This window comes from Vreelandella rituensis (assembly GCF_003336665.1).
GTDB classification, from domain to species: Bacteria; Pseudomonadota; Gammaproteobacteria; order Pseudomonadales; family Halomonadaceae; genus Vreelandella; species Vreelandella rituensis.
The window spans coordinates 1-56,329 of sequence record NZ_QPIJ01000009.1; the positions used below are offsets into that span (position 1 = coordinate 1).

Consider the following 56,329-nt stretch of genomic DNA (forward strand, 5'->3'; position numbering starts at 1 on the left):
AAACCGTTCCGCGCCGATGGTAGTGTGGGGTCTCCCCATGCGAGAGTAGGTCATCGTCAGGCACCTATCCCAAAAAAATCCCCCGAGGCTAATCGCCCCGGGGGATTTTTTTTGCCCGGAAGACAGGCCCAACCTCTCGGCCCGCACGCAGGCAGGCCGAGAGGCGTTTGTCGTGCGGGCGGTAAACAATAACGCTGTATTACCAAAGTAGAGGCGGGCGATTAAAAAACCGCCCTCTGGCTTTGGATTAGTCAAAAGTCTCCAGAACCTTCATGCACGAAGTACCTCGAGTGCCTCCACCAGGCTCTCCATTTCATCCTCTGTTCCAATAGTTATACGCAAGAAATCGCTAAGTTCAGGTGTATTAAAATGGCGTACCAGAATGCCTCGTTCACGAAGTCCAGCAAATAATTGAGCACCTTCCATCTCTGGATGTCGGGTGAGAACGAAGTTCGCTTTTGAAGGCAATACCTCAAACCCCAATGCTTCCAGACGTTGGCGTGTACGTTCCCTGGTCGTCATGACGCGTTCACGGCAAGCGGCAAAGTGCACGTCATCTTCAAGGGCTGCAATGCCTACAGCACTTGCCAGGCTATCTACTGGATAGGAATTGAATGAATCCTTTACGCGCTGCAAGCCTTCGATCAATTCAGGTGAACCGATGGCGTAGCCTAGGCGCAACCCTGCCAGACTGCGTGACTTGGAGAAGGTGCCTGTAACCAATAAATTTGGATAGCGTGAAACCAGCGCTACAGCACTTTCTGCACCAAAATCCACGTAGGCTTCATCGACAAGTACCACATTGTCAGTGACTTGCTCGAGTAAGGCGGAGATGGCTTCAAGGGAATGAGCATGGCCTGTCGGTGCATTGGGGTTGGCAAAAATAATACCACTGCGCTTGCTGTCGGCCGCAAGAGCGGAAAGATCCACTTCCCAGGAAGCGGTGAGTGGGTGTGTTCTCAGTTCGATTGCGTAAAGCCTGGCATAAACCGGATAGAAGCTGTAAGTAATTGACGGTACATCGACTGGCTTCCCATGGCGAAAAAAAGCCTGGAATGCAAAAGCCAGCACTTCATCCGAACCATTACCAACAAACACTTGGGCTGGCTCCACTTCATGCACACGAGCCAGGGATTGACGCAAGGCTAACGATGTTGGATCAGGATATAGGCGAAGATGATCGGCAGGGTAGTTGCGCAGCGCCGCTTCCACTCCGGGAGCCGGAGGGTATGGGTTCTCGTTAGTGTTCAATTTGACCACATGATCGCGCGGCTGCTCGCCGGGAACATAAGGAGTAAGCGCCCAGAGTTCCGGGCTCCAAAGTTTGCTCATGAATTGTCCCGAGTTAAAAAGCTGATTAGTGAATATGGTCGCCTGAAGCTTCTCCAAGCGCAAGCCGGCTCATATTGATAGTAGCGAATGAAGTATGAAGGGTGTGCGTTGCACCTTGTAGCAGTTATGCTGTCTTAAATGTGAGTGACTTATCGCGTAACGAATAATATTTAACACCATAAAAGGAGACACCCCTATGCAACTTCGGAGTTTGCTGGTCGGTTCGGCGATGTTGGCCCTGCTAGCTGGTTGTGCCGCCAGCCCTACTGATCAGCCTGACACAGCGGCTGCCGAGTCGGCGCAAGTCAACTACCAAGGCACCTTGCCGTGTCGTAACTGCGATGGCATTGAGCTTGATGTTACCATGATGGGTGAGGAATACGGGGCTCTGGAAGAGCGCGCCTTTGAATTGCAGGCGGATTATCGCAACCACCCCGAATCGCCTCCCGCTGAAAATTATGAAGGTAATTGGGAAGTGTTGACAGGGACTCCTTCCGATCCCGATGCCACTGTTTATGAATTGACACCGGACGGGGATGGTCAGACCTATTACTTTCTGCGCATTGATGAGCAGACACTTGAGTTGATCGACCCCGAACGTCGACGTTTTCAGAACGGTGAAATGTTGCGATTGCAACGCCAGTAATTCACTCGTAATGCATGAATGAGGCGGCCTGAGTGCCGCCTTTTTTGTAGGTAATCTATTACCTGGGGCTGATGAGGAGGCGAGAATTCTGTGGTTAAAGCCAAAAGCGCCTTTGTCTGTACCGAGTGCGGCGCGGAATATCGAAAATGGCAAGGTCAATGCAATAGTTGCCGGGAGTGGAATACTTTAAGTGAGGTCCGCCTGGCCAGTGCGCGTCCAGGAGGCGCCGCGAGCGCCTCAGGCCGAAATGGTTATGCGGGTGATCTCTCCCGGGAAGTGGTGGACCTGGGAAGTGTCGACCTCAGCGAAGTGCCGAGGCTTTCATCCACCTTCGAAGAGTTTGACCGCGTCTTGGGTGGTGGACTGGTACCCGGTTCAGCAGTACTGCTAGGGGGTAACCCCGGGGCAGGCAAGTCAACGCTGTTGCTGCAAACGGCCTGTAAACTGGCGCAGCAACGACGTGTTTTATATGTCACTGGGGAAGAATCTTTATCTCAAGTCGCGATGCGTGCGCAGCGTCTGCAATTGCCCACCCAAGGGCTGAAGATGCTGGCGGAAACCAGCGTGGAAACCATTCTGGCAGTGGCCGAGCGCGAACACCCCGAGATTCTGGTGATCGACTCTATCCAGACGATGCACCTGGAAGATATCAGTTCCGCTCCGGGTGGTGTGGCTCAGGTGCGTGAGTCCGCCGCAGCCTTGACCCGCTTCGCCAAGCAGAGCAATACCGTGCTGTTACTGGTCGGGCATGTGACCAAGGATGGCACTCTGGCCGGCCCCAAGGTGCTTGAGCACATGATCGATGCGTCCTTGTTGCTGGAAGGAGGTGCGGATTCACGCTTTCGCACCCTGCGTGGCCAGAAGAATCGTTTTGGCGCGGTCAATGAACTGGGCGTCTTTGCTATGCTTGAACAAGGGTTAAAAGAGGTCAAGAATCCCAGTGCCATCTTCCTGTCACGCAGCGAAGAGTTGGCTTCCGGCAGCTTGGTAATGGTGGTCTGGGAGGGTACGCGCCCGCTTCTGGTGGAGGTTCAGGCATTGTTGGACGACTCGGCACTGGGTAATCCGCGCCGCGTTGCCGTTGGGCTGGACCATAATCGACTGGCCATGCTGTTGGCGGTGCTTCATCGCCATGGCGGCTTATTTACCGGTGACCAGGACGTCTTTCTCAATGTTGTGGGCGGCGTAAAGGTCCTGGAAACCAGCGCCGACCTGGCGGTGTTGCTGGCAGTGGTTTCCAGCCTGCAGAACCGGCCGCTTCCTCGTGAGCTGGTGGTGTTTGGCGAGGTCGGTCTATCGGGAGAGATTCGCCCGGTTCCCAGCGGCCAGGAGCGCATCACTGAGGCGGCCAAGCATGGTTTTCAACGTGCCATCGTACCGCGGGGTAACGCACCCAAACGACCGCCAGCGGGCATGGAAGTCATTGCCGTGGATAAATTAAGCGATGCCCTTGAAGCGCTTTGACCGCTTTGGGAGAGTTGCAGCCTCGCAGATATTTCATTAGTAAGCCAAGGAGAGACACCATGAGCACTATCCGCTTGACTCAGTATAGCCACGGCGCCGGTTGCGGCTGCAAGATAGCGCCTGACGTGCTCGATGGTATTCTGGCCAAAGCTGGTCCTGGCGCTTCGCATAAGCGCCTGATAGTGGGTAATCAAGGCCGTGAAGATGCTGCAGTCTATGACCTGGGTGATGGTCGTGGAATGATTGCCACCACTGATTTCTTTATGCCGATTGTCGATGATCCCTTTGATTTCGGGCGTATTGCTGCGACCAATGCCATTAGCGATGTCTACGCCATGGGCGGAACGCCGATCATGGCTCTGGGAATTCTGGGTTGGCCGATCGATAAGCTCGGGGCTGATATCGCCGGAGATGTCGTGGCGGGCGCGCAGTCCGTATGCAGTGAGTTGGGCGTGGCACTGGCCGGCGGCCATTCGATCGATGCCCCCGAGCCGATGTTCGGGCTCGCGGTCAATGGCCTGGTGGATCTTGAACACCTCAAGCTAAATAGCGGCGCCAAGGCGGGAGATCTTTTGTTTCTGACCAAACCGCTGGGTGTCGGCATGCTCACCACCGCTGAAAAAAAGGGCCTGCTTGAGCCTGGGCATCATGGCTTGGCGCGTGAAACCATGCTGGCACCCAACACCATCGGTGTCGAGCTGGCCAAGGTCAAGGGTGTCAATGCCATGACCGATGTAACGGGATTCGGCTTGGCGGGGCATTTGGCGGAAGTGTGCAAGGCCAGTCATGTCGCGGCGCAAATTGACTTTCGTCGACTTCCCCGGCTAGCCGAAGCGGAAGCCTATCGCCGGCAAGGCGCAGTGCCCGGGGGTAGTTTGCGCAATCGCGATGCCTTGGGCAAAGCGTTACCCGCCATGGATGACGCCCATTGGCAATGGCTGTGTGACCCCCAGACTTCCGGTGGTTTACTGGTCAGTGTCGATCCCGCCTGGGAAGACGATGTAGAACGCATCGGCCGAAAATTCGGTCTTGAGCTTCAGCCGTTCGGCAAGATGGTCGCCCAGGAAGGTGAGGCACTTATAAAGGTGCGCGGGTGAGTTTGCCATTGATCGAACCGACGCTTGAATTGTTGCGGGAAGCACGTCCCTTGATTGACGTGCGGGCACCGGTGGAGTTTTCCCAAGGAACGCTGCCGGGTGCCGTTAATTTACCCCTGATGGACGACGAGGAACGCCAACGCGTCGGCATCGAGTATAAGCAGCGAGGCCAGCAGGCGGCGATTGTTCTAGGCGAGCGGCTGGTCAGCGGGCAGCTCAAGGAAGCCCGTGTTGAAGCATGGAAAGCTTATGTAAAAGTGCATCCGGATGCGGTCATCTATTGCTTTCGCGGTGGGCTACGCTCACAGGTGGCTCAGCAATGGTTACAGGATGCCGGAGTGACGCGTCCGCGCATTCGGGGTGGTTGGAAAGCGATGCGTCACGCATTGTGCGCCCGCATTGATGCCGCGGCAGAACAGCCGATGTTAATAGTAGGAGGGCTTACCGGCTGCGCCAAGACCGTCTTGATTGAGCGTCTCGCCAATAGCCTGGACCTGGAGGCCTTCGCACGTCACAAAGGTTCGGCGTTTGGTCGTCACCCCTTTTCTCCCCCCTCCCAGATCGATTTCGAACATGCCATGGCCCGGCGATTGCTGTCGCTAACCGGCCCCCTCGTGCTTGAAGACGAATCTCGTCAGATTGGCACAGCCAATGTACCCCTGACGTTCTGGCGGGCCATGCAGCAAGCGCCGCGTGTACGCGTGGAAATGCCGCTGGATTGGCGGTTGGCGCAGATTCATCGGGATTATATCGATGAGCTTTGGGATATCTATGCCGGCCAATACGGGCCTTGGCTGGGTTGGACATTGATGCGCAAGCATCTGGTGACTGCATTGGGACGCTTGAAAAAGCGTCTGGGCAGCGCACGCCTGGCACGCTTGCAGCGCCTTCAACAACTGGCCTTCCGTGAGCATGAACGAGGTAACCGTCAAGCGCATGAAGCCTGGCTTGCACCACTCCTCACGGAATATTATGACCCCATGTATCGCTATCAGCTGAATAAACACGAGGATGCGCCCCCCGTGGTGCATGTTGGCGATTGGGACAGCTGTCTGGCGGTGGCGCGCGAGTGGAGTGCTGCCAGACAGTAGGTTGCGTTTACTCAGCTCGCGCGTAGCCATTGGCTTAGTAAACGATCCAGCAAGGGTGCGAGCTGGTCGAAGCGCCGAGGCTCGGCGAGAATCTCTTGAGGCGTTTGCACAAAAGCACTCGTATCACTGCCTTCAGGAAAAGGAAGGTGCTCAATACGTTCGCCAATGCTGAGGTGGGTGATTTCCAGATGACATAACAAGCCGACCACGCGCCCTGCATCCCAGCTAAACCCCTGCACGGGGGCTGCTTCGCTACCCCCTAGGGGAAGTGCATCGTCAGGTAGACTGAAGACATAACGATGCCACATGAAGGCTTGAAAACGCTCAGGTAGATCGAAAGGGCTTTCATCAGCCAGCTCGACTGTATGCCAGCCCGTTTCTGCATAAGTGCCGGGAGCCACCACCGCGCCCAACGCGCGGGCAATCCAATGGGCACCCAAGCCGATACCCAACAAGGGTTTTTGCCCATCCAAGTAACGATTGATAAGTTTATCTTCCGCCTTGAACCATGTGGGTGGATGGCTGAGGAACTCCTCCGGCCCATCGAGAACGATCAGCGCGTCGCACTCGCCTGGGCGGGGTGTCAATTCTCCCGCATAGAGATGAAATACGGTGTAACTATGCCCCATACTGGTTAGCCAGTCGGTTAAACGGGCGGGGCCATGGTCAGGGCCGTGCTGTAGTAGATGAATATGCATGGTAATCTCCTCGCCGGCCGTATACTCATTTAAGCATTGGGGATCACCCAACCGCCTGTATTGACGATAACGTACCGACTACTTTTCACCTAAATTTCGTATAAGAAGCTTCAGGAATTCAGCATGGTGTCCAAACCTCAAGGATTTTATCAGCGGCTGCAAGAGCTCCCATTGCCAGCCCAGCAAGCCTTTATGGCGGCGCTATGCGAGCGTTTGCTGCCCAATTACGCCCTGTATGAACAAACCACGGGACAGGGTGATGGTCATACCCTGCAAACCGTGCTGAGTTTGGTTTGGGAGCGGCTGAATGTCCCTAATGCCAGCATCGACTTTGCCCGCCAGGCGGAAAAGCTAGCCGAATGCGAACCGCCCGAAGGGGATGATAGCTTTGGCGCTCGGCGGGCTCTGGATGCTGTGGTATCTGTTTCAGCACTGCTGGACACGCTACAAGGCGAGTCTCCAGAGGCCGTGCTGGATGTTAGCCGTACATCACGTGCGGGCGTGCGCGCGTTTATAGAACTCACCGAAGGCGAGGTCGATGCTCAGGCGTTGGCGCTGATTATTCGGGATCATCCGTTGATGGCCGACGAGAACGACTTCCAGGACGCCGTATTGGAAGTCGTAAGCGAACCGTTGGATAAAGCGGTATTAAAAGAAGCACGCGAGCTAGGACGCAATGGCGGAATTAGTAATCTGGGACTTTCACTGGATTAACTGTTGAGTCTCAGAGCCGCATCTCGATGCCGCGTTCGGCCATGTAGCGCTTGGCTTCGGGAATGGTGTACTCACCAAAGTGGAAGATACTCGCGGCGAGTACCGCATCCGCGCCGCCTTTGGTAACGCCTTCGACCAGGTGATCCAGGTTGCCCACCCCGCCGGAAGCGATCACCGGTACCGTCACCGCTTCACTGATGGCATGGGTGACTCCAAGATCAAAACCTATCTTGGTGCCATCACGATCCATGCTGGTCAGCAATAGCTCGCCGGCACCGTATTCGACCATCTTCTTGGCCCATTCCACGGCATCCAGCCCCGTCGGGCGACGGCCGCCATGGGTGAAGATTTCCCAGCGCGGGGTTTCCCCTTCAAGGGAAACTCGCTTGGCATCGATAGCCACGACAATGCATTGGCTACCGAAACGATCGGCGGCTTCGCGCACGAACTCGGGATTATTCACTGCTGCGGTATTGATCGAGACCTTGTCGGCACCGGCATTGAGCATGGTACGAATATCGTCGCAGCTGCGAATGCCACCGCCTACCGTCAGGGGAATGAACACTTCTCCGGCAATGCGTTCGACCATTTCCACCGTAGTGTCGCGGTCTTCATGGCTGGCGGTAATATCAAGGAAGGTAATCTCATCGGCACCTTGCTGATTGTAGCGTTGAGCGATTTCCACCGGGTCACCGGCATCACGGATACCGATGAAATTGACGCCCTTGACCACACGGCCGGCATCGACGTCCAGGCAGGGAATGATACGTTTGGCCAGGCTCATGAAGTGCCTCCCGATTGGGTAAGTTGGTCGCTTAGGCGCTGGGCTTCGGCCACATCCAGCGTACCTTCGTAGATCGCTCGCCCGGTAATGGCACCGAGAATTCCGTCCTTGGCCACGGCGCTTAGCGCGCGGATGTCATCAAGATTGGTCACTCCGCCGGAGGCGATCACCGGCAATCCTCCCACTCGAGCAAGTTCGGCGGTCGCTTCGACATTGACACCGCCCATCATGCCGTCGCGAGCGATATCGGTGTAGACGATGCTGGAGACACCGTCATCGGCGAAACGCTTGGCAAGCTCCGTGGCCTTGACCGTGGAGACCTCAGCCCAGCCATCGGTGGCCACAAAACCATCCTTGGCATCCAGGCCTACGATGACATGGCCGGGGAAGGCGCGGCACATCTCGCCGACGAAAGCCGGTTCCTTGACAGCCTTGGTGCCGATAATGACGTAGGAAACGCCGGCATTAAGGTAATGCTCGATAGTGGCGGCGGTGCGGATGCCGCCACCGATCTGGATGGGCAAGTCCGGGTAGGCACGGGCAATGGCGGTCACCGCCTCGCCGTTGACCGGCTTGCCTTCAAAGGCGCCGTTGAGATCGACCAGGTGTAGGCGTCGGGCGCCGGCTTTTACCCAGCGAGCCGCCATCGCGACCGGATCATCGCCGTAGGCGGTAGCGTCTTCCATACGGCCTTGCTTGAGCCGGACGCACTGGCCGTCCTTGAGATCAATCGCGGGAATAACCAACATGAATAAATCCTCTCGGGTACCCAATGGGTCTAGCGCCGTTCAGGGCGCCCAGTTGACAAAGTTTTCCAGCAATTTCAGGCCGGCGCGGGAGCTTTTTTCGGGGTGGAATTGCACGGCGAAGGTCGCTTCTTGGCCAATCGCCACATGGGCGTTTACCTTGCCGTAACCCGTCGTTCCGAAAATCTTGGTTTCGTCGGTCAAGTCGGCATAGTAACTGTGCACGAAATAAAAATGCTCTTGGGAATCGATCCCCTCCCATAGCGGGTGGGGCTGGTTCTGGTACACCAGGTTCCACCCCATGTGCGGCACCTTCAGGCGTTGCCCGAGGTCATCGCGCATATCAGTGGGAAAACGCCTGACCTCACCCGCGAAAAAGCCCAGGCAGGGAATGCCGCCATTCTCTTCGCTATGCTCCAGCAACATTTGCTGGCCGACGCAAATGCCCAGCAACGGCTTGGCTTGACGCTTTAGAATATCTTCCACCAATCCGCGTAGTTCCGTGCGCTCCAATTCGCCGATGCAGTCACGCATGGCGCCCTGGCCGGGAAGCACCAGGCGTGTGGCACCTAGAATACAGCGCGGGTCGCGGGTAATAATGACATTTTCGTGAGTAACGTGCTCAAGCGCCTTGGCGACGGAATGCAGGTTGCCCATTCCATAATCGATCACGGCAATGGTCATACGGCGCTCCTGGTTGATAGTGTGGCGGATGACATTACAGGCTTCCTTTGGTGGAAGGCATTTGCCCCGCCATGCGCGCATCCGGGGCAACCGCCATGCGTAGCGCGCGCCCGAATGCCTTGAAGATGGTTTCGGCCTGATGATGGGCATTGAAGCCTTTCAGGTTGTCGATATGTAACGTGACGCGGGCATGATTGACGAAGCCTTGAAAGAACTCCCAGAACAGTTGAGTGTCCAGACGTCCGATGGTGGCACGCGTGAAATCGACGTTCATATACAGGCCGGGGCGGCCGGAAAAGTCGATCACCACTCGGGAAAGCGCTTCGTCGAGCGGCACGTAGGCATGGCCATAGCGATAAATGCCGCGTTTGTCGCCGATGGCTTCGGCAAAGGCCTGCCCCAAGGTGATGCCCAGGTCTTCCACGGTATGGTGATCATCGATATGCAGATCCCCGATGGCGTTGATGTCCAGGTCGATCAGACCGTGGCGTGCCACCTGGTCGAGCATGTGATCCAGGAAGGGAACGCCGGTTTCACAATTCAAGCGGCCTTCTCCGTCAAGGTTGACGGTGACGGTGATCCGGGTTTCCTGGGTATCACGGCTTACCGTGGCGATACGCTCTGACATGTTACATCTCCTGCGCCGAAGCGCCTTCAAGGGGTCGGCCAGCGTAGTGTCGCGTGGGTACCGACCGGGCGAGCAAGCAAGGTGAAGTCTACCGGCAAAGAGGACATTATAGTGAATCGGCCTGCCCATCCGCTACAATGCAGCGAGTGAGTCCGCCCCGCCAGCGACAAAAATGGCAGCCAAGCTGCTTTTGGCCAAGAGGAATTGCACCATGCCGGTGACGCTTCAGTATGTCGACCAGATGAGCTGGGAGGCTGATGCCCAGATTCAACTGGATATCGTCCGAATCTATCGTGATGCACCGCCGGACCGGATGGCGTGTCATGTTGAATCCTTCATTGAACGCCATTTGAGAGACGGTCATCGCTTCGCCTGCGCACGTTTCAATGACCGGCTTCTAGGTGCGGTGGCTATCGTCACTGAAGCCGATGCTTTATGGCTAACGGACCTCTGTGTCCGCAAGATTACGCGTCGAAGAGGCGTGGGGTCGCGTCTGATGGCCCTGTTGGCTGAGCAGGCGGCGAGTGAAGGCAAGGTGTTGCGTATTGCCACCCACTCGCTGCCCTTGGCGGACCGGGTGCTGGTTTCCCGGTTGGGCTATCGACCTGTTCCTCGTGCTTCAGACCCCAATGCGGCCGAGCAAGAGCCGAACCAACAGATTGCCAGTGATTATGTCGAGCTGGATCCACAAGGAAAAGGGTAAAAGGTTAATGAAGCGATTATTGAGAATCTTGCTGGCGGCAGTAGGAATGCTAGCCATTGTAGCCGTTGGTGCAGTGGTTTACGTTACGACATTTTTAGATCCTGAAGATTTCAAACCACGACTCACCGCAGTGGTGCAAGAACATACCGGGTTGGAGCTAGCGTTGGAAGGGCCGCTTTCCTGGTCGTTTTATCCGCGCATCGGGGTCAGTGTAGAAAATGCCCAGGCATGGTTGCCCGAGCAGCAAAATGACGAAGAGGCTTTTGCCGCGATTGACCGTGCCGAAGTGAGCCTGGCTTTTGCCCCCTTGTTGCGCGGAGAAATCGCCGTGGATGGCCTGACCCTTGAAGGGCTGCGCCTGAACCTGGAACGTGACGCCGCAGGAGAGGGCAACTGGGAACCCTTGATCGAACGGCTTGCTGAGAGTGAAGAAGACGCCGAAACCGTACTCGCTCCAGCGAGTGCCGGCCCCAATACAGATGCCGGTAACCTGACGGTAGTACTCAATATTGCCAGCGTCGAAGTCAGAAAGGCGGATATTCGCTTTCGCGATGAGATGACGAATAGGCTCCTGCATTTTCAACAAATGAATATTTCCGGAAGTAACGTCAATCCAGTGTGGGCGTTTCCACTGAAAGCCATGTTCACCTTGACATCGCATAACCGGCTGGATGGTGAAAAGCTTGAGCGTAGCCCCGACCTTACGACTGAAGTAAACCTGGAAACGCGTCTCAAGCTGGCGCTTGCCGAACGGCGCTACGTGTTGGAGAACACTACCCTGACCACACGCTCTCGACGCCAAGAAGAAGGCGAAGCCCAACAGGTGGACTTTCGGGCCGCCGAGATTGTAGCCGACTTGTCCTCACAGCAGCTCAGTGTTCGAGAGGGCAGCATCGAAGCGAGCTTGCGTCATCCCGAAAATTGGCAGGGAGCGCTGACACTTTCCCTGGCTTATGGCCTGGAAGGGGATTGGCAGGCAGAGACTGCACGGCTCAAGAACCTCCAGTTGACTGGCCCCGACGGTTTGCGTCTGAGTGGTCATCTCAACCTGGAAGAATTTCGCCAAGCGCCGCGTTATCACGGCCAGCTCAACGTGGCACCCTTTAATCTTCGTCCATGGTTAAAGCGTGCGGGTATCGAGCTGAAGACCGCCAACGAAGCAGCGCTGTCTGATGTGGCATTGACGAGCCTCATCGAAGGTAACCTGCAGCAACTAGCCTTTAGCGGACTTTCCCTGGCGGTGGATAACGGGACGTATACTGGCCGTTTGGAGGTAGGTCTGGAGGGTGAGCGTCTGGCCTTCAATTTGGAAGGCGATGAGCTGAACATGGACAGTTACCTGCCGCCTACCAATGCTATGCCCCAAGCCAATCGTGTGGTGGGTATGTCGACAGCCCACGCCAATACGCCTTCCAGTCCCTCCAACCCCTCTGAGTTATTGCCACAGCGTTGGCTGTCCGGGTTGACCCTGGAAGGTGCACTTTCCATCGACCAGTTGATATTGGGTGGGCTGGACTTTACCCAGACCGAACTGGCCATGGACGGTGAACCCGGGCTACATCGACTGAGTGCATTCAACGCTGATTTTTACGGCGGTCAGTTGAGCGCTACCGGGCGCCTGGATAGCCGAGACACTATTTTGCAGTGGGCATTGCAACCCCAAGTTTCAAGAGTGCAGGTGGACGCCTTGCTTGAAGCCCTCAGTGAAGAGGCTTCTCCTATACGGGGTCGTGTAGAGCTGGAAGGGGACCTGACCTCAAGGGGTAATACCCGCGATTCACTGGTGCGCCATTTAAACGGCAAGATCGATGCCCGGCTTAGCGACGGTGCGATACTCAATATCAACGTCTCGCGGGAAGTATGCGAGCTCGTGGCTCAGCTTGAAGGCGAAGGCACCGCCCGTGAATGGCATAGCGATACGCGTTTTGAACGTTTTGACGCCACTTTCGATGTGAGCAATGGGTTGATACAAAGTAAAGACCTACTGATTGCTTTGCCGGGCATTCAAGTGCAGGGAGAAGGTGAGTTCGATCTTAATAGCCTGCGTTTCGATGCCCGTGCCAATACCCGTATAGTGGATACCGCTGATGCTGCTTGCCGTGTCAGCCCTCAGCTTGAACGTCTCACGCTACCGGTACGCTGTGAAGGGCATGTCAATGACGCGCGCGATCAATGGTGCCGGTTTGATCGAAATGCCTTTCAGGACTCGCTGACGGAGCTTCTACGTACTGAAGCCGGTGAACGGATCAATAAAGAGGTGGAAGGTCGTATGGACGATGCGCTTGAGCGCCTGGACGAGAAATTAGGCGAAGGAGCTGCTGAAGAAATTCGTGACGGTTTACGGCGCTTGTTTAACTGAATAACTGAAACAAAGTGAGCCTCTGAAAAAGTGAGTGTCTGAAAATAGGTTTCGTGCCGGCTTGAAGGCCAGCGCTGTTTTATGGCCGTGGGTTTTCGAGAGCGGTGCCATAACGCGAGGGGACAGCATGGCTCAGGAACCGGCGCCGATCATGGCGCCTGCTACATTTCAGCAGCGGTTGCTGCACTGGTTCGATCAATACGGCAGACATGACTTACCCTGGCAACAGCCACGGACAGCCTACCGGGTCTGGGTGTCGGAAATCATGTTGCAGCAAACCCAGGTCGCCACCGTGATTGGCTATTTCGACCATTTCATGGCGCGCTTTCCCAGCTTGGAGGTGTTAGCGAAGGCCGATCAGGACGAAGTGCTGCACTTATGGACGGGCCTGGGTTATTACGCACGTGCGCGCAATCTGCACCGGGCTGCGCGCATTGTTGTTGCGCAACATGACGGCGAGATGCCCCTGGAAAGCGTCGAAGCATTGACAGCTCTCCCGGGCATCGGTCGTTCCACCGCAGGTGCGATTATTGCTCAGAGTACCGGGCGGCGTGCAGTGATTCTGGATGGCAATGTTAAACGTTCGCTAAGCCGGCTACATGCGGTGGAGGGCTGGCCGGGCAAGCCTGCGGTGGAGCGCCGGTTATGGGCGTTGGCGGACCACTATACCCCCCAACGCCGAGTTGCCGATTACACCCAGGCGATGATGGATTTCGGGGCCACCCTGTGCCGGCGTAGCCAGCCTGAGTGCGGGCGCTGCCCTTTTCAGCAAGAGTGCCTCGCCTATGCTCGCCATGAAACACATCGTTTTCCGGTTTCCAAACCCAAAAAGGCATTGCCGGTACGCCAGACTCTGATGCTGGTGTTACAAGATGCCAGGGGCCGCATATGGCTGGAGCAGAGGCCGCCTGCGGGATTATGGGGAGGACTCTGGAGCCTGCCTCAGTTCGAGGAGGAATCCCAACTGTGGGAGTGGCTTGCTCAGCACACGACCAATCCGTCGCTCGGCTCCGCGGAGCCAATGTTTACCCATACCTTCAGTCATTTCCGTCTGGAAATTACCCCGCGACCGGCGGAGTGCGATACGCTGAATGAAGTAAGAGAAGGCGGTGTCTGGTACGACCTGGAACGACCGCCGGAACTAGGGTTGGCGGCCCCGGTGAAAGCGCTGCTTGAGCGCCAGCTACCGTTTTCCCTTAACCCACTGCCGGGCCATGCCTGAGACGCCGCACCGCATAAACAGCAAGGAGAGATTCATGAGCCAAACGGTATTTTGCCGTAAGTATCAGCAAGACTTGGAAGCATTGCCGTTTCCGCCATTGCCGGGCAAGAAGGGACAGGAGATCCAAACCACTGTCTCTAGGAAAGCCTGGGAAGAATGGCAGGCCTTGCAGACACGCCTGATCAATGAAAAGCATCTCAACATGCTCGAACCCGAAGCGCGGGCCTACTTGATGGAGCAGATGGAGCGCTTTCTTGATAATCAAGAAACCGACCAAGCGGAGGGTTACGTCCCACGCGAGAAATGAGCGGGATGTAGGACAGGAGTAAAGTTGCACAAAAGTGTTGACGAAGAACCGGATTTTTAGTTTAATACGCACCGTTGGCAGCGGCCAGATAGCTCAGTCGGTAGAGCAGGGGATTGAAAATCCCCGTGTCGGCGGTTCGATTCCGTCTCTGGCCACCACACTGCTGGGGTATAGCCAAGTGGTAAGGCACCGGTTTTTGGTATCGGCATTCCCAGGTTCGAGTCCTGGTACCCCAGCCATCGTCAACACAGAATTTAGAGTTGGAACTGTGTGACGTTCTGGCTTTGTAAAGCGCAAAAGCCGACATAGCTCAGTTGGTAGAGCAACTGACTTGTAATCAGTAGGTCCCGGGTTCGACTCCTGGTGTCGGCACCAAGAAGAAACTTGGTAACTCAATGAGTTACAGAAGAAAAAAACCGCCTTGATGGCGGTTTTTTTGTGTCTGTCCATAAAGTGTCCACACATTGATTGAAGGCAGCCCTCCAAGCATGGCCGGATGAAATGGATATTACTTTATCCGCTCGTTCGGTTAGAGCCTTTTATGCTGGAATTCCTCTTTCCGGTTATATCTCATAATGTGAGTTAATGTTTTTCAGGCGAAAGCTCCCTAGCGTAGTAACTGAGTCACAGAAGACTCTATGCATCTCTATTAGCTGTTGCTGATTTCATGCAGTTACATTGCCTGTCAAGGGAATTCGTCGAGTCCAGCCTCTCAGGATTCCTGAGGAAAATACAGGACAGCGTAAGGTAAAGCGTCAAAGAGAAAGTGGCGTAGGCCTTGCGTGGCATTGTTTTTAGAAACAACTAATTGGCGGATGTATGACAAACCGACAAGGAGTTGAGCAAGATGCCATTGCCACAGACATCACTCAGATTTTCTACCCAGAAACAGTACACGGAAACGTCCGATTTGCTGGCTTGGCAGAATACTCATGCATGTCTGCCGGGCCCTTATCCCACGCGGCTTTCTCGCCCGCCTGAATCGCTCTGGTTAAAGCGCCGCGAAGAGGTGGTCAAGGGGCGAGCACGTCCCGGTCCCTTCACCCAAGCGCAGCTGGATGAGTTTGAAGAGAAAGGCTTTCTATTTTTACCCAATTTCGTCAGCGGGGAAGAGCTTGAAGTCCTGCGAGAAGAACTGCGCTACTTAATGCGCCATGAGAATTACCTGGGGCGAGATTTCAGTGTTACCGAACCGCAAGGTAAGGAAATTCGTTCTCTGTTTGCGGTACATTTTCTCTCGGAGCGGTTGAGCCAGTTGGCGCATGACAAGCGTTTGACTGACAGAGTGGAGCAAATACTCGGTGGCGAGGCGTATTTGCATCAGTCCCGGATCAACTACAAGCCGGGGTTTGCGGGGAAAGGATTTAGCTGGCACTCGGACTTTGAAACCTGGCACGCCGAAGATGGCATGCCGGCCATGCATGCGGTAAGCGCCTCCTTGATTCTCACCGATAACCATCACTTCAACGGCCCTTTGATGCTGGTTCCAGGTTCGCACAAGGTATTCGTGCCATGCCTGGGAGAAACGCCGCAAGACAACTATCGTAATTCCCTCAAAAATCAGCAAGCCGGAGTGCCGAGTAATGAAGCACTTACCCGGCTGATTGAGGCAGGGGGTGGCATCAAAGCGGTGACGGGTGAAGCGGGAGGGCTGTTATTGTTTGATTGCAACGCCTTGCATGCTTCCAATGCCAATATGTCGCCGGACCCGCGTAGCAATGTGTTCTTTGTTTACAATCGGATGGATAACCGCTGCCAAAAACCCTTTGCGGCCAATCAGTCACGGCCACGCTTTCTGGCACATGAACCGGGCGAGAGCTGGTATCCCTGATAAATCATTGGTGGCGAATTATACGCCGGGCTGTGGAACGTTGCCGCAGGTGGGGTAGACTGTTGCGTCCGTCGCCATGAGCGCGGCCGTATAATGCTAAGGAGGCTACCCACCGTGCACTTTGTTCCACAGTTTACCGATGGCCAGGCGTTTTCCCACGCCTTGGGAAAAATCGTCTGCGTGGGTCGCAATTACTCCGACCACGCCAAGGAGTTGAACAACCCGATACCCACCGAGCCGCTTTTGTTCATCAAGCCGGCAACCAGTGCGGTGAATCTAACGGAAACGCTGGCGCCGCCGTTCTCGCGTGGGAGCGTGCATTACGAAGTTGAATTGGCACTGTTGATAGGCGAGACATTGACCCAGGCCAGCAGTGACCAAGCCGAGCGAGCGATTGTCGGGATTGGCTTGGCCCTCGACCTTACCTTGCGGGACAAGCAGAGCCAGTTGAAGGAGAAGGGGCATCCCTGGGAAGTCGCCAAGGCATTTGACGGTGCCTGCCCGCTGTCTGCTTTCTTGCCGCTGTCGCGGGTACCCAACTGGAATGCCTTGGCCTTCAGCTTGGAAATCAATGGGGAGGAACGTCAGCACGGGGAAGGCTCGGACATGCTGTTTCCAGTGCCGATACTGGTGGCCGAAATGAGCCACCACTTCACCTTGCAGCCCGGCGACGTCATCCTCACCGGCACCCCGGCGGGTGTCGGTGAGTTACCGCGTGGTGCCGAGTTGCGTCTATCCTTGACCGGAGGCCTCGAAGTGACCACAAGAGTGATCGAATAAGACGTTTCATTCCAGGTAGGTGTAACCCTCGAGGCTCTCACCCAGGTCCGCCAGCAAGCGGGCCTGCTCGGTGTCAGGTAACCGGCTTGCCGCGAGTTGTTGGGCAAGCTTGGCCTTGAGTGCTTCGGCATCGAAATTCACGTAGGCCAGGACATCGGTCACGGTATCGCCAGCCAAGGGGTTGGAGAGTACCCAGTCGCCATTATCATCAAGGGCGGCATCGACGGAGTCGGTATCGCCGAAGAGATTATGCAGGTCGCCGAGAATCTCCTGGTAAGCCCCGACCAGAAAAAATCCGAGCAAGCGCTCCTCACCATTTTTCCATTCAGGGAGCGGAAGGGTGCTTTCCACCCCTTGGCCATCGACGTAGCTATCGATTCTCCCGTCGGAATCACAGGTGATGTCCTGAATCACCGCGCGCCGGGTGGGCTCTTTATCCAGCCCGGTCAACGGCAGCACCGGAAAAATCTGTTCGATCCCCCAGACATCGGGTACCGACTGAAACAGTGAGAAATTGACGAACAACTTGTCGGCGAGTTTTTCAGCGAGCTCGTCGGCAATTTCACGATGGGCACGGTTACGAGTATCGAGTTTGGCGCGCAGTCGCACACAGGCGGCGAGGTAGACGCCTTCGCCTTCGGCACGGGCGGAAATATCGCTCAGGCCCATCACGAAGCGCTCCTGTAACTCACCGACGGTTTGCAGCAGGTCGTGCCAGGCTTCTGCCAGAACGCGGGGCTCCTGATCATCGGCCAGACGATCGTAGACTTGCCAGAGTTCGGCGACGTGAATATCGTCCGCCATACGCTTTTCAGGCGGGGATTCGGCGATGCGCTCTTCACCGATAACATTGGTGATCAGCGCCGCATGATGGGCGGTCAAGGCCCGGCCGGACTCGCTGATCAAATGGGGATGCGGCAGACTTTCTTCGCGGCACAGCTGGGCAAAAGCGGTCACCACATTTCGCGCATATTCCCGCATCGAATAGTTGGCTGAGCAGAAGCTGCGCGAACGCGTGCCTTCGTAGTCGATACCCAAACCACCCCCTACGTCGACGCTGTCGATGGGTGCGCCCAAGGCGAGCAGGTTCTGATAGAAGCGCGCGCATTCGCGCAGGCCGCGCTGGATATCGCGGATATTGGCAATTTGCGACCCCAGATGAAAATGCACCAACTGCAGGCTACCCAAGGCATCCTGTTCGCGCAGGGTTTCCACCACCTTGAGAATCTGGGCAGCGGTAAGGCCGAACTTGGATTTCTCGCCGCCGGTATTCTGCCATTTACCCTTGCCCACCGAGGCCAGGCGCGCTCGTAGTCCGATGCGCGGCGTGACGCCCAGACGTTGCCCTTCTTCCAGGATCATCTCCAGTTCGGAGAGCTTTTCCACGACCAGATATACCCGGTGGCCGAGCTTTTCCCCCAGCAAGGCCAGGCGGATATACTCGCGATCCTTGTAACCGTTGCACACGATCAAGGAGGAACCTTCGCTGGAAAGCGCCAATACCGCCAGCAACTCTGGCTTGCTACCCGCCTCCAGGCCGACCCGGCCCTTACCGCGCTCGGTAGTGGCCAGAATTTCTTCCACCACCCGGCGTTGCTGGTTGACCTTGATCGGATAGACGGCGGTATAACCACCCCGATAGTCGGTATCCTCCATGGCGCTATCGAAGGCCGCACAGAGTTGCTCGACACGGTCGTGCAGGATATCGCTGAAGCGCACCAGAACCGGCAAGCGCAAGCCGGCGGCCTTGAGCTGCTTCACCAAGGCGGCCAATGGCAATGCCGGGCCTTGGACGTCGCTACCCAGGGGCCGCACCAGGGCATCGCCCTGGTCGTTGACATCGAAATAGCCGCTGCCCCATTGGTCGATATTCCAGGTGCGGCGGGCGCGTTGTGCGGGACCGGAAGCGGATGCCATGAAACTCATGAAGGTGCCTCGGGAAGGGGAAGGGCGCCATGGGCCAGGCGCGACTTCAGGATGGTGCGAAAGCGCTCGGGGTCGTGGGGAGTCAGGTCGTGGGCCGGTGGGTCGACGTAGACCACCAGCAGCCGCGAAAGCCAGTAACGCAGTGCCGTCATGCGCAGCATCACCGGCCACACTGCTCGCTCATCCGCGTTCAGCGGCCGACGTGCCTGGTAAGCCTGCAAGATGGCATCGTGGCGTTCCCTATTTAGGTGCCCATCGTCCTGGGTTGCCCAGTCATTGATCACGATGGCCAAATCGAACAGCAGGTCGCCGGTACAGCCATTGTAAAAATCGATGATGCCGCCGAGTTTATCGCCTTCGAACAGGGTGTTATCCCGGAACAGGTCACCGTGTAGCGCCCCCTGGGGTAGCACCGGATGCTCGACGAAAGCGCTCTCGAAGGCATCGACCTCATCTTTCATCAGGTTCTGGTCGTCCGGGCTCAAGTAGGTCAGCACCTTATGGTGCATGGCCCGAATCCAGTGCAAGTCGCGAGGATTCGGACGTTGGCCGGGAAAGTGCTGAGAGATGACATGCATGCGTCCTAGCGTATCGCCCAGCGCCTGACATTGGTTCAGGTTGGGTGCATCGGGATGACGCCCCGGAAGCCTCGGAAACAGTAGCGCGGGTTTTTCGGCCAGGCTATGCAAGGCGATACCTTCACGGTCATGGATAGTGCCGGGAACCGGCAGGCGGTGCTCGTCGAGGTAGTCGAGCAAGTCCACGAAAAATGGCAGCTCCTCGTGTTCACCCTGTTCGAACAGGGTGAGCACCAGTTCACGACGGTCGGTAGTGACAAAAAACGTGGAATTTTCCGTGCCGCCGGTCACGCCTTGAAGCGTTGTCAGGGTGCCGACGTTGAAGCTTTCCAGAAACGCTGCGACCTGTGCGTCGCTAAGCGGAGTGAATACAGCCATGAGAATCTCGCCCAGGTTGCTAAGCCGGCTATTGTAGCGGCTAGCTCCTTGAGTTGGCAGCATTGTGTTTCATCTGGATGCAGGGATTCGGATGACGGTTGGCGCTGCAGGACGTGGCATCAGCGCGTATCATGACCCCATTATTCTCCCTGTATTGACGGATATCGTTTATGGCCAGCGTCCCTATCGTTCTTGTTGACGGCTCATCCTACCTGTACCGCGCCTTTCATGCCTTGCCACCGCTGATGACTTCCAACGGCCAGCCGACCGGCGCCGTCAAAGGCGTGCTCAATATGCTCAAGCGCTTGATCAAGGACTACCCGAACAGCCCCATGGCGGTGGTGTTCGATGCGCCCGGCAAGACCTTTCGCGATGATCTCTATGCTGACTACAAGGCGCACCGTCCGCCGATGCCGGATGATCTTCGCAGCCAGATCGAGCCACTGCATGCCTGTGTCAAGGCACTTGGCTTGCCGCTTTTATGCATCGAAGGCGTCGAGGCCGACGACGTTATCGGAACGCTCGCCCATCAGGCCACCCAGGCCGGGCGCGAGGCGGTGATCTCCACCGGCGACAAGGACATGGCTCAATTGGTCAACGAGCACATTACCCTGGTCAACACCATGAAAAACGAGACATTGGACGTGGCCGGGGTGAAGGAAAAATTCGGCCTGCCGCCGGAATTGATCATCGATTACCTGGCCTTGATGGGGGATAAGGTCGACAACATTCCCGGGGTGCCCGGTGTGGGGGGGAAAACGGCGCTGGGCCTGTTGCAAGGTATCGGCGGTGGTCTGGAGGCTATCTACGCCGATCTGGAAAAGGTTAAGACGCTGGATTTTCGTGGCGCCAAGACCCTCCCCAAGAAGCTCGAGGCCCATCGCGATCAGGCGTTCCTGTCCTATCAGCTCGCTACTATCAAGACCGATTGCGACTTGCCGGTGGGGCTGGACGACCTGGACATCGCGCATCCCGATCGAGAAGCGCTGATGAAGCGTTACCGCGAGCTGGAATTCAAGGCCTGGCTTGGCGAATTGCTGGAAGGCAAGGACGAAGGCGTGGATGACGTGGCGGGCGGCAAGCCGGCACCGGTGGCAGCCCATGATGGGGTTAGCGCAACGCTGGATGCCGGTTCCACTTCTACTTCTACTTCTACTTCTACTTCCTCTTCCTCTTCCAGCAGTCAGCGCCTCGATCGAGTGATCCTGAGTCAGGGCGAACTGGATGTCTGGCTTGCGCGGCTGGAGGCCGCAGATAGTTTCTGCTTCGACTTGGAAACCACCAGCCTCAATTATATGGAAGCGGAAATCGTCGGGGTGGGGCTGGCGCTCGAAGCCGGCGAAGCGGCTTACATTCCGCTGGCGCATGATTACCTGGACGTACCCGCCCAGCTTGACCGCCAGGCGGTGCTCGCCGCGCTCAAACCTCTATGGGAAAGCGCCGCCAGAACCAAGATCGGTCAAAACCTCAAGTACGACATTTCAGTGTTGGCGAATTATGCCATCGACGTGGCTGGGCCGTTCGCCGATACCATGCTGGCCTCTTACGTGCTCAATTCCACCGCCACGCGACATGACATGGATTCTCTCGCCCTGCAGTACCTGGGCGAAAAGACCATCACATTCGAAGAGGTGGCCGGCAAGGGTGCCAAGCAGCTCACCTTTAATCAGGTCGCGCTGGAACAGGCGGTGCCTTATGCCTGTGAGGATGTGGATATCACCTTGCGGCTTCAGCACGAACTGCGCCCACGCCTGGAAGCGCAAGGGCGCCTTGCCCAGGTGCTCGATGATCTGGAGTTGCCGTTGATCAAGGTACTCTCGCGTATCGAGCGCAACGGCGTGGCCCTGGATACCGAGCGCTTGCATGAACAGAGCCTGCAATTGACCGAACGTATCCGTGAGCTGGAACTCAAGGCCCATGAGTTGGCGGGGCGTGAATTTAACTTGGGCTCGCCCAAGCAGTTGGCCCAGATCCTGTTCGAAGAACTGAAAATTCCCGCCAACAAGAAAACCCCCAAGGGAGCGCCTTCCACGGCCGAAGCGGTGCTCGAAGAGTTGGCGTTGGATTACCCCCTGCCCAAGGTGATCATGGAACATCGCGGCCTGGCCAAACTGAAATCGACCTACACCGATAAACTGCCGCGTTTGATCAACAAGGCCACCGGCCGGGTGCATACCAGCTATCATCAGGCGATCACCGCCACAGGCCGGTTATCGTCATCGGACCCTAATCTGCAGAACATCCCCATTCGTAGCGAAGAGGGACGCAAGATTCGTCAGGCCTTCGTGGCACGCCCCGGCTACCAGATCGTGGCCGCGGATTATTCTCAGATAGAGCTGCGCATCATGGCGCATCTTTCCGAAGACAAGGGGCTGCTCGATGCCTTTGCCGAGGGGCGCGATATTCACAGCGCAACCGCCGCCGAAGTATTCGGTGTGGCGTTGGACAAGGTCAGCGGCGACCAACGCCGCAGTGCCAAGGCGATCAATTTCGGGCTGATCTATGGCATGAGCGCTTGGGGGTTGTCGCGCCAGTTGCACATCGAGCGTAATCAGGCCCAGACCTACATCGATCGCTATTTCGATCGTTATCCTGGCGTGGCGCGCTATATGGACCAGATTCGCGCCCAGGCGGCGGCGGATGGCTTCGTGGAAACCGTGTCCGGCCGCCGTTTGCATCTGCCGGAAATTCACGCCCAGAACCGTAATCGCCGCCTAGGTGCCGAACGCATGGCGATTAACGCTCCCATGCAAGGCACCGCTGCGGATATCATCAAGCGTGCCATGATCGACATTCATGACTGGCTCGCAAAAGAAAATATCCAAGCCCTGATGGTCATGCAGGTTCACGATGAACTGGTGTTTGAAGTGGCGGATGCTCAGGTCGCGGGCTTTATCGAGGAGGTTAAAACCCGTATGCAGCACGCCGCTCAGCTAAGCGTTCCGCTGTTGGTGGAAGCACAAAGTGGCGCCAACTGGGATGAGGCGCACTAGGGCTGTCTCGAAAGGGCGTGTTTCTCAGACGCGCTTGCTCCAAACAAAAAGCCCGCAGAGCAATCCGCGGGCTTTTTGACGAACCGGTGGGGTCTAGCGCTTAGCGCCAGCCGACACGGTCGAAGATACGTACCGCTTCAGGGTTGTTTTCACCCAGAATGCTGATATTCAGCTCATCGCGCTTGAAGTCGCCCCAGGATTCCAGTACCTCGGATTTTTCCACGCCTTCCACGACCGGGAATTCATTGTTGCCGGCTGCGAAGATTTCTTGAGCGTCGTCGGATGCCAGGAACTCCAGGAAGCGAACGGCGTTGTCATGATGCGGTGCGTCTTTCACCACCCCGGCACCGCCAACGTTGATGTGAGTGCCACGGCCATCCTGATTGGGGAAGATGATGCCGACTTTCTCGGCAGCTTCACGGTCCGACTCGTTGTCGGATTCCAGCAGGCGTACGTAATAGTAGTGGTTGGCAACCGCCAGGTCGCACTCTCCGCTGGCCGCGCCTAGGATCTGGTCCGTGTCCCCACCTTGCGGCTGGCGTGCCATGTTGTCGACCACGCCTTGCGCCCACTCTTGGGCACCTTCTTCACCGTGATGCGCGATCATGGAGGCGAGCAGCGACTGGTTGTAGATATTGTTCGAAGAACGAATGCAGACCTGGCCTTCGAATTTGGGGTCGGCAAGATCTTCATAGCTGGTGATTTCGCTGGGATCGATGGCGTCGCGGTTATAGAAAATAGCGCGGGCACGCTGGCTGAAACCGAACCATTTGCCTTCCGGGTGACGCATGGCGTCAGGCAGACGCTCGTTGAGAACCTCGGATTTGACCCCTTCGAAGATGCCTTCCTGTTCAGCGCGCCACAAGCGGCCGGCATCCACGGTCATCATTACATCAGCGGGGCTGGCCGAGCCTTCACGCAGAATACGCTCGATAAGCTGGTCGGAATCGCCTTCGAGAACATTGACCTTGATGCCGGTCTGTTCGGTGAACACATCATACAATCCCTGATCAGAGTCGTAGTGGCGTGCTGAGTAGAGGTTCACTTCCTCGGCGGAGACGTTGGTGGCAAAAGCAGCGCCGGTGAGCAGGGCAGCGAACGGCAGGACGAGACGTGAGTGGGTAAGCATTGAAAGCCTCTTGGTGATGGGTGCCTGATATTGAATGATAATACGTTGCATTCGGTTTTGCTATTGAAGCGCTTGTCTCCTATGTTGTCAACTATTGAAAGCGCTCCGTGTTTTGTAAATGCGAGTACAATTGCAACGTATTTACGAACGTTTCGCGTTACCATGGAAAACAACTTTTTCTCGTACAGTCGAGCCGATTTCACTATGAATAGCCAACTGAATCTATCCACTGTCGAGCATCCTGCGTCAGGACAGGCGCCGGTACTCGCCATGCACAACATTCGTCATGCTTATGGCCAGCACGTTGCCCTGGAAGATATCAGTCTGGAAATGCAGCCGGGGGAGGTGGTTTGCCTACTCGGCCCTTCGGGGTGTGGCAAGACCACTTTGTTACGTATCGTTGCTGGTCTCGAAGTGCTGCAACAGGGCAGCATGGCCTTCAATGGCACCACCATCAGCGCTCCCGGTATGGCGCATGTGCCGCCGGAAAAGCGCAACGTGGGCTTGGCGTTCCAGGATTCAGCGTTATTTCCGCACCTTACCGTGCTCGAGAACATTACCTTCGGCCTCAAGTCCCTGCCCGGCCGTGAGCGTCGTCGGCGTGGTATGGAGCTACTTGAGCAGCTGGGCATGAAGCAGTTTGCCTCCACTTATCCGCACACCCTTTCAGGCGGGCAGCAGCAGCGTATCGCGTTGGCCCGGGCATTGGCGCCGGAGCCGCAGTTGATGCTGCTGGATGAGCCGTTTTCAAGTCTGGATGCGCGGCTGCGCGATCGTATCCGCGACGATACGTTGCACTTGCTGAAGAAGGTGGGGGCGGGTGCGCTGTTGGTGACTCACGACCCGGAAGAAGCCATGTTCATGGCCGACCGCATCGCCCTGATGCACGAAGGGCATATCTTGCAGATGGGAACGCCACGCGAGCTTTACTGCGCCCCCCGGCATCCTTTCGTGGTGTCCTTCTTCGGCGACGTCAATGACCTGGAAGGCGAAGTGAAGAATGGGGCGGTGGAAACGCCGGTCGGGTCGGTGACGGCCCCGGGGCTGGCGGAAGGCTGTCGCGTGCAAGTGATGATCCGCCCCGAGGCGTTGAATGTAACCGAACTTGACGAGCCGGCGCTGCATCGGCGTAGCCACATCATCATGGCTAAATTACTGGGTCGCACCAGCCTGTTGCATATCTGTGCCCACGATACCCAAGGCCATGAGTCGCACCTGCATGCGCGGATGCCCGGGGTTTTTCTTCCCGCGGAAGGGCAGCCGGTTTCGATTCAACTGGACCCTTCACAGGTGTTTGTCTTTCCTCTCAACCTGGTCGCTGCCGGGGCGTGAGCGACGCATGGCCACACTGAGCAGAATCACCGGAATGATACCCACCGCCACAATGGTCAATGAGGCGGTGGAGGCTTCGGCAAGCCGTTCATCCGCCGCCAGGCTGTGAGCCCGAACCGCCAACGTATCGAAATTGAAAGGCCGCAGAATGATCGTGGCCGGCAACTCCTTCATCACATCGACGAAAACCAGGATTCCGGCGGCCAATAGGCTGCCGCGCATGATGGGGGTATGCACTCGGCGCAGGGTGCCACCCGGCGTTTGTCCCAGGGTCCGTGAAGCTGCATCCATGCTGGGAGTTACCTTGCCCAGGCTGGCTTCCAGGGTATTGAACGAGACGGCCAGAAAGCGTACCACGTAGGCGTACACCAGAATGAAGGCGGAGCCACTGAAGATCAGCCCTGCAATGATGCCGTAATGTTCGCGCAAGAAACTGTTGAGCTGATCATCCAGCCAGGCGAAAGGGATCAGGATGCCCACCGCGACCACCGACCCGGGCACGGCATAGCCCATGGCTGCAATGCGAGTAGCGCCACGTGTGACCGGGCCGGGGTGAAGGCGTACTCCGTAGCTCAGGATAAGCGCCAGCCCGACTGCCATGGCGGCGGCCAGCGTCGCCAGTACCAGGCTGTTAGCCGCAAAATCAATAAACTGGGTGCCGAACAGACTGTCACCCTGGCGCACGGCAAGATGGCCCAAAAGAGCGCTGGGAAGCAGAAAGCCGATCAATATCGGCAAACCGCAGGCACTAAAAGCGACCAGGCTGCGCCAGCCGCTGAGCTGGTATTCGGGTAGCTGCTGATAGCGGCTCGACGTATGAAAGTAACGCCGTTTGCCTCGCGACCAGCGCTCCAGCAGCACAAATACAATGATGAATGCCAGCAGGCAGGCCGCCAGTTGGGCGGCAGCCACTTGCTCGCCCATCCCGAACCAGGTGCGATAGATACCGGTGGTAAAGGTATCCACACCGAAATATTGCACCGCACCGAATTCATTGAGCGTTTCCATCAATACCAGCGAAACCCCACCGACAATCGCCGGGCGTGCCAGCGGCAATGCGACGCTGCTGAATAGCCGCCAAGGGCCGCGACCCAAGGTTCGTCCCACATCCAAAACGCACACCGATTGCTCGAGAAAGGCGACCCGCGCCAGCATGTAGACATACGGATAAAGCACGAGCGTGATCAGGGTGGCCGCGCCCCCCAGCGACCGGATATTGGGAAAGTAATAATCGTCTCGACCCCATTCGAAGATCGCCCGCAACCAGCTTTGCAACGGCCCGGCATACTGCAGGAAATCAGTGTAGGCATAAGCAATGACGTAGGTCGGTACCGCTAACGGCAGCAGTAAGGCCCATTCAAAAAGCCGACGTCCCGGAAAACGGCACATCACCACCAGCCAGGCTGTGCCGGTACCGATCACGAAAGTGCCCATGCCCACCGTTACCACCAGAAACAGGGTATTACTCAGGTAGCGACCCAAGACGGTGCTGGCAAGGTGCTGCCAGATCCCGTCGGTGGGCATGAAAATATGCGCAAGCACCGTTATCACCGGCAGGGCTACGATCATGGCAATGACAATGGTCAAAGCGCTCCAGGCATTGAAGCGCAGTGACAACCGCCGAGTAAGTGAGGGATGTCGTAGAGTGTCTGAACGGGACAAGCGGTAACTCCTTCCGATAGGTAGGGCGAAAACCAGCTGAATGTAATTGGATAGCGGATGAGAATAGTATCACTTGGTGCCTATATCTGCAGCCTGTGTCAGACCTTTGAGCGCGTGCCAACCCAGAAACCACCATCTAATAACCACAACGCCCGCCGCTTTTCAGCGGCGGGCGTTGTACTTATCAATACGTACTCATCAACCCGAAGGAAGTCTCCTAACCCCAGGGGAAAGAGATTACCCCACCAGGATGGCCGGCAAGCCGGTAATCAACCAGGGGAAGAAGGCCATCAGCAGGCACGCCAGGATAATCAAGGCCACGAAGGGAATCACCGCCTTGTACAGGTCGACGATTTCCACCCCGGGCGGTGCCACCCCTTTGAGATAGAACAGGGCGTAGCCGAACGGCGGCGTCAAAAACGAGGTCTGCAGCACCACCGCGACCATCACCACGAACCACAGCATATCCACGCCCATGGCCTCGACGATGGGCAACATGATCGGGAAGCTGAGCAGCACGATGCCGGTCCAGTCGAGGAACATGCCCAGAATGAACACCAGAAACAGCATCAGGATCAAGGCCCCGGTTGTGCCGCCGGGCATGGCCAGCACCAGGTCGCTGATCACGCTCATGCCACCACCCCTGGAGAACACCCCGGTGAAGGCCGTGGCCCCGACCAGGACCAGCATGACCATGGTGGTGGTCTTGCTGGCATCAATCAGGGTGTTGTAGCAGGTCTTGAGCTTGCGGTCGCCAAAGATCATGAACAGCAGAAAGGCGATGAATACCCCGATGGCCGAGGCTTCCGTGGCCGTGGCCACACCGGTGAACAAGGCCCCCAATACCCCGAGGATCAATGCCATGGGCGGCAGAACGTACTTGAACAGCATGATCAGCAGTTCGCCGGTGCTGGTCTGGGCGCGCTCTTCCGCCGGCACCTTCGGGCCGTACTCGGGCTTGATGTAGCAGATGATCAGCACATAGAGCGCGTACATCACCCCCAGCATCAACCCCGGGATCAAGGCCCCCGCAAATAGCGCCCCTACCGAGACCGGCGAGTAGCTGGCCATCAGGATCAGCATGATGCTGGGCGGAATCAGGATGCCCAGGCAGCCGCTGGCCATGATCACCCCGGCGCTCAGCTCCTTGTTGTAGCCATACTTGAGCATCGGCACCAGGGCGATCATGCCCATTACCGCTATCGAGGCACCCACGATGCCGGTGGTCGCGGCCAGCAGCACCGACACGATGACCACCGTCAAGGCCAGGCCGCCCCGCAGGTTGGCGAGTAACAGACGCATGGCATCGAACATCTTCTCGGTCACCCCCGAGTCGTTCAGAAACCGCGCCATCAACACGAACAGCGGGATCGCCACCAGCACGTAGTTGTCCATGGCATTGCCATAGATGTTGTTGATCAGGGTGCCCATCACATTCAGGCCGGGCCCCACAAGGGCACCGATCACCGCGACGCCGCCCAGCACGAACGCCAGGGGATGGCCCATGAACAGGCCCACCATCAACCCGGCGAACATCACCAGGGTGAGCATTTCCGGACTTAAATTCATGCCCGTTCCTCCCGCAGTTGCTGAATAGCCCGGATGAAGATCGCGATGCCTTGCAGCAGGATCAGTACCGCCGCCACGAAGATGACGCCTTTAATCGGGTAAACCGGAATCGCGACCATGCCATAGGTGGTTTCACCGCGGCTGAACGAGCGCATGAAGAAACTCCAGCCGAGGCTTATCAGCATCCACATGAAGGGCACGAAGAAGATCAGGTAGCCGATGATGTCTAACATCGCCTGCTTCTTGCGTGAGAGAATCCGTTTGATCACATCGACTTCGACGTGAGCATGGTGGCGCAGCCCGTACGCCGCCATCAGCATGAAGTGAGCCCCGAACAGCATCTTGGTGATGTCGAAAGCCCAATCGCTGGGGCGACCGGTGAAGAAGCGCAATGCAATATCGTAAAGAACTATGAGCGCGATAATCGCAATCAGCGGCGCAATGATTCGCCCGAACACTTCATTGAGCGTATCGATCGCCTTGGCAATTGCATTCATGGAGGAACTCCGCAATCAATACGAAAAAACCGCCCCGATGCCAGGCATCGAGGCGGCGTTGAGTGCCTTACAGGCAGGCTTCGATTTCTTCCAGGGAGGGCAGGTTGTCGATGGTACGGCTCATGTTGAACGGCGCGGTAATATCACGCCAGTTAGCGTAATGCTCCATGTAGCTGACCATGGAATGATAAACCTTGGCATGCATTGGATCTTCACAGGCACCGCGAACGATCACTTCATTGGTGATGTCTTGAATGCGTGCCAAGTCTTCCTCGGAGAACTGATTGATTTCGACACCGGCTTCCTGGAACTTGATGGTGCCTTCGGTGGAACCGCGCTCCGACCAGGAAAGCGACCAGGCCATGGTGGCTTCGGCAGCGATCTTCAACTTATCTTGGGTTTCTTCGGAAAGCGCGTCCCAGGCATCCTTGTTGATCATCACGCCGAAGACACTGGCGGACTGGTGCCAGCCCGGCGTGGCCCAGTATTCAGCCACTTCAGCAAAGCCTGCTTCGTAGTCGACGCCCGGCGTGGAAAATTCACCGGCGTCGATCACGCCGCGCTCGATGGCCTGATAGACTTCACCGCCGGCGAGGGTGACCTGTGAGCCGCCAAGCTCTTCCAGAACGCGTCCTTGGTCACGTCCGGAAAGGCGGATGCGCTTGCCGTCGAGGTCGGCCAGGCTTTCGATGGGGGTGCGACCCATGAAGCCGGACTCGTTATTGGTGATCCCGTACGGCAGGTAGACCATGTTGTAGTTGCCGTAGACTTCCTGATAGAGGTCGAATCCACCCCACTGTTGAATCCAGTTCAGGTAATCCACGCCGTTGAACAGGCTGGTGGTAGTGGCCAGCGGCGAAAAGGCCGGGCTGCGGCCTGCCCAGTAACCGGGCCAATCACCTGCGGCTTCAATGCTGCCGGTTTCGGTGGCATCAAACACTTCGGTGCCGGGCATCAGGGTGCCGCCGGCACGGAAGTTGATTTCCAGCTCGTCACCGGCCAGTTTATTGACCAGGTCAGCCCAGTGGCGGTCGATTTCGATCAGCGCCAGGTTGTCCGGCCAGGTGGTGGTCATGGTCCAGCGTTCCTGGGCCTGAGCGGTAGTGGAAAGGGCGGCAAGGGCGACACCGGCGGCGAGACCGGTAATGGCAAATTGAGTCGTTTTTTTCATGGAATATTTCCTGGCGTTTGGCTTGTGAAATTGTTGGTCTTGATCATCGGGAAATAGGATGACGCAGTTGACGTATACGTCTGACAAAGCCTTGCCTAGTCGGTCAACCGCCGACTCAAGCTAGCATATTTCAACCGTTGCGACGCAATATCAGAAAGTGGTTGTTAAACCTTGCGCCAGTGGGTGCTTCTACTATTAAATATTATTTAATTCAGTGATTTATAATTTTTATTGATGCGTTTAAAGTCCCTGTCAGAAATTGAAAACCGTTGAAAAGCGGGTTGTGTTAATACCAAAGTTGTAAGCTAATCGCCTATTTAAAGGAACATGCATGCCGCATTTCTCCTCCAGCGAAACCCCGATGCGTGCCGCCGGCCTGGTGGTTCGTCATGCCTGTCGGCTGAAACGGCGAGGCTGGCGTAATCTGGTGTGGTTGCGTGGCGATGCAGTTGACTGCCATCGACTAGCCCTGGCGTTATGGCAAGCGCATTCCTGGCAGGCGCCTCTCTGGGTGGGAAACCCGGCACCAGTCACTGACGCAATCAGCCCACGCCAGGCACGCACGCGGTTGGGCGCCGAGCATGGGCTGGTCATCATCGACGCGGTAAGCCAAGGCAATGGGTTTGACCCGGACGCCCTGGGTGCGCTTTCCGGCACCCTGCAAGCCGGAGGGCTATTGGTATTGATGACGCCGATTGCCTGGGGCGAAACCCCGGATGCCGACTATGTACGGTTTGCCGATTATCCCCATGCCTGGCCCTCGTTATCAGCCAATTATCTGAAGCGCTTGGCGCAGCTGCTGCATCGCTCCAGCCAGGTAGTGCATTGGCAGGCTGGCCAATGCCCGCATTTGCCCAGGCTTCCGGCAAGGCCGAAGCCAACAGTTGTAAGCGAACACGATCAAGCGATGGCGCCTGAATGCGTGACGCTCGACCAGGCAGCGGTGGTCCAGCAACTGACCCACTTGCGTCGCCGCCGACCGATTGTGATCACCGCCGACCGTGGGCGCGGCAAGAGTGCCGCCCTGGGAATCGCCAGCGCCCAACTGCTGCAATCCGGTGTGGCATTGGTGGTGCTCAGCGCGCCTCGCCCGAGTGCCGTCGAAGCGGTATTCGCCCGGCTGGAAGTGCTGTGTCCGCAAGGCTTGCGTGATGGCTTACGCTTTGTGCTTCCCGACGTCGGTGAGGTTCGCTTCGTTGCGCCGGATGTCCTGACGCGCCAAGTGGCGGAAAGCAGTCTGGGCGGCAAGGGTAGCTATCTACTGGTAGATGAAGCCGCCGCGATTCCCGCGGCCCTGCTCGGTACTTGGCTGGAAGCCTTTCCACGCATCGCTTTTGCCACGACGATTCATGGCTATGAAGGCTCAGGGCGTGGTTTTGCTTTGCGTTTTCGCGCCCAACTGGACCAACGCACCCCCGATTGGCGTCAAATCGAGATGCAGACGCCGGTGCGCTGGACAAGCGGGGACCCCTTGGAAGAGGTCACGTCGTCGCTTCTATTGCTCGACGCCCAGCCGGGGCCGGTATCCTCTCAACCGGTTGAGGTGGTCTCGCTAGAGCGAGCGGAGCTGGCGCACGACGAGCCTCGCTTGCGAGCGGTATTCGGTCTGCTGGTGCAGGCGCACTATCGCACCACGCCTAGCGATCTGCGTCAGTTGCTGGATGGCCCCGGTACGCGGTTGCAGGTAGTCAAGGCGAAGGGTTTTTTGCCACAGGCGGTGCTGGTCACCCGGGATGAAGGCGGATTCGATAGTGAGATGGCGGACCGGGTAGCACGGGGCGAACGACGCCCCCAAGGCCATTTGCTGGCGCAGTCGCTTGCCGCCCATGCCGGTTCTCGCGAGGCGGTAACGCGGCGCTGGCGGCGAGTGACGCGTATCGCCACGCACCCAGAGCGCCGCCGTGAAGGCTTGGGCCGGGCATTGATCGACGCGGATATTCCCCTGGCGCGCGCGCAAGGCCGTGAAATTTACGGTGCCACCTTTGGTGCCGACCCTGATTTGCTGGCCTTCTGGCGTGCGCTAGGTTTTATTCCGCTGCGCCTGGGCTTGAAGCGGGACACGACTACCGGGGAGCATGCGTTGATGGTGGCGCAAGGACTTACGGCGCAAGGAAGCGCCTTGGTTGAGCAGCTACGCCAGCGTTTCCATGCGGCCCTGCCTGGGTTGCTCGCCTTTGAACTGACCAATTTGCCGGCCGCGGTGGCGACCGCCTTGCTCGCCGACCTGCCGAAACCCGCCGTCTCGGAAGCGATGCGTCAGGATCTTGAGGACGTGGCTTTCGCCCAGCGTGAACCGGCCCTGGCGCGTCCGGCGATTCAGGCATTGGTACTGCATGGGTGCCAAGGGCGATTGGCCGTAGAGGACCAGCAAAGTTGCCGGCGACTGGTGGCCTGGGCTTTCCAGGGGCGGGCTCTGGATAAAGCGCGGGGCGCGGCAACGCTTGAGTTGCGAAAAGCGGTGGCTGCGCTGCTGCATGCCGGGGTGCTTTGATCGGTGAAACCTAAAAGATCGGCACCACTGGAACGGTGCCGATCTTTTAAGAAGCTCTATCTCAAAAAAACACTATCTCAACAAGCTCTACCCCAGGTAGGCATTGAGCATCCAGACGGTCTTTTCCTGCTCGCGGATATAGTCTCCGGCCTGGGAGGCGGTGCCTTCGTCATCGGCATCCGAGGCCAGCGACAGAACGTCACGCTGCAGTTCGATCAAGGTCTGGTAGCCCTTGAGAATGCCTCGCACGCAGGCTTCGCCATCATGTACGTCCTTGGCTTCCTGGATGTCGGCCATCGTCACGTAATCGCTGTAGGCGTGTACCGGCGTGTGGCCCAGGGTCAGGATACGTTCAGCGACTTCATCCACCTTGGTCAACAAATCGGTGTAGAGTTCTTCGAACTTGGTGTGCAATTCGAAGAAGTTGGAGCCTTTCACGTTCCAGTGATAGCCACGCACGTTCATGTAAAAGATCTGATAGTTAGCCAGAAGGTGATTGAGCTTTTCAGCGAGTTGGCTGGCGCTGCCTTCGTGCAAACCGATGCTGTTGGTCTCTGTCATGGAATATCTCCTTGTCTGGTGCGCTCATTTTGAGCGATTGCCCACGCTTCAGGGTAAAGCGCTCAGCGAAAGAGGAAAAGTAACTTCTACTTATCGTTGCGATAGGGCTGCGCGATTAACCTCTTCCACCCTAAATGCTGACGGTGGCTAGATTTTTCAAGAGCGAAGGTTTTTCAAGGTCGAAGCGCTGAGCTTGCCTGCCACAGCCGAATCACGTTCTCGCAGCGGTCGGCGAGGAGTTCGGGGGTATGGCGCAGCGCCTGTTCCAGAGACATGGGGCCGTCCGCTAGAGCAAAGGCGGCCGTGACCCCTTCTTTCAGACAGGCATGCCAGTTATCTCCCAGGCTTCCGGCCAGTACCACCACCGGTTTGGCGTGCTTCCGGGCCAGGCGTGCCACGCCAATGGGGGTCTTGCCGGAAAGGCTCTGGCCGTCCAGGCGGCCTTCGCCGGTAATCACCAGGTCCGCCCTGGATAGGTGCTCGGTAAAGTGAGTCTGTGCCATGATCATCTCGATACCCGGGCGCAGTTTGGCCCGCAAAAAGGCATGGGCGGCAAAGCCCATTCCGCCGGCGGCACCGGCACCGGCTAGCTCACGGTAGTCCTCGCCCAGCGTTTCGGCGGAAATAGCTGCAAAATGCCCAAGCGACTGATCCAGAATGACGACATCCTGTGCGGTAGCGCCTTTTTGCGGGCCGAATACCACGCTCGCGCCACGTTCGCCCAGCAGGGGGTTGTCCACATCCACCGCCGCTTCAATGCTCAATTGTAAGAGCCTGGGGTCCAGCTGGGTAATATCCAGGCTTGCCAGGTGGGCAAGTGCCTTTCCACCGGCAGGCAATGGTTGTCCCTGGGCATCCAGCAAACGAGCCCCCAGGGCGCTAAGCATGCCGGCACCGGCATCGTTGGTGGCACTGCCGCCCAGCAGTAGCAAAAGCCGTTTTGCACCTTGATCGAGGGCTGCGCGAATCAGCTCGCCGGTGCCGAAGGAGGAGGTATGTCCGGCATTGCGTTCTTGCGGCGCAAGGTGCTGTAGTCCATTGGCTTCGGCCAGCTCGATATAGGCAGTATGCTGCTCGGCAAGCCAGCCCCAGGCGGCCTCGATGGGGCGTCCCAGCGCATCTTGCACCGTCGTCGAACGTCGCTGAGCGCTGGTGGCGGCAATCAAGGCCTCAAGGCTTCCCTCGCCACCATCGGCCAAGGGACATGAAACCACTGTGGCGTCAGGGTCGGCCCGCAGCACGCCGCGAGCCATGGCCGCAGTGGCCGCCTGGGCACTCAAGGCGTCCTTGTAACTGTCCGGACAAAGCAGGATATTCATGGGCACGATCTCCGCAAACGGCTGTCAGTGAGGCGTAGCATAGTGAGCTTAACGCGAGCCGGTGGCGCCGGACCAGACAAGCCGCTTTCCAGAGGATTCCCAATGCAGTGGAAACTACTCAGTATGGTCGGAGTGCTAGGGCTGGCAGGCTGCCAGGTAGTGCCGGACCGCTTGCCGCAGGCAGAACCCGACCCGGACCCGGCTTGCCATTTCGTGAGCGAGGCCGCCGACCCCTTGGCGGCCGGGGTGGAAGTATTGATCGAATGGGGGTTCTCGCTGGATGCGTCGGATACCGACCTTGGCCTGGTCAGTGTCAGCCGTAGCAGTGAACTGCTGGCCTATGATCCTTGGCACGACCTCAATGGCTGGTATGGAGGAGGCACTCGGGTTTTCGGAAGTATCGGGCTGGGCAGTCGGGGAGGTTTTTCAACGGGTGTCATGCTGGGCTACGGCGGTATCGGACAGCGGCCCACGGAAGTGGAGCGGGTAACGCTACTGGTCGATGAAAATGAGGTGCGGGTGTCACGCGATATTCGCCGCTTCGATCAGCTCGGGGAGCTGCGCGAAGCGCGCAGTGCCAGCGATGCTGGTTTCTGTCAGCGCCTGGATCAAGCCATGGCAGCGTTTTCTCAAGAGCCTTCTCAAAAACAGGAAGCCGCGCCATGAGTTGCCGTCTGCTAGCGGGTTGTTTATGGCTGGTCATGTTGGCGGGTTGTTTATGGCTGGTCATGTTGGCGGGCTGTGCCGCCACACCGCCTGTGCCTCCGAGTGAAATGACACTTTCGGCACCCGCCGAAACGACATTGCGTCAGGCGGTTGAGCTGCTGGTGGAACAGGGATACGTGATTCGGCATGCCGACCTTGCACTGGGGCGCGCGGAAGCGTCGCTGGCACGCTGGCCAGAATATCGCGTGACACTTCAGGTGATCGAACAAGGCGAGAATGCTAGCCTTGTTCGAATAATGGCGCAACGGGGTGGAAAACCTCTGCCCGCCTACCTGCTTGACCCTTGGTTAGCCAGCCTTCAGGCCAAGGTGGGGTTGGTTCCCTGAATTTTATCGCTGAACGAGATTAACTAACAAACAACCAGGTGAGGCTGATCGTAAGATGAGGCTAACAAGATATTTGCGTGCCGGTGGGTGGAAAGGCGCTGCGTTATTGCTGTTGGGCATGCTGAGCGCCAATGTAAGCGCTCACCCTCATGGGTGGATAGACCTGAGCGTGCGGGTGATGACCGATGAGCAAGGCCGGGTGGAAGGGCTGCGTCAAACCTGGCGGATGGACCCTTTTTATAGCCTGGTGGTACTCGAAGAACTCCAGCAGGTAGAAGGAGAGAGCCTGGATGTCGCCCTGGATCAACTCGGGCATGAGATTCGCGATAATCTGGCGAACCAGGGCTACTTCACAGAGGTTTATCTCAATGACGAGCGACAAGGGTTGGGTGAGGTCACCGATTATACCGTGATGGAGCGCGACGGGCGGGTTAGTTTCATGTTCATCCTGCCGTTACAGACGCCGCAGCTTCTGACAGGAGGCATTCTGCGCTATCAGGTGTTTGACCCGAGCTATTACCTGGAAGTGGTGCATGAAGCCGATCAAGGTGAACCGTTGGAGAGCGCCTTGGTCCTGAGCAGTGAACAGGAGTGTCGGCTAGATATTCTTCCCGCCGACCCTGATCCGGAACGCGTCATGAAGGCAGCCATGCTGGATGTCGATGAGCAGGCGACACCGGGGCTGGGGCGCCACTTTGCGGAAACCGGCGAGGTGGCATGTCCGTGAACCGTCATCAGACTATCGTGCTCATCGGCCTGGTGGCTGTCCTGGGAACGCTGGTTTATTGGGTGACCCAAGGCGGTTTTCAGACGTTCAGTTATCAGCTTCTGGCTTGGCAGCGTGAACTTCACCGTGGCTTGACGTTGGCTATCACCGAGCTTTCTCGGGAGCCTTCAAGCACGGCCTGGACGGCGCTGTTGGGAGTAAGCTTCGGCTATGGCGTCTTTCATGCGGCAGGGCCGGGGCACGGCAAGGCAGTGCTGGCGACATACCTGGCCACGCATGGCGGTGCGGTGCGCAGAGCGCTGGGGTTGTCGTTCGCTGCTTCCATGCTTCAGGGAATCACCGCCATCGCGCTGGTGATGGTGCTGGTACATGGGCTTGGCTGGGTGACACGACAGGCCATGGGAAGTGTCGTTTGGGTCGAGCAGGGGAGTTTTCTGTTGGTGGCGGGGCTTGGCTTGTGGTTATGCTGGCGTGCGGTCAGGCAATTGCGTCGGGCCTATCCCCGCTCAGCTGATATTGACGACCACGACCACGACCACGACCACGACCACGACCACGACCATAGCCACTGCTGTGGCGGTGCACACCATATCGAGCCTTCTCAGGCGCTGGACTGGCGTACCGCCCTGATGACGGTGGGTGCCATCGGCATGCGGCCTTGCTCGGGTGGGGTGCTGATGCTGGGGGCGGCAAGTTTGCTGGGGCAGTTTGCGGTTGGAGTCGCGGCGGTGCTGGTCATGTCCCTGGGTACTGCCCTGACCGTTTCCGCCCTGGCATTAGCCAGTGTGGTGGCGCGTGGCTGGGCACAACGGCGCCTGGCACGTCAGAGCAGCCAGCAAGGCATTCAGCGGGTCACCGGCTGGGTCGCTCTGAGTGGTGGATTACTGATTGCAGCCTTGGGAGTTTCCTTGAGCGTTGCGGGCGTCACGCAACCCGCCGGTGGGTCCTTGCTCAATGAGCCGCCGGCCCGCACCAGCAACCCGCTTAGCGGTCAGGCCGGCTGAGAGTCGAGGTTCAGTCCTTCGATCTGGGCCAGTAGATGGTCGCGCATGGCGGCCAGCCCGCTCTTGCCGTAAGGCTCTGCGCTACCCTGCCCCCATACCGGGGCGGGCCAGGCAACGTCATCCTTGCGCCGTATGACCACATGCACATGCAGTTGCTCGACGATATTGCCCAGGGTGGCGATATTGAGTTTATCCCCGTGACAATCAGCTTTCATGGCTTCGCCGATGGTGGTGGCTTCACGCCACAGCTGGCGCTGATCCTCTTCGCAAAGCTCGAAGACTTCCCTGACACCGGGGCGCCGGGGTACTAGGATTATCCATGGAAAGCGGGCGTCATCCATCAGTAATACCCGACACAGCGGAAGCTCGGTTACGGGGAATGTATCAGCTTGCAGGCGTTCATCCAGCTCCAGATCGTTCATGGGCGGCTCCTTGGCGCGAGAAGATGGTTTTCATCATAGCAGGCTTGCCGCAGCACGGGAGTAGGCTGGATAAAAGCCGTTGAGAAAGCTAAGCAAAACCGCTAAATGCTGTTACGCTGAAGCACATAAGTTTCCTTATGTCTTGATCTATCGTTAAGGAGAATCACAATGAAAAAGCTACTCGCAGTGAGTTTTATCCTATTGTTGTCCGCCGGTGTTCTGACAGGCTGCAACACCATTGCAGGGGCGGGACAGGATGTACAGGAAGGAGGAAGAGCCGTGGAAGAAGCGGCCGAGTAACACTGCCTGCTTGGCATGACTGATTAGAAGAAAAGACGGGGTAAGCAGAAATGCTTACCCCTTTGCATTGTGCGCCGTCGTGGCTAGCCGCAAGGCCTGGCCTCAGTCGTAGCGTTCCTTCCAGCGCTGGCGGCGAACCTGATCCTTGAGCATTTCCAGTATCTCAATCATCACCTGTTCGGACACCTGTGCGCTATGGTCATCGACCCGCAGCCAGGTGTCGAAGCCGCTATCCGCCACGCGTTCGACAAGGGTGTTGAACTCGCGAGAATGAATCCCGAGCGCTATTTCATCGACCAACCTGCGGGCAATGCCGCTCAGCGATTCATTCATTGCCTGGGTGATCTGATGTCCCATGGGCAAGCGATTCAGACGCTGAATTTCCGGGCTCTCCCGCAGGGTGCGACCGACCACTTCAGTGATGTAAACCATGATATTCTGGCGATTGCGCTGATAGGTGCCACCCACCATATCTTCAAGTCGCTGGGCAATTTCATGGATGAGCTGCTGTTTGTGTGGCATCACCACACGTTCGATGAGCTGTTCGGTAAGGGAGTCACTGGCTTGCACCTGATGTTTCACATCGTCGAGCAGGCGCAGGGCGATACGGTCGGAAAGTTCTTCCAGCAGTACCTCGTAATACTTGGCCAGAAAGGCGTAAATGCCCCACTTTTCGACGTGAATCCATCCCAAGCGCTGTAAGCGATAGAGCAGTGATACCACCCGCAGAATACGCAGTAGGCGAAAGCCGCTCAAAGGGATGCAGCCCAGGACGTCGTACCAGTAAACAAAGGGGTAAAAAAACCAGCGGTGATAGCGTCGTTCGGCAATGGCAACCGCCCAGCCCAGCAACACGTCGGCAACGAAAATAGCCACAAATGCTAAGTCGATACGCATGAAGTTGGCATGAATGTTTTGAGCATAGAAGGCATGGAAATCAGGCGCCAAGCGTTCCAGCCCATTGCTCACGTAATCCAGTAAAAATAATGAATCAAACAGGAGTAGGCTCAGGTTGATCACGACCGCGGCCATGATCATTACATCCCAGGTGAGATGTAGATATTCCACACTCTTAGGGAGCTTACGTGAGGTGGCTGAAGCCGTCATGGATGCTTCTCGTCTAGGTAGTGGGAAGCTTCGTGGGCAGAGCAAGGCGAGTGGTTAACTGCCATTGGGCATTACTCCTGATGATTCTGATGAATGCTGGAAGGCTTATTGCCGTCGTAGGGAGCCGGTTTGGTTTTGCTGGCGTGCCACGGCAACTGGCCTTCTATCTCGATATGCAGGGTGAAAGCCAGGAAGGCACGCACTAGAACGACCGCAGCCAGCGTAGCCACTTGCGAACCGGTATTGGCGATGATTACCGTCTTGATTAGATCGCCTGCGATCAGAAAGTCCAGGCCTATCAGAAGCGACCTTCCCACTGCATGGCGATAGCCAAGATAAGCCTGGTGGGTACTGCCTTCCACTTTGGGGTTTCGCAGGAAACGGTAAGTGGCGAAAATAAAACCGGCCACGATAACCACTACCCCGGCGGCCTCTACGCCCAAGGCAACGAAGTCGATAATGGTGATGAACTGCTCCATGCATGCCTCGCCTTTGAGTGATCGGAAACGCTCATTCCACAGCATGGCGATGTTTGCGGTATTCAGCAAAATATCCGGCCGCAGCCGGAATGATCAATGTCACTTCAACGACTGCACGTTTCAGGCGCTAGCGTTTATGCAGAAGGCTTACTCCTTGGCAAGACGCTGCGTTTCATAATGCTGTTCATGCGTGCGACGGGCCTCTATCTCGGCCTGCTTGCGCAGCTTCTTGCGTAGGGCGGCCTTGTCGAAACGTAGCTTTTGCAGTGATGTTTCCAGTTTGAGCGGGGAAACTTCAGCGGGAGTACCATTCTCATCCACAGCGACCATGCTCAAATAGCAGCTGTTGGTATGGCGTATCACCTTGTTGCGAATGTCTTCAGCAAGCACCTTGATACCGATTTCCATCGACGAGCGCCCGACATGGTTGACCGACGCGAGAAAGGTGACCAGTTCACCAACGTGAATCGGTTGTTTGAACAGCACCTGGTCCACCGAAAGGGTGACCACATAACTGCCCGAATAGCGGCTAGCGCAGGCGTAGGCAACTTCGTCGAGTTTCTTGAGAATGGCGCCACCATGCACCTTGCCGCTGAAATTAGCCATGTCCGGCGTCATCAATACAGTCATGCTCAGTTCGTGCTGGCGTGGGAGGTCATTATTATACACGGCCATGGGCTCCAGGCGTGAGGGGGGTGACTGTTCAGACTTTCAGCAAAACGCTCGTCCAAGGTTACAACACCTGGGACGAGCGTAAACATGCAAAGGCGAAATTTAGAACCAAGTCAGGCCGACACTGATAATCGCCCCGGTGATGAACAGTTGAATCAGACAGAAGCCCATGATGTCCTTGGCCTTGAGCCCGGCAATGGCAAGTACCGGCAGTGCCCAGAAAGGCTGAAGCAGATTGGTCCAGGCATCGCCCCAAGCCACCGCCATGGCGATGCGGGGGATGTCAGCCCCCAAGGCTTCAGCGGCGGGGAGCATAACCGGGGCTTGCACTGCCCACTGGCCGCCACCAGAAGGCACGAACAGATTGACGATCCCTGCACTCAAGAACGACCAGAACGGCAGTGACGTCTCGGTGGCGAAGGAAATCAGCCATTCCGACATGCTCTGGGCCAAGCCGGATTGAATCATGATCGCCATGATGCCGGCGTAAAAAGGGAACTGGATGACGATGCCGGCACCGCCCTTGATCGCCTCGTTGAGACTATTGAGCAGGCTGCGTGGGGTACGGTGCAGCACAAGAGCCAGGAACAGGAAGAGAAAATTGACGATGTTCAAGTTCAAGCCGCCGCCACGCAACAGGAAATGGTCGAGCAGGAACAAGAGCCCCGGTATCCCGATCATCCATGCCAACGGCACGCTGTTCTCAAGCTTTTCCGCCGGGCGTGTGGCGCGTCCCGGGGCTTCGATCTGGTCGTCGAGGAGCTTGGGGTCGATATAGACGCTATCTTTCTCGTCGGGCAGCATCATCCGGTTCACCAGGGGGATGGCGATGAACAGGCACACCACAATGGCCAGATTGAAGAAGGCGAAGATGGTCGAACCGGTACCGATAATGCCGATCTGGTCGGCGGTGAAGTGGCCTTCGGTCGCAATCACCAGCGGAATGGAACCTGCAAGCCCGCCATGCCACACCACGAAGCCGGAATAGGCGCTCGCCACCAGTAGACGATAATCCACACGTACCAGGCGAGCCAGTTCCTTGGCGAACAGGGCGCCCACCACCAGACCGAACCCCCAGTTGATCCAGCTGGCGGTCAGCGAGACCAGCGTCACCAGCAAGATGGCGTTACCTGCATTGGTGGCCTTGCCGGCAATGCGCTGAAGAATACGCTTGATCGGCGGGGAGCTGGCAAGCATGAAGCCGGTGATCAGTACCAGCAACATCTGCATCGAGAAGGTCAGGAGATTCCAGAAACCGTCACCCCAAAAACGCAACACCGCCAATGGGGTTTGACGCTCGACGGCGATCGCTGCCACGGCGGCAACCAAGGTGAGTAACAACACGAAGATATAAGGGTCGGGCAAGTAGCGTTCCACCAACTTGACCGCGGGTTTCGAGATCATTTTAAGCATGAAATGCTCACTTTTATTGGGTTATAGAAGACGTGCCGCTAATATACGGATGATCAGAGGGTTTTTCATCTGGTTAGCGGAGGGCTTCAGGGTAGCTGATGACATGCTCGACTAACGTTAGCTCAGTTTTCAGAACTCTCCCATACCCCAGCTTCAACGCTTATCGGGACTGCCAGCGCGAACGTCGATAACGCAGGTAGTAACTCACCAGTACTGCTGAGCGCACCAGCGTGAAAAGTGTGAAGGCGAGCCATAAACCGTGATTGCCAAGGCCTGCGGTAAGCCACCAGGCTGGCAGGTAGACTGCCAGTCCGATGAAGATACTGTTACGCATTTCACGTACGGCGGTCGTGCCGATGAACACTCCGTCGAGTAAGTAGCTCAATACCGCAATCAGCGGCATGGCCACCATCCAGGGCAAGTAAATGGCTGCTGTGGCGCGGACTTCGGGCAAGCCGGTGAGCAAGGCAATCAGTGCGTTGCCTCCTAGGGCGAAGGTGATGGAGGCTCCGGCTGCCGTGAGTAGCGAAAAGCGTGCCGCCGCGCGCACGGTAATCGAAAACTCTTCCCAGTGACGGCGGCCGTAGGCACGACCGACCAGCGACTCCGCTGCATGGGCAAAGCCATCCAGCGCATAGGAAGTGAGCATGATGAACTGCATCAACACCGCATTGGCTGCCAGGATGGTATCGCCCTGGCTTGCCCCCTGAGCGGTGAAGAACGCCATGGCGAACAGAAGCCCCAGGGTGCGCACGAAGAGGTTGGCATTGACCTGAAAAAGCTCTCGGTAAGCTGATAAGCGGGCGAGACGTTCGCGCAGAAACCGCCCCTCCAGCCGCTTGAGCCGGCTAATGATCAACCAGCCACCGGCTGCCAGCGCTGTATAGTCGGCGATAACGCTGGCCCAGGCCACGCCGTTGCTGGTCATGCCCAGCCCGACCACGAATAGCAGGTCGAGAAGAATGTTCACGCTGTTGGTGAGTACCAGCAGAATCAATATCACCCGGGAGTTCTGCTGCCCCAGAAACCAGCCTATGATCGCATAATTGGCCAGCACCGCGGGTGCTGAAAAAAGACGGATTTGCGCATAATCGTGCGCCAGGGTGGTAGCGGTTTCACTGCCGCCCAGCAGCCACAGCCCCAGCTGGATCAGGGGCTGCGAAAAGACGATCAACAGCACCCCGATAATGCCCGCCAGCAGTAACGACTGCCCCAGCAGATTACGTACATCGCTATCGCTTTCGCGGCCCATCGCCTGGGCCACCAGGCCCGTGGTCCCCATGCGCAAAAAGCCAAATCCCCAGTAAAGAAAGCTGAACAGGGTCGCGCCCAGGGTAACTCCGGCCAGGTAACTTGAATCCGGTAAATGGCCGACCACGGCGGTATCCACCAGCCCTAACAGGGGCACGGTAATGTTGGAGATGATGATCGGCCAGGCCAGCGTCCAGATGCGAGGGCGGGAAGAAGTGGTTACCGGCAAGGCAATGTCTCGTCTGGCGAAGGGAAACAAAAAAACGCCCCGTTGGCAGGCGGGGCGTCAGCACTGAGCTTTCTACAGGCCCATATTTACAAGAATTCAGGCCGCGGTGATGCGGTTATATTTTTGCATCAGTTGGTCACGGTCTTCCGGGCGGTTCGGGTCGAGCGGGATGCAGTCTACGGGGCAGACCTGCTGACACTGCGGTTCATCGTAATGGCCGACACATTCCGTACACAGGTTGGGATCGATCACATAGATCTCCTCCCCGGCGGAAATGGCATCGTTGGGGCATTCCGGTTCGCAGACGTCGCAGTTGATGCACTCGTCGGTGATCATCAGGGCCATGGGCATACCTCGCGAATGGCTGGCGTGACACAGTCGGCAAATAGCCGAGTGTTTTGGTCAGGTAAGGGCAACAGTCACGTAGTGTAGTGGTTACGCAGCGCTTGTGCGACCTGAGGATGCACCAGAGAGCCGATATCGCCGCCGAGCTTGGAGATTTCACGCACCAGCGTCGAGGAAATGTAGGAATTCTCCACCGCCGGTGTGAGAAACACGCTTTCCAGCTCCGGGTTCTGGGCGCGGTTCATGTTGGCCAGTTGCAACTCATATTCAAAATCCGAGGTGGCGCGCAAGCCACGCAGGATGATGGTGGCATCCTGATCCTTCATCAAGGTGGTCAGCAGGCCGGAAAAACCGATGACTTCCACATTGGGCAAGTCGGCACATACCGTTCTTGCCAGCTCGATGCGAGTGTCTAATGAGAGCGTCGGGCTTTTTCCGGGGCTTGCGGCAATCGCCACCACTACCTTGTCCCACATGCGGGCGGCCCGCTCTATCAAGTCGAAATGGCCATGCGTAATGGGGTCGAAAGTGCCGGGATAGACCGCGGTATTCATGAATTTTCGCCTCCTTCATCGTCAACATGGCCAAAGGGGTTGGGTACCTTGAGAGACACAGAATGGGCGTAGCCTGGAATCGTGATGCTGTCGGCGTGAACGGTAAGTTCGGGACCTTCAAGCACGGCTTCGCCGAACTGATAGCGGGGCTGGTAGTGACCCCGGTCAGCTTGCTCCAGATAGGCCTGGGCCTGCTCGCGGACGGCTTCACGTCGTGACTTCCATGCCGCTAGTGCCTGGCTGCCATGACGTTGCAGCAGCAGTTTTTCGGTCACCTGAGGCGAGAGCACCACGCCGGTGGCATTGTTGCCGCCAAAGCCCTTGGCATTGATGAAGGCGGCATCCGCCGTGAAACGTTGCGGTTCAGCAAACAAACGCAGACGTTCGCCATGAACATCGTCGGCCACGGCATCCAGGGTGGGAATGCCGGGAAGCAGGCCATGAGCGAAACTGCCCAAGGCACTGGTCAGCTGATCGCCTGCTGCCGAACCTTGCGAGTGGCCGACAAACGCCTTGACCGCCACCAGCGGCCAGTCGAACAGCCCGTTGGCGCGTGCCACCTGGTCGAAGACATGCGATTCGGTGGTGCGGTTCTTCGGCGTGCTGGTGCCGTGGGCATGCACAAAGGTGCGTTCCCGCAAGGCTTTTTCTCCCAGGATGTCGCGTACCAGAGAGGCGGCCTTGCCCAAGGTAATGTAATTACCGATACCCGGTGCGGAGATCGAGCGCTTGTAGCCATCGGCATTGACGAAGACATCCGGCACCGAGCCCAGGATATCGGCACCGATTTCCATGGCCAGGCTGTCATCCATCAGTAATACAAATTGGCTAGCCTCAGCCATGGTGAAGCCACAGTTGCGAGCGAAAGGGCGGCAGGCGCGCTGGTAGTCGCTGTCGGTCAGCAGGGACAACGCATCCAGCGCTTTCAGGCTGGCATCGTCGGCCAAGGCTCCCATGGCGCGAAAGCCTTCGATGATTTCCGGAGTGATCGGTGCATCCGCGGTGCCCACCATGACCACGCGACGCCGGCCGGCACGAATATCGTCGATTCCCAGGCGCAGGTTATACAGAAAGCTGGCGCAGGCACCCAAGGCTGCACCGGTACCGCCAACACTGCCCAGCACATAGGCATTGAGAAAATCGGCGGGCATCTGGCCGTAACCCAGCGGCATTTGCTTGGAGGTGGCGCGATTACCACTCACGAGGCTCTTGAGCAGGCCGCCCCAGCCTTGGTCATCCATCTGGCCGATGGAATTGCCGGCGTATACCGCGATCAGGTCCGGGTCGAGGCGTTGGCGCAAGCTCTCCCAGTGAAGACCGCTGGCGCCCAGGCAGTCACTGGCAGCGAATATCGCCATGGACAGTCCACGTGGGTGGTGCACGCTGCGATAAAGGCCGGCGGGATCAAAACCGCTCGGCAGTTGTGCCGCGGTGGACACCTTGGACGTCTGGGCATCCGGCAGCAGTACATCCAGGCTTCCGGCTGGCACCGTGACTTCTACCTGACGGGCATCCAGGGGGTGTACTTCCCAGCTAGGCGGAATATGCTCGGGCAATTGGCGTCTGGACAGGCGAAAACGCATGGGGGCATCGAGCCCCATGCTGGCCTGTCGGTTGGTCGCCAAGCCCGGTGTCTGAAAGCGCTTGTCTTCATTGCGGCGTACCAGTGTATGGTTGAGTACCTGGTCGCGAAACTGCTCCGAAGGCGCCTCGACGCGGTTGCCCGAGGCGTCTTGCCAGCCAGTTTCAGTTGCCTTCACTAGACGCATCAGGGCAGCCAGGCCGTCTAGCGTCTGGCGCTGTTGGTCAGCGGGAAGGGCATCAAGCACGGTGCGGCGAAAGGCCTGGTGGCCCGAGGTTCTGCCGGCGGGATTGATGCCGCCCATGCCGACAATCACCGGTAAGTGTGACAAGCCGGGTTCCTCGTTGAACGGTGGTTAAATGACTGTTTTTCTCGGCGCAGCACCCGTAGTCGCTACGTGGTTATCAGTATCAGGCCTGTGATGATAGCACCGGCGATGTAACGGCGTCATGCCGCAACGGCGCGAGACTGATAGAATCCGGGCTTTACATCGCCAAGAGGCCGGGATGCAACACAATTCACGCCAGGTAGTGTCCAATCAAGCTGGGCCGCATCAGGACTTGCCGCGCCGCGTCAGTCGCGCCCTGGCCCATCCGATGCAAAAACCGATTGCCGAGCATACCCGCCAGGGGTTTGCCTTGGCCGAACAATGGTACGCGCAGCGACATGAACTGCCGCTGATAGTGGATGCCGGGTGTGGGGTGGGCGTGTCGACACGGCACCTGGCGCAGCAATTTCCCGATCATGCGGTAATCGGCGTGGACCGCAGCGCCGACCGTCTGAGCCGTGAACATGGCCATTTGCCCTCCAACGCCTTGTTGGTCAGGGCCGACTTGGTGGATTTCTGGCGTCTTCTGTACCAGGCCGAATGGCCGCTTGCCTACCATTACCTGCTGTACCCCAACCCTTACCCCAAAGCGGGACACCTGAAGATGCGCTGGCATGGGCACCCGGTATTTCCCACGCTCCTGGCGCTGGGCGGACGCCTGGAACTGCGCTCCAACTGGCAGATTTACGTGGAAGAGTTTGCCCAGGCGGTTACCCAGGTAACCGGCAAGGCGGCCACCATTGAACGGTTTTACCCGGAGGATGATTATCTGACACCCTTTGAAGCCAAATACAACCAGAGTGGCCAGGCATTGTGGCGCTCAGTAGTGGAGCTGGAGCGAAAATGGCCTTTGTTTACCTGATCCTGGCGATCATCGCGGAAGTTGTCGCCACCAGTGCGCTAAAGGCCTCGTCGGGGTTTACCCAGCCGATGCCTACCCTAGTCGTCGTCGTGGGCTATGGCCTAGCGTTTTATTTGTTGAGCCTGGTGCTGCGCAGCCTGCCGGTGGGGTTGGCCTATGCCATCTGGGCGGGACTGGGCATTGTGCTGGTGACAGTGGCGGGAATGGTAGTGTACGGCGAAAAGCCGGACCTGCCGGCGGTGATCGGCATTGGCTTTATTGTGGTGGGGGTGGTTACCCTGCAGCTGTTTTCCAACATGACAGTGCATTAGAAGGTGAAAGTAACGTGAAAATAATCAAGTGGGCTGCCGGTCGACTATCCCGCTGCACCCTGATGGCCGGTGGTGTGCTGGCCTTTTTGTTGGTCAGCCACAGCCTGCAAGCGGATTTTTCGCGGTTGGGCCAACTCAGCGAGAAGGGCTTTTCAATCAGTGCCGAAGCGCGTTTGCTGGGCGGGGGCGCTGTGCCGGATAAAATGCTGGGCCAAATCGATCCCCTGCGCCAGTTGTCGCCAGCCTCGGTGACCAAGGCTTACCTGGCGGCGGCGATGCTCGAGCGCTTCGGTCCGCAGCATCGGTTTACCTCACGTCTGGTGAGTAGCGGCGTGGTGGATGCCGATGGCGTTCTGCACGGCGACCTGGTGTTCGAAGGCGGCGGCGACCCGAACCTGACCACGGAAAATCTGTGGCGTCTGGTGCAGCGTTTGCAACAGACCGGCGTGCGCGATGTGAATGGCGCTCTGGTGATCAGCCAATGGCGTTTCGGCCCGGTTAACTGCCTGACCACCGATCGCTGCGAGGCGCAGTCGCGAGTGGATAATTCCTACAGTGCGCTGTTGTCTTCGGCGGGGGTCAATTACGGTAACTGGTGTATCAATGTGGCACCGGCCGGCACACCGGGGGAGCTCGCAAGGGTCACCAGTTGCGATAGCCCGGTGCCGCTCACGCGGATCGACAATCGCGTGGTGACCCGACCGGACAACAGCGGTACAGAGCTCAATGCCGAACGAATCAGCAGCGAGAGCGGGGATGTGATGAGGGTGAGCGGCCAGATTTCCACCAACGCCCATCCAAGGGACATCTACCGGGCGGCGAGTGACCCCGCCCTGCAGACTGCCCAGACCCTTGTCGCCATGCTGCAACAGGCAGGAATAAGGCTGGTCGCACCTGCGCGTATCACCACTGAACCGCCGCCGGGTAATGCCACCAGCCTGGCAGTGGTGGAAGGCTTGCCACTGCAGGAGTTACTGCTGCGTACCATGAATTATTCCAATAATTTCATGGCCGATGTGCTGGCGCTTTCTCTGGTGGAGACACCCCGAGCAGAACTGAATCAGGCCGGGGCGGCCTTGGAAACCTTCGCGGCAAGCCTGCCGGGGCATGGGCCGCTGGAGTTGCTCAGTGGCAGCGGGCTGACCACGGAAAACCGTACCTCCGCCCATGGCATCAATGTCATGCTCGAAAACATGTTTTATCAAGGGGCGCTGTTTCCCAGCTTCGTGGCGGCGTTTCAGTCGCCTTCCAACGGGGTGATGCGCTTTATCCGACGCGGCCCTGAGGTGTTCCAGAATAATGTCATGCTCAAGACCGGTACCTTGAACCAGCCGGTGGCAGTGCGCGCGGTGGGGGGCTATTTCCGTACCGTTTCAGGACGTTGGGGTGTGTTCAGCGTGCTGGTCAATGGGACTGGTTCGACACCGTACCTGAACTGGTCGCTTGTGCTCGACCCGCTGTCTCACGATCTTGAGACGTTTATCCTGTCACATTAATCTGACAGGAAGACGCTTTTCAGCCGCTCGCACAAGGATCATTCATGAAACCCAGAAATACCGGTTGGCGCCATCTGGTCAAGTCGACGCATTATTCACTCAGGGGGTTAAACGCCGCTTTTCGCCACGAAACCGCTTTTCGTCAGGAAATCGGCATTTGCTTGCTGTTGTTGCCACTGGCGTGGTGGGTAGGCGAGGATCCAGTAAGCTGGATTCTGTTGATTGGCAGCGCGGTGCTGGTACTGATTGTGGAACTGCTCAATAGTGCCATTGAAAGCGTGGTGGATCGTATCGGTATCGAGCATCATGAACTTTCCGGGCGGGCCAAGGACATCAGCTCCGCGGCGGTGATGCTGGCGCTGCTACTGGCGGGACTGGTCTGGTTGTTGCTATTGGGCCAGAAGATGTGGGGCTGAGAAGCACCGGCTGCTTTCTCCATCGTTTCGTTGACTGTTGAATTCGTGAGGTACACATGGGCTTTGCCGAAGATTTTCTGCCACGGGATGAGATTCCCACTCCGCTGCAAGAGCCGCTAGCCCAAGCCTGGCAACGTTTGCAGGAGTCGTTGGAGCAGGCGGACAATCTGGCCTCCATTAATAAACAGGAGCTACCGTCGGAAAGCTGGCAGGCATTGAGTAACAGCCGTCGCCGGGCGCTGGCGCGGGTGGTGAGCATCTCCACGTTTGCCCTGGATACCCTGGCGCGTTACCCGAACTGGCTTGCCGAGCTGGATGCCGTGGGTGAGCTGGATGAGGCGCCCGCCGCCGATACCCTGCGCCAATGGCTCGACGAAACGCTGGAAGGCGCTGCCGATGAAGAAGCCATGCACAAGGTGGTTCGTCAGTTTCGCCGGGCGCGCATGCTGGGTATCGTCTGGCGTGATCTCAATCGCAAGCAAGGTATGGAGATGTGGGACACCGCGGCGGCGGTGTCACGCCTGGCCGAAGTGTGTCTGGATGCCGCCCTGGGTTGGCTGGAAGCGTTCCTGGCGCCACGCTGGGGATATCCTCAAGTGCGCAACGATGGCAGTTCTCAGCGCCTGGTTATATTGGGAATGGGCAAGTTGGGCGCCGGTGAGCTCAACCTTTCCTCGGACATTGATCTGATCTTCGCCTTCCCCGAAAAAGGCGAGACCCAAGGCGGTCGCAAGTCATTGGATCATCAGGAATATTTTACCAAACTGGGCCAGCGCCTGATTACCGCCCTGGATGCGGTAACGGCGGACGGTTTTGCCTTTCGTGTGGACATGCGCCTGCGCCCGCTGGGCGATGGCGGCCCTCTGGTGGGTAGCTTCGCCATGCTCTCGAGCTACTATCAGGACCAGGGCCGTGAATGGGAGCGTTACGCCATGCTCAAGGCGCGCCCGGTGGCCGGTGACCGTGACGCCGGAGCGGAACTCCTGGCCGGCTTGAGACCCTTCGTCTACCGCAAGTACCTGGACTTCGGAGCGATCGAATCGCTGCGTGAACTCAAGGGCATGATCAACCGTGAAGTTCGGCGGCGCGGCATGCAAAGCAATATCAAGCTCGGCCCGGGCGGCATTCGCGAAGTTGAATTCGTGGTGCAGGCCTTCCAGTTGATTCGTGGCGGACGCGACACCGAACTTCAGGTCACCTCCCTGAAAACGGCACTCAAACGTCTCCCGGCCCTGGGCTTGTTGCCGCAAGAGGTCGTGGATGAGTTATTGCCGGATTACGCTTTTCTGCGCGATCTGGAACATGCCATCCAGGCACTCGAAGACCGCCAGACCCAAACCTTGCCGGTGGAGGAGCATGATCGCGAACGCGTGGCGCTGGCCCTTGACCATGATGGCTGGCCGTCGCTGATGGCTCAGCTCGACGAGGTGCGCGAGCGGGTGCGTGGCCATTTCGATGCGGTGATCGCCGACCCGGAAGATGATATCGACGATACCGGCGCGAGCGGTGAAGGCCTGAGTCTGGCCCAATGGCGCCTGGTGTGGCGGGGGGAGCTGGACCAGGAGGAAGCCCAGGCGCTGCTGGCACAGGCTGGGTTCGAAGATCCCGCCAAGTCGCTCAAACGCCTGCACGGGCTCTATCATTCGCGCCAGGTACAGAGCATGCAGCGTATCGGCTTTGAACGCCTGGATGCGTTGATGCCGTTGCTGTTGGATGCATTGTCCGAAAGCCAGATTCCCGACCTGGCTCTGGCACGGGTGCTGCCGCTGATAGAAGCGGTATTACGCCGCACCGCCTATCTGGCACTGCTGCGGGAAAACCCCCAGGCACTCGAGCATTTGATGCACCTGTGCGGCCCCAGCCCCTGGATTGCCGAGCAATTGGCACGCTACCCCCTGCTGCTGGATGAATTGCTGACGCCGGAAACGCTTTACACCCCGGCGGACAAGACGCGGCTGGCCGATGAATTGCGCCAATCGCTCAATCGCATTCCCGAAGACGATGAAGAGGCCCAGCTGGAGGCGCTGCGCGTGTTCAAGCATGCTCAGGTGCTGCACGTGGCCGCGTCCGATATCGCCGGCACCCGCCATCTGATGAAAGTCAGCGATTACCTGACCTATATCGCGGAAGTGATTCTGGACGCCGTCCTGGCCATGGCCTGGAAGAACGTCACCCGCAAGTACGGAACGCCCGAGGGTCTGGCGGCGGTGGGCGAGCCGGCTTTTCTGATCGTGGGCTACGGTAAGTTGGGGGGAATCGAGCTGGGGTATCGCTCCGATCTGGACCTGGTGTTTCTGCACGACAGCGACGGCAAGGGCAGCACCGACGGCCCCCGGTCGATCGATACGCCGGTCTTTTTCACCCGGCTTGGGCAGCGCATCATTCATCTTTTAACCGCCGTCACCCCGGCGGGAAGCCTGTATGAAGTGGACATGCGGTTGCGGCCTTCGGGCAACGCCGGGCTACTGGTGACATCTCTGGATGGGTTTATCGACTACCAGCGCCAGCATGCCTGGACCTGGGAACATCAGGCGCTGGTACGTGCCCGGGTGGTGGCGGGAGACCCGGCCCTGGCCGAGCGTTTCTCGGCGCTGCGTGGCGATATTCTGGCGCAGGCGCGGGATGAAAAGACGCTCCGCGACGAGGTGGTCAAGATGCGCCACAAGATGCGGGAACATCTGGCCGGCAAACAAGACGGCGATACCTTCGATCTCAAGCATGACCCGGGCGGCATGGTGGATATCGAGTTTCTCTGCCAGTACGCCGTGCTTTCCCTTGCTCACGAAACACCGGCGCTGCTGAACTACAGCGACAACAGCCGAATTCTGGAAACCTTGGCTGAGGCCGGCCACCTGAGCGATGACGAAGCCAAGCGGCTGCGCGAGGCTTATCTGGCCTATCGCAGCCGCGTTCACCGCGCGGCCTTGACCGGGGAGCCCGCCAAGGGCAGCAAACGGGACTTCGAGGAGCACCGTCAAGCGGTCATCACCTTATGGCAACGTTTTCTCGAACCTGACGCTGCCTGAGCGTCAATCAACCGGCGTTCTTCGTGAGCCGACAAGGATTTCTCAGCATGGGTGATAGACAGCCGCGACCCGCCATCTGCGTGGGCCGCAGGGTGATGGCATGATCGGACATATTCTGACTACCTTGCTGCCGGTGTTCCTGATCGCCGGCTGCGGCGTTCTGTATGGCCGCTTTCGTACCCCCGATATTCGCAGCCTCAACACCCTCAATATGGAGCTGTTCGTTCCGTTGCTGGTATTTGCGGTGCTGGCTGACCGTCAGGCGCCGCTGGCAGATTATGCCTGGTTGGCGACGGCGGCCATGGTCGTGGTGCTGGGCGCGGGGCTTGTGCTATGGCCGCTGGTCAAATGGCTGAAGCTCGACCCCAAGGTGTTTTTGCCCCCGATGATGTTCAATAATGCGGGCAACATGGGAGTGCCGCTGTTGGTGCTGGCATTCGGCCCGGAGGCGCTGCCTGCGGCGATAGTGGTGTTCATCGTGGAAATGCTGCTGCATTTTTCGGTGGGGCTCTACATGCTCAACCCTCGCACATCCCTGTGGCGACTGCTGCGCATGCCGATCGTGTTTTCGAGCATGGCGGGATTGGGGGTGAACTTCAGCGGTTTGCCGTTACCCGCCTGGTTGCTGGAAGCCATGCACATGCTGGGTGGGGTATGTATTCCGTTAATGCTGTTTGCGCTTGGCGTGCGGCTGCTGGAGATTGATTTCAGTGATTGGCGTGCCGGCCTACTGGGGGCGCTGTTGTGCCCACTTTCCGGCCTGGTGATTGCGTTGCCGTTAATCTGGCTATTGCCGCTGAACCCTCTCCAGACGGCGGTTCTGCTGGTATTTTCCGCACTGCCCCCGGCGGTACTCAATTACCTTATTGCCGAACAGTACCACCTCTCGCCGCAAAAGGTGGCCTCGCTGGTGCTGATCGGTAACTTGGGTAGTCTGGTGGTGATGCCATTGACCCTGGCGGCAGTGTTCACCTGGGTGTACGCACCCGGATGAGAGGTCAGCGCGAGGAGTCTTTGGGGTTGTCTTTCACCTCGTAACTACCTTCGAGTACGTCCTGCGAGCCTGAACGGTTCGCATAGTAGGTCGATGTTTCGTAGGTGGATGTTTCGTATTCAGAGGTAATATCTTCGGCCTGGTTGGCCCGCATCTGCTCCAGGCGCTTTTTCAGCCGATAACGCACCAAGGGCATCATCGCCCAGCCAACCAGCAGAAAGAATAATCCCAGGATAACGCCGACGATCATCAATGCACCGAGAACCAACCAGATAAGCAGCAGCTTGAGGCTATCCATGATCCCGTTAGGGCGAGTCCGGCGGGTCCGTGCCCGCCATTGACTGGCTGCCTGCCAGGCGGCGTTGTTTCGCGGGTCTCGATTGATATGAGACATTGCGCTACTCCGTAAATGAAATCTCAACCCATTCGAACATACTGTGGGTGGCGAGTTCACTTTTACGCTGTATATCATGTCAAGAGGTGCACAATGCGGTCTCGGCGTTTCAACAAATAAGGTCTTCAGCATGGACGACAAAGCCTCATGAGTCAGCAGTCTCGCCAAGGTGCCACGCGACGCCGATCGCGATGGGTCACCTTTGATCGTTGGCTGGACCGGGTCGTCTCGGTTGCCGTGATAACCGCACTGGTCTTCGGGTTGGCAGCGGTGGCTGCTCATTGGCTGCTATAAGCTTCAGGTGCGTAAGCCGGTTTTACCGCACATTCTCTGCTGCACCGGCCTCGATGCGATTACGTCCAAGACGCTTGGCTTGATAAAGCCGTTGGCCGGCGCATTCAAGTAGCACTTCCGGCGTAGTGGGCGCCATCGGGGACAAACTGGCCAACCCCATGCTCACGGTCAAGTGATGATGGACAGGCGAGTAGGCATGAGGGATCGCCAGGTTCATGATGGCGCGCTGCAATTGCTGGGCGACACGTGTTGCACCTTGCTTATCCGTGCCAGGTAGCACACAGGCGAATTTCTCCCCATTATAACGTGCCACCAGATCTTTTGAACGAGCCACATGGTCCGTCAAGGTGTGGGCGACCGCACGCAAGGTATCGTCGCCCATTACATGCCCGTAGTCGTCGTTGAACTGCTTGAAATAGTCGATATCGATAAAAATGACCGATATCGGCTCTCCAGTGCGTTGAGCATGGGAAAATTGCTGGGAGTAAAAGGTATTGAATCGACGCCGGTTGGCGATACCGGTCAATCCGTCCGTGGTGGAAACCTGTTGCAGCTGGTCGCGCTGCTCCAGGGCGCGCTGAGAGGCGTGCAGCAAGGTGTCCAGGCTTTCGACCAAGCGGCCGATTTCATCGTAACGGTGATGGGGCAAGTTGGGTTTTGGCCATTTCTCAGGCTGATGGGGGTCGGTATTGATGACTGACTCATATACCTTGAGGAGCGATCGCGTAATGAAAAAATGGAACCCGACCACCACCACCAAGGCCAACGCCACGGCTTCGAGCAGGCTGATTAGCAATATCTCTAGCCCGCGCTCGACAAATTGGCGGCTCAGGCTATCCGGTGCCAGCAATAGCTCGACTTCGCCCACCTGAGTCAGTGAATTGTCGTCCAGTTCGTACTCCAATGATTCGATATAGTGCAATATGTCGCCGAATAACCATTGGCTCAGCCAGCCGTTACCGATAGGTGCACTGCGGGAGACCTGGTGTTCCGCCAAGGGGCGGCCGAACTCATCGCGCAATACCACCCTGGCCACATGTTCACCATTGAACAGGCCGCGTACCACCCGGTCGGCAAGGTCGTTGTTTGACTGAAAGGCGGCTTCCACCGCAACGGCATCGACCAACTCGAGTTTTTGACGATTGTCCCGCTGAATGTCGTGACGCATCTTTTCTGCATAACTGGCCAGTTCCATCAGCCCCACCAACAGGCTGATGCCGGTGGCCAGTAACACTGTCACTACTGCCTGCTTGATGGTGAGACTGCCCGGCCGAGGCGATCGTGGAGAGTGCACGGTGGAAATCTCCTGAGGTTGTGCCGCCCTTGACGCAATAAGACAAACTTAGTCCACGGCAGCTAGCCTGTCATCTTGATGTGTCCTTATGTTGCCCGATGTTTTCTTCGTGGCGCCTTCAAACCCCAAGCTGTTAGGCTCTGCGCTTGCCCCCTGAGAGACTACTTATCGTGTCATTGGTAAAGCCGCCTTCCCTTCCGCGCCGGACCTCACGCCGTGAAATTTTCGGCTGGGCAATGTTCGACTTTGCCAACCAGGCGTATACGCTGCTGATCATTACCGTGGTGTTCGGCGAGTTATTCACCACGGTGATCGTGGGTGAGCGTGGCGATAACTATCGCTTGGCGAACTTTCTGTGGAGTCTGGCGCTAGCGCTGAGTTCCTTGATGGTGGTGCTCACTGCGCCCTTGTGTGGCGCGGTGATGGATTATCGGGCCGAGAAAAAACGTTTCCTGTTCCTCAGCTACCTGGCTACCGTGGCTACCACGGCGATGCTGTATTTTGTCGCGCCGGGGTATGTGATGCTGGGATTCTTGCTGATCGTGCTGTCGAATTACGCCTATTCGATGGGAGAATCCTTCATCGCCTCATTTCTGCCGGACCTCGGTCCGCCCGAGGCAATGGGCAAAATTTCAGGGTTCGGTTGGGCGCTGGGCTACATTGGCGGGTTGTTTGCCGCAGGCTTCACCCTGGTGGCACTGGGTGAGACCACTGCCGAGAATTTCGAGCGCATCCGTTGGGTCGGGCCGTTTGCCGCCGGCTTCTTCCTGGTGACCGCCATTCCCACTTTCATGTGGCTCAAAGAGCGTGGTACGCCTCAACCGCCAGGCGTTCCCTACCGCGTGATCGCCAAGGCGCGGGTCAAGACGACCTTGGAAGATCTGCGCTATTTCCAGGATCTGGCAATATTTCTGGTGTCGCTGCTGTTCTCCATGGCGGGCATTTACATCATTATTTCCTTCGCGTTTATCTACGGTGCCCAGGTTATCCAGTGGGATGGTGCAATTCGCAACGTGATGTTCATTATCGTGCAGATTACCGCCGCCGCCGGAGCACTTGGCTTCGGCTGGATACAGGACCACCTG

Annotated in this window: 53 protein-coding genes and 3 tRNA genes (1 of these 56 cut by a window edge); 30 read left to right on the forward strand and 26 right to left on the reverse strand. The window is 57.7% G+C overall.

What is annotated here, in order from left to right; all coding sequences use genetic code 11:
* Positions 1–270: 270 nt before the first annotated feature.
* Complete coding sequence (hisC, locus tag DU506_RS05840; RefSeq protein WP_114486084.1) at positions 271–1,332, reverse strand: histidinol-phosphate transaminase; 1,062 nt, start codon at positions 1,330–1,332, stop codon at positions 271–273.
* A gap of 196 nt (positions 1,333–1,528) precedes the next feature.
* Here hisC and DU506_RS05845 point away from each other — a divergent pair, with 196 nt between their 5' ends.
* The 4 genes from DU506_RS05845 (at position 1,529) to mnmH (ending at position 5,630) form a co-directional block, all read left to right on the forward strand.
* Positions 1,529–1,978: a copper resistance protein NlpE N-terminal domain-containing protein gene (locus tag DU506_RS05845; RefSeq protein ID WP_114486009.1), complete on the forward strand. Its 450-nt coding sequence runs from the start codon at positions 1,529–1,531 to the stop codon at positions 1,976–1,978.
* Positions 1,979–2,068: 90 nt separating this feature from the next.
* Positions 2,069–3,442, forward strand: a complete 1,374-nt coding sequence (gene radA / locus DU506_RS05850; protein ID WP_114486010.1) for a DNA repair protein RadA — start codon at positions 2,069–2,071, stop codon at positions 3,440–3,442.
* Positions 3,443–3,501: 59 nt separating this feature from the next.
* Positions 3,502–4,539, forward strand: coding sequence for a selenide, water dikinase SelD (gene selD, locus DU506_RS05855; RefSeq protein WP_114486011.1), 1,038 nt, complete (start codon positions 3,502–3,504; stop codon positions 4,537–4,539).
* Positions 4,536–5,630 carry a tRNA 2-selenouridine(34) synthase MnmH gene (gene mnmH / locus DU506_RS05860; protein WP_114486012.1) on the forward strand — a complete coding sequence of 365 codons (1,095 nt, stop codon included), beginning with the start codon at positions 4,536–4,538 and terminating at the stop codon, positions 5,628–5,630. The genes selD and mnmH overlap by 4 nt, the downstream gene beginning before the upstream one ends.
* 11 nt (positions 5,631–5,641) lie before the next feature.
* Here the strand turns inward: mnmH and DU506_RS05865 are convergent, their stop codons facing one another.
* On the reverse strand, positions 5,642–6,328 hold the full coding sequence (locus tag DU506_RS05865; RefSeq protein ID WP_114486013.1) for a type 1 glutamine amidotransferase: 687 nt from the start codon (positions 6,326–6,328) through the stop codon (positions 5,642–5,644).
* Between the two features lie 123 nt (positions 6,329–6,451).
* On the opposite strand from DU506_RS05865, the gene DU506_RS05870 reads away from it, so the two are divergent.
* A complete protein-coding gene (locus tag DU506_RS05870; protein ID WP_114486014.1) occupies positions 6,452–7,042 on the forward strand; it encodes a YjaG family protein in 591 nt (196 codons plus the stop codon).
* Between the two features lie 10 nt (positions 7,043–7,052).
* On the opposite strand, the gene hisF is transcribed toward DU506_RS05870, so the two are convergent.
* Genes hisF through hisB form a run of 4 tightly spaced genes read right to left on the reverse strand, consistent with a single transcriptional unit; the run spans position 7,053 to position 9,884 of the window.
* On the reverse strand, positions 7,053–7,826 hold the full coding sequence (hisF, locus tag DU506_RS05875; RefSeq protein WP_114486015.1) for an imidazole glycerol phosphate synthase subunit HisF: 774 nt from the start codon (positions 7,824–7,826) through the stop codon (positions 7,053–7,055).
* On the reverse strand, positions 7,823–8,575 hold the full coding sequence (hisA, locus tag DU506_RS05880; protein WP_114486016.1) for a 1-(5-phosphoribosyl)-5-[(5-phosphoribosylamino)methylideneamino]imidazole-4-carboxamide isomerase: 753 nt from the start codon (positions 8,573–8,575) through the stop codon (positions 7,823–7,825). Before hisA ends, hisF begins: the two co-directional genes overlap by 4 nt.
* Before the next feature lie 39 nt (positions 8,576–8,614).
* Positions 8,615–9,256: an imidazole glycerol phosphate synthase subunit HisH gene (hisH, locus tag DU506_RS05885; RefSeq protein WP_114486017.1), complete on the reverse strand. Its 642-nt coding sequence runs from the start codon at positions 9,254–9,256 to the stop codon at positions 8,615–8,617.
* Between the two features lie 34 nt (positions 9,257–9,290).
* Positions 9,291–9,884: an imidazoleglycerol-phosphate dehydratase HisB gene (hisB, locus tag DU506_RS05890; protein ID WP_114486018.1), complete on the reverse strand. Its 594-nt coding sequence runs from the start codon at positions 9,882–9,884 to the stop codon at positions 9,291–9,293.
* A 211-nt stretch (positions 9,885–10,095) separates the two neighbouring features.
* Between hisB and DU506_RS05895 the strand changes: the two genes are divergently transcribed.
* From DU506_RS05895 to DU506_RS05935, 9 genes are all read left to right on the forward strand, one after another.
* The gene (locus tag DU506_RS05895) at positions 10,096–10,587 is read left to right on the forward strand and encodes an acetyl-CoA sensor PanZ family protein (protein ID WP_114486019.1); all 492 of its coding nucleotides are present in this window, start codon (positions 10,096–10,098) and stop codon (positions 10,585–10,587) included.
* 7 nt (positions 10,588–10,594) lie between these two features.
* Positions 10,595–12,946 (forward strand): AsmA family protein, encoded by a 2,352-nt coding sequence (locus DU506_RS05900; protein ID WP_114486020.1) that lies wholly within the window; start codon positions 10,595–10,597, stop codon positions 12,944–12,946.
* 127 nt (positions 12,947–13,073) lie between these two features.
* On the forward strand, positions 13,074–14,168 hold the full coding sequence (gene mutY / locus DU506_RS05905; RefSeq protein WP_114486021.1) for an A/G-specific adenine glycosylase: 1,095 nt from the start codon (positions 13,074–13,076) through the stop codon (positions 14,166–14,168).
* Positions 14,169–14,202: 34 nt separating this feature from the next.
* On the forward strand, positions 14,203–14,475 hold the full coding sequence (locus tag DU506_RS05910; protein WP_114486022.1) for an oxidative damage protection protein: 273 nt from the start codon (positions 14,203–14,205) through the stop codon (positions 14,473–14,475).
* A gap of 82 nt (positions 14,476–14,557) precedes the next feature.
* Positions 14,558–14,633, forward strand: a tRNA-Phe gene (locus DU506_RS05915).
* Between the two features lie 6 nt (positions 14,634–14,639).
* Positions 14,640–14,714 (forward strand) — tRNA-Gln (locus DU506_RS05920).
* Between the two features lie 60 nt (positions 14,715–14,774).
* Positions 14,775–14,850: transfer RNA gene (locus DU506_RS05925), tRNA-Thr, on the forward strand.
* A 472-nt stretch (positions 14,851–15,322) separates the two neighbouring features.
* On the forward strand, positions 15,323–16,306 hold the full coding sequence (thpD, locus tag DU506_RS05930; protein ID WP_114486023.1) for an ectoine hydroxylase: 984 nt from the start codon (positions 15,323–15,325) through the stop codon (positions 16,304–16,306).
* Positions 16,307–16,420: 114 nt separating this feature from the next.
* Complete coding sequence (locus tag DU506_RS05935) at positions 16,421–17,086, forward strand: fumarylacetoacetate hydrolase family protein (protein ID WP_181870704.1); 666 nt, start codon at positions 16,421–16,423, stop codon at positions 17,084–17,086.
* A 6-nt stretch (positions 17,087–17,092) separates the two neighbouring features.
* On the opposite strand, the gene speA is transcribed toward DU506_RS05935, so the two are convergent.
* Entirely contained in the window at positions 17,093–19,012 is a 1,920-nt protein-coding gene (gene speA / locus DU506_RS05940; protein ID WP_114486025.1) for a biosynthetic arginine decarboxylase, read from the reverse strand.
* Positions 19,009–19,968 carry a homoserine kinase gene (locus DU506_RS05945; RefSeq protein WP_114486085.1) on the reverse strand — a complete coding sequence of 320 codons (960 nt, stop codon included), beginning with the start codon at positions 19,966–19,968 and terminating at the stop codon, positions 19,009–19,011. Before DU506_RS05945 ends, speA begins: the two co-directional genes overlap by 4 nt.
* Positions 19,969–20,138: 170 nt before the next feature.
* Between DU506_RS05945 and polA the strand changes: the two genes are divergently transcribed.
* Positions 20,139–22,961, forward strand: coding sequence for a DNA polymerase I (gene polA, locus DU506_RS05950; RefSeq protein ID WP_114486026.1), 2,823 nt, complete (start codon positions 20,139–20,141; stop codon positions 22,959–22,961).
* Between the two features lie 100 nt (positions 22,962–23,061).
* On the opposite strand, the gene DU506_RS05955 is transcribed toward polA, so the two are convergent.
* Positions 23,062–24,090 carry a Fe(3+) ABC transporter substrate-binding protein gene (locus DU506_RS05955; RefSeq protein ID WP_114486086.1) on the reverse strand — a complete coding sequence of 343 codons (1,029 nt, stop codon included), beginning with the start codon at positions 24,088–24,090 and terminating at the stop codon, positions 23,062–23,064.
* Positions 24,091–24,294: 204 nt separating this feature from the next.
* Between DU506_RS05955 and DU506_RS05960 the strand changes: the two genes are divergently transcribed.
* The gene (locus tag DU506_RS05960; protein ID WP_114486088.1) at positions 24,295–25,422 is read left to right on the forward strand and encodes an ABC transporter ATP-binding protein; all 1,128 of its coding nucleotides are present in this window, start codon (positions 24,295–24,297) and stop codon (positions 25,420–25,422) included.
* On the opposite strand, the gene DU506_RS05965 is transcribed toward DU506_RS05960, so the two are convergent.
* The 4 genes from DU506_RS05965 to dctP form a co-directional block, all read right to left on the reverse strand.
* Positions 25,375–26,991 carry an ABC transporter permease gene (locus tag DU506_RS05965; RefSeq protein ID WP_114486087.1) on the reverse strand — a complete coding sequence of 539 codons (1,617 nt, stop codon included), beginning with the start codon at positions 26,989–26,991 and terminating at the stop codon, positions 25,375–25,377. The two genes, DU506_RS05960 and DU506_RS05965, sit on opposite strands and share 48 nt — an antisense overlap.
* 330 nt (positions 26,992–27,321) lie before the next feature.
* Positions 27,322–28,653 (reverse strand): TRAP transporter large permease, encoded by a 1,332-nt coding sequence (locus tag DU506_RS05970; RefSeq protein WP_114486027.1) that lies wholly within the window; start codon positions 28,651–28,653, stop codon positions 27,322–27,324.
* The gene (locus tag DU506_RS05975; RefSeq protein ID WP_114486028.1) at positions 28,650–29,150 is read right to left on the reverse strand and encodes a TRAP transporter small permease subunit; all 501 of its coding nucleotides are present in this window, start codon (positions 29,148–29,150) and stop codon (positions 28,650–28,652) included. Before DU506_RS05975 ends, DU506_RS05970 begins: the two co-directional genes overlap by 4 nt.
* Positions 29,151–29,217: 67 nt before the next feature.
* Positions 29,218–30,321 carry a TRAP transporter substrate-binding protein DctP gene (dctP, locus tag DU506_RS05980; protein ID WP_114486029.1) on the reverse strand — a complete coding sequence of 368 codons (1,104 nt, stop codon included), beginning with the start codon at positions 30,319–30,321 and terminating at the stop codon, positions 29,218–29,220.
* Positions 30,322–30,652: 331 nt separating this feature from the next.
* Between dctP and DU506_RS05985 the strand changes: the two genes are divergently transcribed.
* Positions 30,653–32,812, forward strand: a complete 2,160-nt coding sequence (locus DU506_RS05985) for a tRNA(Met) cytidine acetyltransferase TmcA (protein ID WP_114486030.1) — start codon at positions 30,653–30,655, stop codon at positions 32,810–32,812.
* Between the two features lie 87 nt (positions 32,813–32,899).
* Here the strand turns inward: DU506_RS05985 and DU506_RS05990 are convergent, their stop codons facing one another.
* Both DU506_RS05990 and DU506_RS05995 read right to left on the reverse strand, forming a co-directional pair.
* Positions 32,900–33,373: a Dps family protein gene (locus tag DU506_RS05990; protein WP_114486031.1), complete on the reverse strand. Its 474-nt coding sequence runs from the start codon at positions 33,371–33,373 to the stop codon at positions 32,900–32,902.
* Positions 33,374–33,546: 173 nt separating this feature from the next.
* Positions 33,547–34,692 carry a glycerate kinase gene (locus DU506_RS05995; RefSeq protein WP_114486032.1) on the reverse strand — a complete coding sequence of 382 codons (1,146 nt, stop codon included), beginning with the start codon at positions 34,690–34,692 and terminating at the stop codon, positions 33,547–33,549.
* A gap of 102 nt (positions 34,693–34,794) precedes the next feature.
* On the opposite strand from DU506_RS05995, the gene DU506_RS06000 reads away from it, so the two are divergent.
* The 4 genes from DU506_RS06000 to DU506_RS06015 are packed head-to-tail and all read left to right on the forward strand — an operon-like array spanning position 34,795 to position 37,475.
* Positions 34,795–35,358 carry a hypothetical protein gene (locus tag DU506_RS06000; protein WP_114486033.1) on the forward strand — a complete coding sequence of 188 codons (564 nt, stop codon included), beginning with the start codon at positions 34,795–34,797 and terminating at the stop codon, positions 35,356–35,358.
* Positions 35,355–35,744 carry a hypothetical protein gene (locus DU506_RS06005; protein WP_235825455.1) on the forward strand — a complete coding sequence of 130 codons (390 nt, stop codon included), beginning with the start codon at positions 35,355–35,357 and terminating at the stop codon, positions 35,742–35,744. Before DU506_RS06000 ends, DU506_RS06005 begins: the two co-directional genes overlap by 4 nt.
* A gap of 55 nt (positions 35,745–35,799) precedes the next feature.
* On the forward strand, positions 35,800–36,471 hold the full coding sequence (locus DU506_RS06010) for a DUF1007 family protein (protein ID WP_114486034.1): 672 nt from the start codon (positions 35,800–35,802) through the stop codon (positions 36,469–36,471).
* Complete coding sequence (locus DU506_RS06015; protein WP_114486035.1) at positions 36,462–37,475, forward strand: nickel/cobalt transporter; 1,014 nt, start codon at positions 36,462–36,464, stop codon at positions 37,473–37,475. The genes DU506_RS06010 and DU506_RS06015 overlap by 10 nt, the downstream gene beginning before the upstream one ends.
* Here DU506_RS06015 and DU506_RS06020 read toward each other — a convergent pair.
* On the reverse strand, positions 37,463–37,897 hold the full coding sequence (locus tag DU506_RS06020) for an HIT domain-containing protein (protein ID WP_114486036.1): 435 nt from the start codon (positions 37,895–37,897) through the stop codon (positions 37,463–37,465). The genes DU506_RS06015 and DU506_RS06020 overlap by 13 nt on opposite strands.
* Positions 37,898–38,065: 168 nt before the next feature.
* Here DU506_RS06020 and DU506_RS06025 point away from each other — a divergent pair, with 168 nt between their 5' ends.
* Positions 38,066–38,197, forward strand: coding sequence for an entericidin A/B family lipoprotein (locus DU506_RS06025; RefSeq protein ID WP_114486037.1), 132 nt, complete (start codon positions 38,066–38,068; stop codon positions 38,195–38,197).
* A 102-nt stretch (positions 38,198–38,299) separates the two neighbouring features.
* On the opposite strand, the gene DU506_RS06030 is transcribed toward DU506_RS06025, so the two are convergent.
* From DU506_RS06030 to DU506_RS06065, 8 genes are all read right to left on the reverse strand, one after another.
* A complete protein-coding gene (locus DU506_RS06030) occupies positions 38,300–39,304 on the reverse strand; it encodes an ion transporter (protein ID WP_114486038.1) in 1,005 nt (334 codons plus the stop codon).
* 71 nt (positions 39,305–39,375) lie between these two features.
* Entirely contained in the window at positions 39,376–39,783 is a 408-nt protein-coding gene (locus tag DU506_RS06035; protein ID WP_181870705.1) for a DUF1622 domain-containing protein, read from the reverse strand.
* 147 nt (positions 39,784–39,930) lie between these two features.
* The gene (locus tag DU506_RS06040; RefSeq protein WP_422822313.1) at positions 39,931–40,413 is read right to left on the reverse strand and encodes an acyl-CoA thioesterase; all 483 of its coding nucleotides are present in this window, start codon (positions 40,411–40,413) and stop codon (positions 39,931–39,933) included.
* A gap of 144 nt (positions 40,414–40,557) precedes the next feature.
* A complete protein-coding gene (locus DU506_RS06045; protein ID WP_114486041.1) occupies positions 40,558–41,868 on the reverse strand; it encodes a short-chain fatty acid transporter in 1,311 nt (436 codons plus the stop codon).
* Positions 41,869–42,028: 160 nt separating this feature from the next.
* Positions 42,029–43,348 carry an MATE family efflux transporter gene (locus DU506_RS06050; RefSeq protein ID WP_114486090.1) on the reverse strand — a complete coding sequence of 440 codons (1,320 nt, stop codon included), beginning with the start codon at positions 43,346–43,348 and terminating at the stop codon, positions 42,029–42,031.
* A gap of 96 nt (positions 43,349–43,444) precedes the next feature.
* Positions 43,445–43,693, reverse strand: a complete 249-nt coding sequence (locus DU506_RS06055) for a YfhL family 4Fe-4S dicluster ferredoxin (protein WP_114486042.1) — start codon at positions 43,691–43,693, stop codon at positions 43,445–43,447.
* Between the two features lie 74 nt (positions 43,694–43,767).
* On the reverse strand, positions 43,768–44,247 hold the full coding sequence (coaD, locus tag DU506_RS06060) for a pantetheine-phosphate adenylyltransferase (RefSeq protein ID WP_114486043.1): 480 nt from the start codon (positions 44,245–44,247) through the stop codon (positions 43,768–43,770).
* Positions 44,244–46,133 carry a beta-ketoacyl synthase gene (locus DU506_RS06065; protein ID WP_114486044.1) on the reverse strand — a complete coding sequence of 630 codons (1,890 nt, stop codon included), beginning with the start codon at positions 46,131–46,133 and terminating at the stop codon, positions 44,244–44,246. The genes coaD and DU506_RS06065 overlap by 4 nt, the downstream gene beginning before the upstream one ends.
* A gap of 202 nt (positions 46,134–46,335) precedes the next feature.
* Between DU506_RS06065 and trmB the strand changes: the two genes are divergently transcribed.
* The 6 genes from trmB to DU506_RS06095 all read left to right on the forward strand — a co-directional run bounded on the left by trmB (position 46,336) and on the right by DU506_RS06095 (position 53,262).
* Entirely contained in the window at positions 46,336–47,019 is a 684-nt protein-coding gene (gene trmB, locus DU506_RS06070) for a tRNA (guanine(46)-N(7))-methyltransferase TrmB (protein ID WP_114486045.1), read from the forward strand.
* Entirely contained in the window at positions 47,001–47,330 is a 330-nt protein-coding gene (locus DU506_RS06075) for a DMT family transporter (protein ID WP_114486046.1), read from the forward strand. The genes trmB and DU506_RS06075 overlap by 19 nt, the downstream gene beginning before the upstream one ends.
* A 62-nt stretch (positions 47,331–47,392) precedes the next feature.
* The gene (dacB, locus tag DU506_RS06080; protein WP_114486091.1) at positions 47,393–48,826 is read left to right on the forward strand and encodes a D-alanyl-D-alanine carboxypeptidase/D-alanyl-D-alanine endopeptidase; all 1,434 of its coding nucleotides are present in this window, start codon (positions 47,393–47,395) and stop codon (positions 48,824–48,826) included.
* Positions 48,827–48,870: 44 nt separating this feature from the next.
* Positions 48,871–49,242 carry a diacylglycerol kinase gene (locus DU506_RS06085; RefSeq protein WP_114486047.1) on the forward strand — a complete coding sequence of 124 codons (372 nt, stop codon included), beginning with the start codon at positions 48,871–48,873 and terminating at the stop codon, positions 49,240–49,242.
* A gap of 56 nt (positions 49,243–49,298) precedes the next feature.
* Complete coding sequence (glnE, locus tag DU506_RS06090; RefSeq protein ID WP_114486048.1) at positions 49,299–52,268, forward strand: bifunctional [glutamate--ammonia ligase]-adenylyl-L-tyrosine phosphorylase/[glutamate--ammonia-ligase] adenylyltransferase; 2,970 nt, start codon at positions 49,299–49,301, stop codon at positions 52,266–52,268.
* Between the two features lie 100 nt (positions 52,269–52,368).
* Positions 52,369–53,262: an AEC family transporter gene (locus DU506_RS06095; RefSeq protein WP_114486049.1), complete on the forward strand. Its 894-nt coding sequence runs from the start codon at positions 52,369–52,371 to the stop codon at positions 53,260–53,262.
* Positions 53,263–53,266: 4 nt separating this feature from the next.
* Here DU506_RS06095 and DU506_RS06100 read toward each other — a convergent pair whose 3' ends face one another.
* Positions 53,267–53,656, reverse strand: coding sequence for a hypothetical protein (locus DU506_RS06100; protein WP_114486050.1), 390 nt, complete (start codon positions 53,654–53,656; stop codon positions 53,267–53,269).
* Positions 53,657–53,803: 147 nt separating this feature from the next.
* On the opposite strand from DU506_RS06100, the gene DU506_RS21605 reads away from it, so the two are divergent.
* Positions 53,804–53,950 (forward strand): hypothetical protein, encoded by a 147-nt coding sequence (locus tag DU506_RS21605; RefSeq protein ID WP_181870706.1) that lies wholly within the window; start codon positions 53,804–53,806, stop codon positions 53,948–53,950.
* A gap of 22 nt (positions 53,951–53,972) precedes the next feature.
* Here DU506_RS21605 and DU506_RS06105 read toward each other — a convergent pair whose 3' ends face one another.
* A complete protein-coding gene (locus DU506_RS06105; RefSeq protein ID WP_235825456.1) occupies positions 53,973–55,244 on the reverse strand; it encodes a GGDEF domain-containing protein in 1,272 nt (423 codons plus the stop codon).
* Between the two features lie 236 nt (positions 55,245–55,480).
* On the opposite strand from DU506_RS06105, the gene DU506_RS06110 reads away from it, so the two are divergent.
* Positions 55,481–56,329 carry the 5' portion of an MFS transporter gene (locus DU506_RS06110; RefSeq protein ID WP_114486093.1) on the forward strand. It continues 444 nt past the right edge of the window, so the window shows 849 of its 1,293 coding nt (coding positions 1–849); the start codon lies at positions 55,481–55,483; its stop codon lies beyond the right edge, outside the window.

Excerpts from the sequence above, each read along its gene's own strand:
- hisC (WP_114486084.1), bottom strand. The coding sequence starts at position 1,332 with ATGAGCAAACTTTGGAGCCCGGAACTCTGGGCGCTTACTCCTTATGTT.
- DU506_RS05845 (WP_114486009.1), top strand. The coding sequence starts at position 1,529 with ATGCAACTTCGGAGTTTGCTGGTCGGTTCGGCGATGTTGGCCCTGCTA.
- selD (WP_114486011.1), top strand. The coding sequence starts at position 3,502 with ATGAGCACTATCCGCTTGACTCAGTATAGCCACGGCGCCGGTTGCGGC.
- DU506_RS05865 (WP_114486013.1), bottom strand. The coding sequence starts at position 6,328 with ATGCATATTCATCTACTACAGCACGGCCCTGACCATGGCCCCGCCCGT.
- DU506_RS05870 (WP_114486014.1), top strand. The coding sequence starts at position 6,452 with ATGGTGTCCAAACCTCAAGGATTTTATCAGCGGCTGCAAGAGCTCCCA.
- hisF (WP_114486015.1), bottom strand. The coding sequence starts at position 7,826 with ATGAGCCTGGCCAAACGTATCATTCCCTGCCTGGACGTCGATGCCGGC.
- hisA (WP_114486016.1), bottom strand. The coding sequence starts at position 8,575 with ATGTTGGTTATTCCCGCGATTGATCTCAAGGACGGCCAGTGCGTCCGG.
- hisH (WP_114486017.1), bottom strand. The coding sequence starts at position 9,256 with ATGACCATTGCCGTGATCGATTATGGAATGGGCAACCTGCATTCCGTC.
- hisB (WP_114486018.1), bottom strand. The coding sequence starts at position 9,884 with ATGTCAGAGCGTATCGCCACGGTAAGCCGTGATACCCAGGAAACCCGG.
- DU506_RS05895 (WP_114486019.1), top strand. The coding sequence starts at position 10,096 with ATGCCGGTGACGCTTCAGTATGTCGACCAGATGAGCTGGGAGGCTGAT.
- DU506_RS05900 (WP_114486020.1), top strand. The coding sequence starts at position 10,595 with ATGAAGCGATTATTGAGAATCTTGCTGGCGGCAGTAGGAATGCTAGCC.
- mutY (WP_114486021.1), top strand. The coding sequence starts at position 13,074 with ATGGCTCAGGAACCGGCGCCGATCATGGCGCCTGCTACATTTCAGCAG.
- DU506_RS05910 (WP_114486022.1), top strand. The coding sequence starts at position 14,203 with ATGAGCCAAACGGTATTTTGCCGTAAGTATCAGCAAGACTTGGAAGCA.
- thpD (WP_114486023.1), top strand. The coding sequence starts at position 15,323 with ATGCCATTGCCACAGACATCACTCAGATTTTCTACCCAGAAACAGTAC.
- speA (WP_114486025.1), bottom strand. The coding sequence starts at position 19,012 with ATGAGTTTCATGGCATCCGCTTCCGGTCCCGCACAACGCGCCCGCCGC.
- DU506_RS05945 (WP_114486085.1), bottom strand. The coding sequence starts at position 19,968 with ATGGCTGTATTCACTCCGCTTAGCGACGCACAGGTCGCAGCGTTTCTG.
- polA (WP_114486026.1), top strand. The coding sequence starts at position 20,139 with ATGGCCAGCGTCCCTATCGTTCTTGTTGACGGCTCATCCTACCTGTAC.
- DU506_RS05955 (WP_114486086.1), bottom strand. The coding sequence starts at position 24,090 with ATGCTTACCCACTCACGTCTCGTCCTGCCGTTCGCTGCCCTGCTCACC.
- DU506_RS05960 (WP_114486088.1), top strand. The coding sequence starts at position 24,295 with ATGAATAGCCAACTGAATCTATCCACTGTCGAGCATCCTGCGTCAGGA.
- DU506_RS05965 (WP_114486087.1), bottom strand. The coding sequence starts at position 26,991 with ATGATCGTAGCCCTGCCGGTGATAACGGTGCTTGCGCATATTTTCATG.
- DU506_RS05970 (WP_114486027.1), bottom strand. The coding sequence starts at position 28,653 with ATGAATTTAAGTCCGGAAATGCTCACCCTGGTGATGTTCGCCGGGTTG.
- DU506_RS05975 (WP_114486028.1), bottom strand. The coding sequence starts at position 29,150 with ATGAATGCAATTGCCAAGGCGATCGATACGCTCAATGAAGTGTTCGGG.
- dctP (WP_114486029.1), bottom strand. The coding sequence starts at position 30,321 with ATGAAAAAAACGACTCAATTTGCCATTACCGGTCTCGCCGCCGGTGTC.
- DU506_RS05985 (WP_114486030.1), top strand. The coding sequence starts at position 30,653 with ATGCCGCATTTCTCCTCCAGCGAAACCCCGATGCGTGCCGCCGGCCTG.
- DU506_RS05990 (WP_114486031.1), bottom strand. The coding sequence starts at position 33,373 with ATGACAGAGACCAACAGCATCGGTTTGCACGAAGGCAGCGCCAGCCAA.
- DU506_RS05995 (WP_114486032.1), bottom strand. The coding sequence starts at position 34,692 with ATGAATATCCTGCTTTGTCCGGACAGTTACAAGGACGCCTTGAGTGCC.
- DU506_RS06000 (WP_114486033.1), top strand. The coding sequence starts at position 34,795 with ATGCAGTGGAAACTACTCAGTATGGTCGGAGTGCTAGGGCTGGCAGGC.
- DU506_RS06005 (WP_235825455.1), top strand. The coding sequence starts at position 35,355 with ATGAGTTGCCGTCTGCTAGCGGGTTGTTTATGGCTGGTCATGTTGGCG.
- DU506_RS06010 (WP_114486034.1), top strand. The coding sequence starts at position 35,800 with ATGAGGCTAACAAGATATTTGCGTGCCGGTGGGTGGAAAGGCGCTGCG.
- DU506_RS06015 (WP_114486035.1), top strand. The coding sequence starts at position 36,462 with ATGTCCGTGAACCGTCATCAGACTATCGTGCTCATCGGCCTGGTGGCT.
- DU506_RS06020 (WP_114486036.1), bottom strand. The coding sequence starts at position 37,897 with ATGAACGATCTGGAGCTGGATGAACGCCTGCAAGCTGATACATTCCCC.
- DU506_RS06025 (WP_114486037.1), top strand. The coding sequence starts at position 38,066 with ATGAAAAAGCTACTCGCAGTGAGTTTTATCCTATTGTTGTCCGCCGGT.
- DU506_RS06030 (WP_114486038.1), bottom strand. The coding sequence starts at position 39,304 with ATGACGGCTTCAGCCACCTCACGTAAGCTCCCTAAGAGTGTGGAATAT.
- DU506_RS06035 (WP_181870705.1), bottom strand. The coding sequence starts at position 39,783 with ATGGAGCAGTTCATCACCATTATCGACTTCGTTGCCTTGGGCGTAGAG.
- DU506_RS06040 (WP_422822313.1), bottom strand. The coding sequence starts at position 40,413 with ATGACTGTATTGATGACGCCGGACATGGCTAATTTCAGCGGCAAGGTG.
- DU506_RS06045 (WP_114486041.1), bottom strand. The coding sequence starts at position 41,868 with ATGCTTAAAATGATCTCGAAACCCGCGGTCAAGTTGGTGGAACGCTAC.
- DU506_RS06055 (WP_114486042.1), bottom strand. The coding sequence starts at position 43,693 with ATGGCCCTGATGATCACCGACGAGTGCATCAACTGCGACGTCTGCGAA.
- coaD (WP_114486043.1), bottom strand. The coding sequence starts at position 44,247 with ATGAATACCGCGGTCTATCCCGGCACTTTCGACCCCATTACGCATGGC.
- DU506_RS06065 (WP_114486044.1), bottom strand. The coding sequence starts at position 46,133 with ATGGGCGGCATCAATCCCGCCGGCAGAACCTCGGGCCACCAGGCCTTT.
- trmB (WP_114486045.1), top strand. The coding sequence starts at position 46,336 with ATGCAACACAATTCACGCCAGGTAGTGTCCAATCAAGCTGGGCCGCAT.
- DU506_RS06075 (WP_114486046.1), top strand. The coding sequence starts at position 47,001 with ATGGCCTTTGTTTACCTGATCCTGGCGATCATCGCGGAAGTTGTCGCC.
- dacB (WP_114486091.1), top strand. The coding sequence starts at position 47,393 with ATGGCCGGTGGTGTGCTGGCCTTTTTGTTGGTCAGCCACAGCCTGCAA.
- DU506_RS06085 (WP_114486047.1), top strand. The coding sequence starts at position 48,871 with ATGAAACCCAGAAATACCGGTTGGCGCCATCTGGTCAAGTCGACGCAT.
- glnE (WP_114486048.1), top strand. The coding sequence starts at position 49,299 with ATGGGCTTTGCCGAAGATTTTCTGCCACGGGATGAGATTCCCACTCCG.
- DU506_RS06095 (WP_114486049.1), top strand. The coding sequence starts at position 52,369 with ATGATCGGACATATTCTGACTACCTTGCTGCCGGTGTTCCTGATCGCC.
- DU506_RS06100 (WP_114486050.1), bottom strand. The coding sequence starts at position 53,656 with ATGTCTCATATCAATCGAGACCCGCGAAACAACGCCGCCTGGCAGGCA.
- DU506_RS21605 (WP_181870706.1), top strand. The coding sequence starts at position 53,804 with ATGAGTCAGCAGTCTCGCCAAGGTGCCACGCGACGCCGATCGCGATGG.